Raw genomic sequence first — 57,671 nt, forward strand, 5'->3', positions numbered from 1 at the left:
TCATGGAAATGAGGCTATAGAGGAGGCAGTAGTAAATGCTGCAAAAAGATCTTTGTCTTTTGGCGCACCCAATGCAGCGGAAGTAGAGATTGCTGAATTGATCATAGAGATGGTTCCATCAGTAGAAAAAGTGCGTATGGTAAATTCCGGCACTGAAGCTACTATGTCTGCCATCAGGCTGGCGAGAGGATTTACAGGAAAGGAAAAAATTATTAAGTTTATCGGGTGTTATCATGGACATGGAGATTCTTTTCTGATCGCAGCTGGTAGTGGAGCGGCTACAATGGGAGTGCCCGATAGTCCCGGGGTAACTAAAGGGACAGCCTTGGATACATTGAATGCCACTTATAATGACATAGAAAGTGTGCAACAACTTGTAGATCAAAACAAAGGAAAGATAGCTGCCTTGATTATTGAGCCAATTGCTGGAAATATGGGATGTGTTCTTCCTTCTCCACAGTTTTTGGAGCAACTTCGGGAGATTTGTACTAAAGAAGGAATCGTTTTAATTTTTGATGAAGTGATGACAGGGTTTAGAGTGGCAAAAGGTGGTGCTCAGGAATTATATAACGTAATGCCGGATTTGACTACAATGGGTAAAATTATCGGAGGAGGTATGCCGGTAGGAGCGTATGGAGGAAAAAAAGAGATTATGGATTTTATCTCACCACAGGGGCCTGTCTATCAGGCCGGGACATTGTCGGGTAATCCGGTCGCCATGGCCGCAGGGTTGGTTATGCTACACCATTTGAATGACAATCCGAGTGTCTATACTCAATTAAATGAGACAACCACTTCCATTGTGAATGGAATAAAACTGAACCTGAAAGAACTGAACCTGAATTATACCATCAACCATGTTGGCTCAATGTTCAGTCTGTTTTTCACAGATAATATCGTCACAGATTTTGAGTCAGCAAAAACATCCAATCTGGAAATATTCTCTTCTTATTTCAATTCAATGTTGGAAAAAGGTGTTTACCTTGCTCCATCTCAGTATGAGACTTTGTTTGTTTCTACTGCTATTACCAATGCTGAAGTAGCCTCTATTGTAGAAGCAAATAAAGGATCACTTTTGGCTTTGGTGTGAAAAGAATTAGCTATTGATTAAAGGTTTTGGTATATTTAATACTTAACAACCTTAGTGAAATTGCTAAATAGTATCTAACCTACCTAATGACCGCTTTGCAAAGAATAAATTATCTCAATTGGATCAATGCTCTTCGGACAGGAGATGGTGGTGCCTTTGAGAATATTTACAATGAATTTTGGGAATCCCTGTATGCGATAGCCTACAACCGATTGAAATCAAGAGAAGCGGTTGAAGAGATTCTTCAGGAAATCTTTACTGATTTGTGGAATAGAAGAGAAAGCCTGTCAATTACTTCTTCATTACCCGCATATCTACATGCTGCTCTCAAATACAAAATATTGAATTATATTCATTCTCAGAAACTTCGTTTGAACTTTAGTCAGGATCACCCCGAATACATATATAGTAGAGACAATTCAACTCAGGAAGTGTTGGCATTTGAGGAATTGTACGAGCTATTGGAAATGGGGCTGGAAAAGCTTCCTGCCAAATGTCGTCTGGTGTTTAGGATGAGTCGTCAGGAACAGAAATCTTCAAAAGAAATTGCAGCAGAACTGAATGTTTCCCATAGGACAGTACAAACTCACATTCATCAGGCTATAAAATTCCTGAGAAAAGAACTGGTTGATTATAAGTATGTTGTGCTGATGATTTACCTGTTTGAAAATTAATTTCAAATCATTCTACGTAGGTTGACCTTTTCATTTGACTATAATAAGTGAGATGAAAAGATACGATCAAACAACACAAACACTCATTGATAAATTTCTTCAGGGAAAGGCTTCAGAAGAGGAAGTTAATCAATTGAATTCCTGGTATCATTCTATCGATGATACAGAAGTGAATCTCCCTAATGTTTCATATCAGGAAATGATGGACAAGAAGAGGAGTATGCTTTTCGATATTCAAACTAATTCAGTTAGTCTGACAGGTAATAAATCAAATGTTCTACCTATTGTTTGGAAAGTAGCAATTTCTATTACTCTCATTGTTAGCCTTAGCTTTTTTTTTCTTCAAAACCAGTCATCATCAATTGCTGAAAAGAACATTTTTGTAAAAAGCACCAAATGGGGACAGAAACAAACTCTGACTTTAAGTGATGGTTCAGTAGTAAAACTTAATTCTGGTAGTTCAATATTTTTCCCAGAACAGTTTGGTTCGGATAGCAGAGAAATCAAATTGATTGGAGAAGCTTTTTTTGAAGTGGTTAAAGATTCAAGGAGACCTTTTAGAGTATTAACAGGAGATATTGCTACTGTAGTTTTGGGTACATCATTCAATGTAAATGCCTATCCTGAAAAAAATAAGATAGACATCTCATTGGTTACGGGGAAAGTGAGGGTGGAGTCATCTAACTATGGCCAAAAAGCCATAGATCCTATTTATTTAACACCTGGAGAACAAGCTTCTTACAGTTTGTCAACCTTATACATAAAGAAACAAAAATTTGATACAGAAGAAATGTTGGGTTGGAAAAGTGGAATCTTGTATTTTAAAAATGCGAACGAATCAACATTGGTTGCAAAACTAGAAAAGTGGTATGGTGTGGAGATATCGGTAATAAACCAGACCGAAAATAAGATTGATATTTCTACCAAGTTTGATAACGCAACTTTAGAAAATGTACTTACTTCTCTCGGTTATACCTTGGGGTTTGATTTCAAAATCAATAATAAAAAAGTAGAAATACAATATTTTAACTAAACAGATAATGAATGATCTAGAAAAATAAAACTAATAAAAAACAGCAATGCTCAAGGAGCACTGCTGATAGATTTCTTTCCGGTTCAAATATCAGGTTTGGCGACACGGTATCATGAACGGGAAAGGAAGGGTTTCAATGAAATATTTAATTACATCAAAACATTTCAAAATTATGAAATTAAAACAAGTACTCCTATTTAAGAAGCTTATTATGTATTCATTTTATGGCATATTAGCACAATTCATTTGTTTTACCTTCCTTTTGGCATCAGAAGGTTCTAAAGCTCAATCATCAAAAAGTGTAAAAGACATTATGGTTAATCTTACATTTGAAAATGATGACCTGACAACAGTCTTTAACAAAATAGAGAAGAAAACAGATTTGACTTTTGTCTTCAATAAAAGAGACGTATCAAAAAGTAAAATTAGAATTAGTAAAAAATATTCTGAAGGATCTATTTACGAAGTGCTTCTTGATATATCAAAGCAAGCCGATTTAAGTTTTAAACAGGTTAATAGGAATATCAATGTCAAAAAAAGTCATGGCAATCTTGAGGAAACAAATAGGCTTGTTGTTATTGCCAGAGATGTAGATGTTTCAGGTAAGATCACTGACGAAAATAATGCAGGACTTCCGGGCGCATCGGTGGTAGTAGATGGTACAACCACAGGAACTACGTCAGATTTAAATGGTAACTATAAGCTGAGTGCACCTGATGGTGCCACATTGACCATTTCATTTGTGGGGTATAAAACCCAACAAATTACTGTGGGTTCTCAGAGTGTGATTGACATTCAAATGGAAGTTGATGCTAATATTCTGGGAGAAGTTGTAGTGGTAACTGCAATGGGAATTGAAAGACAGGAAAGGTCGGTAGGGTATGCCGTACAAAGTGTTAAAGCAATTGACGTTTTGGCATCAGATCCTGTGGATATTTCGCAAGGATTACAAGGAAAAGTAGCAGGGTTAAATATTAGCACAGCTAATGGTTTAAATAATGCTTCTTCCAGAGTTGTAATTAGGGGAAATAACAGCTTGTTTGGCAAGAATCAGCCAATTATTGTAGTAGATGGAGCTATTGTGGAAAACAATGAATTGCCACAAGGAAATGTAGGAACTAACCAAGATGGTTACAGGGATTGGGGCAACTACCTGAGTTATCTGGATATGAGTACTGTTGAAAACGTGTCAATCTTAAAAGGCCCTAATGCAGCGGCTTTATATGGAGCCAGAGGTGCTAATGGTGTAATTCTGATTACGTCGAAAAAGGGATCCAAAAGAAAAGGTGTTGGCATACAATACAGTACCTCAAGTAATTTTACTGAAGTCAACCGGTTCTCAGATGTTCAAAATGAATTTGGAGGTGGTTTTAGAGCAGCGTTATACACCGCTAATCCCCAACTACCCAAAACAGGTACAGGACAAAGTTTTGTTCCTGTTTTATATAATGGAAATGTATATCCGGGGCAAACAGGTATTGAATCGTCTCATGGTGTAATTCCGGGAGGTTATAACACACCGGATGTTTTTAGTTGGTTTGGAGCTGGTGGATCATGGGGTTCAAGGATGGATGGCACGCCTGCCCTGTATTGGGATGGTCAGATCAGACCATATTCTCCACATCCTGACAATAGAAAATATATGTATAAGACAGGAATGGAAAATACACATAATGTATCTTTCTCTTCGGCAAGTGACTTGGGCAGTATTCGTTTAGGGATATCTACTAAAAAAGGAGATGCTGTGGTTGAAAATACAGACTATAAAAGCACAAGTGCTTCCCTTGGTTCTCATATAAATATTTCGAAAATTTTTAGTGCTGACGTAACGGCCAATTACAATCAAAACTCAAGGTTGAATGCACCTGAAATTGGTAACAACAATTCCTGGTCTAAATTCATGATATATGGTATGTCCAGAGATTATATAGGCATTGAGAAGGATTTATATTATGGAGAAGATGATTATGATGGGTATAGGGTGAATTTTGGAGGTGCTTACCCACATGCAGAATATAGCAGGGATTTGTTTTGGTACACCTACCAAAACAATAGCAGACTCTGGAGAGATGAATTTATCTCAACTATCAAATTAAATGCTACGATTACTCCTTGGTTAAATGCTTTTGTAAGGACATCAGTAGATTTGATAGGCACCAGATTTGAAGCGACAAATAATACCATTCAGCCTGATGGTCTAAACGGTGGCAGTTTTGCCAGAACCATTAGTAAAGACAAAATATTCAATACCGATGTTATGGCGATTTTTCATAAAGATGATTTCATTACAGATGGTTTCAATGCCAGTGTTACACTTGGGTACAATGAATACTCAAACAATTCCGCTGGGATTCAGTCTTTAAATAATAACCCGTTTAAAGTCCCTAATATTTATGCACTTTCAAATCACGGAACAATTACGAATCAGGATAGAATTAATGAGTTAGCAAAAGAGTCGAGATATGATGTGCAATCGTATTCTTATTTTGGGCTAATGGATTTATCCTATAAGAATTTCTTGTTTTTGCAGTTGACCGGTAGAAGAGATGCGAACTCCACGTTACCGGAAAACAACAACACTACATTTTATCCATCAATGAATACTTCATTTGTATTTACAGATGCTTTTGATTTGGGAAATGCATCAGATCTAGTGTCTTATGGAGCCTTTAGGTTTGCGTATGGTAAAAGTGCCAATGCCACAGAGCCATATCAATTGGATGCAGTTTATGAAACAGGTTCTTTTGGTGGTCAGACTACCATTACCAGACCAGCAACAATTCCACCCAATGATTTGACTTTTCAAACTTCTAAGTCAACGGAAGTTGGAATGGCATTGGGTCTTTTTAAGAATATTGTAAATGTTGATTTTACGTATTACAATATTAAATCCGAAAATCAAATCATGACTTCTGCCTTGGCATTATCTGCTGGTGCTTCAAAAGTAATCTTTAATTCAGGAGTGCTGACCAATAAAGGAATTGAGATGGTGATCAAAGCTGATATTTTCCATACTGATAATTTTTCATGGAATGTCAGCCTAAATGCAGCTAAAAATACCAATAAAGTGGTATCTCTGGCCGAGGGTGTTGAAGAACAGCAAATTGCAACTGTATTCAGTAGTCAAGGTGCATATATGAAAGCTTCTCCAGGTGAAAATTATGGAGTGCTGTATGGAACGGACTTTGAATTAGATGATCAGGGAAGGAAGCAGGTGATGAATATTTACAACAAAGATGGAAGTGGGGAGGTAATAGGTACACAATATAAAGTTACTGCTGATGTACAACCAATAGGTAATGCTGCACCTAAAATGACAGGTGGTCTTGGAAATGTCTTTGGTTACAAAAACTTCAGGTTGTCAACTTTGATTGACTACAAGTTGGGTGGAGACATCTATTCTGTTGACCATGCTGTTTCAATGGGAAGTGGTTTAGCTCCTGAGACTGCTGCAGCAAGAAATGGTGGAGGATTACCTTATACTTATCCTGATGGTACTACTGATGATGTAGGAATGGTTATGGAAGGATATAATGTTGATGATGAGAGAGAGAATGACAGAGTTATACATCCTGTTTATTACTATGGTATTACTTATGCAGGTTGGTCTCATTTAAACAGACCGAGAAGTCTATCTGTTTTCGAAAATTCATGGATAAAATTGAGAGAAGTTTCTCTTACCTATAATTTTCCAAGAGAGTTGTTAAGCAAAACAAACTTTATTCAAAACGCTTCTTTGTCTGTTGTAGGAAGAAACTTGTTTTATTTATACACCACGTTACCTGATCATCTTAATCCTGAAGCAATAAATGGAACTGGTAATGGACAGGGGTTACAGTGGTCTGCCTTTCCAAGCATGAGAACTATTGGTTTTAATTTGAAGATAGGATTTTAATTTTAAATGAAATAAGATGAAAACTAATAATATAAAAAGAACAAATAGAGGGATATTTATACTTTTCCTATGTGTTGGTTTGTTGTCAATAACATCTTGTGAAAAGGATTTTGGAGACATCAACGATAATTATGAAGCCAAGCTGTATGACGCTACAGTACCTGGATTGTTCAATGACCTCATTGCCAAGACCGTTAAAACAGGAGCTCACCATAGAATTCCTGTATCATGGTTGTATCAGTGGAGTCAACTTGCTGGAATGTACGCAGCTTCTGGATATCGTTTGGACGATTTTACTACGGCACCTTGGGAAGGTTATTACAGAAGTTTGGCGAATGTTCAAGATATTGAAAATTTGATTGCAGAAAATCCTTTAGCGGCCAATATGACCAACATTAGTCAAATGACTAAGGTAATTATGGCTTATAGAACTTTAACCACAACTTTAATGTATGGTGACATGCCGTATAGTGAAGCAGGAAAAGGCTTTTTTGGACCTGAAGGTTTTAGACCAGTTTATGACAGCCAGCAATCCATTATGGAGTCGGCTATTGATGATTTGACTTCAGCCGTTAATAATTTATCTACAAGCACATCACAGGTGTCTCTGGGTAGCTTTGATACACTTTTTGGCAATGATATTGATATGTGGATTACTTTCGCCAACTCGTTGAGATTGAGATATGCTATGGCAATGAGAGAAAAGAATGCCTCATTTGCAGATCCAATTATCACGGATGCATTGAGCAAACCGTTATTGGCTGCTGATGAATACATTTCACTAGATCCCGCCAGTATTTCTGGCTTATCTCTCGATAGAGCAGGTATGTATAGAGGTAATTCTTATATGCGTATGGGATCTACCATGTGGAATGCCATGTCTAGTAGTGATGATGTAGATGGTTCTGGAATTTATGATCTAAGGTGTAAAATATTTTTTGAAGCAAACGCCTCAGACGAATGGGTGCCTTATCCTCAGGTATCAGACCTTACGACACCAATAGTTACTGGAAACCCTAATGTTGCAGCCAGGGTTACTGGAGATTGGACAGCAGGTAGGTCTAACTTTTCGTCTTTCAATGTCTATTTTACTGAAGATACAACCATTCCACAATTCCTTATAACCGGAACTCAAATAAGTTTCATTAAAGCGGAGCTTTACAATAGAGGGATTGCTGGAGTTACAGCCAATCCGACTATGGCGGAAACATTTTATAATGAAGGTATTACCGAATCAGTTAAGTTTTGGTACAAGCATGCAAATGGATCTGCTATATGGACTGTGAATAAACCAGCTGCTGAGCCAACAACTTTAGAGTTGGATGCAATGTTAACTGATCCCAATGTTGCTTATAGTGCAACACCAGCTACAGCTTTAAGCCAAATTTATAAGCAAAGCTGGATATCATTGTTACATCAACCATTTGAGGCGTGGACTTTGCAAAGAAGGACTAATAATGCAACACCAAATGTTTCTTTGCCGGAAACAAGTCTGGTTACTAATTTTAACAGGGTGACATATCCTCCGTCAGAAAGGGAAACCAACCGTGTAAACTGGCAAACAGCTAGTAGAAACGGAAGTGATGCAGAAACAGACCCAATATGGATACAACCATAATAGGTTAAGTTTTATTAACTGAAAATTATATAGCCGACTTCTTATATTGAGAGGTCGGTTTTTTTTAAAAGAAAGAGGCTGTCTCAAAGGATTAAACAGTTGCCGGACTTGTTCCGGCATCCCTTTGGAAATGCAGCAATAGCTGTTTCCAGGACAGATTCCAGAATACCTGCCTAAAGGGCAGTCAGGAGTCTGGGAATTATTTGACTTTTTGAGACAGTCTTTTTCTTTTTTACTATCAAAATCAACTTATAAAAAGTTTAGAACGTTGACCTTCCAAGCTAGGCAAGGTAATTTCAAACTTAGTAAACTCTCCTTTTTTTGATTCCAACTTAACAGACCCGTTCAATTTTCCCACTGTTTCCTTTAAAATATATAAACCAAGTCCTGCTCCGGAAAATTCTTTAGATGCTCTAAAAAACATATCAAAAACTTTATCGATATAGTCTTGCTCTATACCTACACCATTATCCGAAAACTCTATCACGACCTGCTTTTCAGATGCTCTTATTGATATTGAAATAAATGAAGATTCCTTCTTATAATCCTGGTACTTGATCGAATTGGAAATGAGGTTGTTTAATATCACTTCAACACTTCTTTTATCAGAATAAAATGATCCTTCAATATCTATTTCAATATTAAAAGTGATTCGTCCATAACCCTCCATGAAGTTAAGATTGAGTTTAGCTTCTGAAGTAATCTGGTTAAAATCAATTTTAACAATTTCAATTTTCATCCTCGAATTACGAGAATAATCCAGAATGTCCTTAATAAAATGATCAAGACGACTGACGCTTCCTTTAATAAGACCAAGATATTCTTTTAGAACAGGAGAAGGATTTTCTGTCTCTGCAATATTGACAACCCCCAAAATAGATGAAAGTGGGGCTCTCAAATCATGAGAAACACTGTAAACGAACTTATCCAGTTCATAGTTCACTTTCTTTACTTCTTCCAATTGAGTCATTAATTTGGCTTCTGCCAGTTTTCTATCTGTAATATCTTCAACGGAACCTTCTATGTGTAATGGATTTCCCAAGTCATCATGTACTACTCTTAAATGATTTCTAACCCAAAAAATTTCCCCATCCTTTTTTCTTACCTTAAATTCCAGTCCAAAAGCTTTTCCTTCCTTTTTAAGTATATTTCTAGAGTTAATACGATCTTCCTGCTCTACATACAATGTCTCTCCTATTCTGGTGATTGAAGAAACCATATCATCTGGTGAGTTATATCCAAACATCTTGACCATTGCCGGATTCACTGTAATAAACCTGCCCTGAGTAGAAGCGATATAGATGCCCTCAGTAGCATTTTCAAAAATATTTCGATAACGCTCTTCTGCTTCTATCAATGCTGTCTCGGCATTTTTTTCTTTAGTCACATCTCTAAAGGACCAAACCCGGCCTACGATCTCATCATGCAAGATAAGCGGGCTTGAAAATCTATGTATTTTGTTTCCATTTTTAAACTCTAATAAATCAACATCAATTTTGTCAGACTTAAAAAGTGTTTGAATTTTCTCAACGAATTCATTCGGGAATAATATCTGACTCAAGACATAAGGCATTATTTCATTAATGTCGTTCTTTTCATACATTTCATCTGAAATCTGCCAAATTTCCTTAAATCTGGTATTTGAATTAATAATATTGCCATCAGGGTCAGTCGCCATAATACCGTCATTTGTTGATTCAAGTATTCCATGTAGAAAAATCTCACGTTCACGCAAACCCTTCTCCATCTCCTTACGCTCGGTTATGTCACGTATATGTGCGCAAAACAAAGTGTTATCATTTTGAATAATAGGAATGATGGTAAGCTCTATTGGCAACTCAGCGCCAGATCGATTCAAGGCTATGGTTTCAACTGCATTATTGCTCTTTGCATTTTCTCCATTTTCAAGATACTGCTTTATTGTGTCCTTGTGGCGATCATGGAACCGATCAGGTATGATCAACTCTGTCAATGATTTTCCAATTGCAACTTCTTTTTCCCATCCAAAAATATTTTCTGCCTGATGATTCCAATAAACTATTTCACTATTGGTATTGTACCAGATAACAGCGTCAAAAGAAGAATTCATTATTTGATTTCTCAATTCATTTGAATCCGACAACTTTTTTATAAAAATAAGGATATACCCACCCACGCTGCTAACAATCAAAAGAATCAATACTACATTTACATAAAAAAGATATGTACTGATCTTTCGTGAGGAGTCTCCTAATACACCAGCAAACTCCACACCTTTTTCTGTCAACTCTAAATACAGGGTATTTACCTTTGATATAACAGACTTCTTCTTTTCAACTGAAAGTGGTCTTTGCTTTATTTCATCATGAAAACTTTGCCCCTCATTATATAATTCCCCGACCAACGCATCCGCCTCCTTCCAGACCTTTATGATGCTATCCATGAAAATCACATTTCTGAAGTTCTGAAATAACCAGATAAGATTATCCAAATCATCCGGGTGATTATTGCCTTGAATAAGCCCCTTTCTTATCACTTCCAGGCTGCCATTTGAATCCATAGCCACACGGGCAATACTATCACCTATGGGGATTTTTATGTTATCAAGAAAAGATTGGTAATGGGCATCATCTTCAGATACCACAAACAGTATTAAATCTTTAGAAGCATCCTTATTTCCTTTTGAATAATAAGACTCACCGTTGATATACGCCCTGATAGCAGAAGTGGTGCGAATAGTATAATAATTTGCAATTATCAATAAGCCGGATATGACAATGATAATTGTCAAAGAAATACCATGAAGATTTTTCATATTTTCAAATCAACCTATGCACCTACTCAAAAATATATAAATAATTGCGATAATTATCAATACTTATTGCTTTTAAAGGTGTATGATCGGATTTGAAAACTACTCGATTAAGTAAGTGATGGCCTAAGAAAACTAACTTAGATACTGGCTGCTTCTCTAAATAGTTGAACAAACTCTGGTTGTGAAAAACTACCCAGGTCACCTTCACCATGCCGTCTTGCACTTACCTTATTTTCAGCTTCTTCTTTTTCTCCTACGATCAGCATAAATGGAATTTTTTTGGTTTCAGCATCACGAATTTTACGTCCTATTTTTTCATCGCGATGATCAATAAATCCCCGGATATCATTTTCTTCCAAATACTTAAATACTTCATCAGCATAATCAGCATGCTTCTCGGATATTGGTAAAATAGCTATCTGGTCAGGAGTAAGCCACAATGGAAAATTTCCGGCACAATGCTCTGTGAGCACAGCTACAAACCTCTCCAGGGAACCAAAGGGGGCACGGTGTATCATCACTGGCCTGTGCTTTTGGTTATCGCTTCCGATATATTCCAGTTCAAACCTCTCGGGCAAGTTGTAATCAACCTGAATAGTTCCCAACTGCCAGCTTCTATTAAGGGCATCTTTTACCATAAAATCGAGTTTAGGCCCATAAAATGCGGCTTCTCCCAACTCTGTAATAGTATTCAATCCTTTTTCTTCAGCGGCTTCTTTGATTGCAGTTTCTGCCTTCTCCCAGTTTTCGTCTGAACCTATATATTTGGCTTTATTTTCCGGATCACGAAGCGATATCTGTGCTGTATAATTTTCAAAACCCAGTGCTTTGAATGTATATAGCACCAAGTCGATCACTTTAATAAATTCGTTCTTTACCTGATCAGGAGTACAAAACAAATGAGCATCATCCTGAGTAAAACCACGTACCCGTGTCAACCCATGTAATTCTCCACTCTGTTCATAACGATAAACAGTACCAAACTCAGCCAATCTCAACGGTAAATCCCTGTAAGACCTTGGTTTACTTTTGTAGATTTCGCAATGATGAGGACAGTTCATCGGTTTCAGGAAAAACTCCTCACCTTCATGAGGAGTAGCTATTGGCTGAAATGAATCCTCCCCATATTTTTCATAATGACCTGACGTAATGTATAATTTTTTATTTCCGATATGAGGAGTGATGACAGGCTGGTAACCTGCCTTAAGTTGTGCTTTTCTCATAAACGCCTCAAGGCGCTCCCGAAGCATAGTTCCTTTGGGCAACCACAAGGGTAATCCCATACCCACTTTCTCAGAAAAAGTAAACAATTCCAGTTCACGCCCCAACTTTCTATGGTCTCTCTTTTTAGCCTCCTCAAGCATCTCAAGATATTCCTTGAGTTCCTTTTGCTTGGGGAAAGTGATCCCGTAAAGCCTGGTAAGCTGTTTGCTGTTTTCATCTCCCCGCCAGTATGCACCCGCTATATTCAGAATTTTAGCCGCTTTTATAAAACCGGTATCAGGTATATGCGGTCCACGGCAAAGGTCTGTGAAATTACCCTGCTTGTAAAAAGTGATGGTACCATCTTCCAGATCTTTGATCAGATCAAGTTTGTATTCATCTCCTTTTTCGGTGAAATACTTTGTGGCATCAGCTTTGCTGATTTCACTTCTTACATATTCATTTTTCTCACGAGCCAGTTCCAGCATTTTGTTTTCCAGCTCGCTCAAATCTTCTGAGTTGAACTCCTGATCCCCAAAATCCACGTCATAGTAAAACCCATTGTCAATTGCAGGGCCTATTCCAAGCTTAATTCCGGGATATAAGGCCTCCAAAGCTTCTGCCATTAGGTGAGCAGAAGAATGCCAAAACGTAGATTTTCCATCACCGTCATTCCATGTCAACAACTGCAAAGTACTGTCTGTTATAATTGGCCGATTGCTTTCTACAATTTGTCCGTTTACTTTGGCAGCAAGTACATTTCTAGCCAATCCTTCACTAATTCCCATTGCCACATCATGGCTGGTAGAACCACTCGGCATTTCTTTGACACTTCCATCGGGAAGGGTGATTTTGATCATTCCGTCACTCATCAACTTATTATATTTTTTCTTTTTTCTGAATAAAAAAGTCAAAAGTAGGAATTGCTTCCTGCTCCTCCTTTAATTTCTGCAAATATGCACGTTTTCTTTTTACTTTTTCCCATTCGACCAGGGCATCTTGATGCAATGAATCAATGGACAACACTTGCTCATAATTTTTTATAGCACTGGTCAAGTAACCTTTTTGATCGTAAGTTCGGGCTCTCAAAAGAAGAGCATCCAGATGCAAAGAATCAAAAGCCAATATTCTGTCTGCGACTAAAATAGCAGAATCATACGCTAATAAGTTAATGTGAATATTAGCCAACAGCATTCCCACATTAATATGCGTACTATCTTTCTTAAACGAAGTATTTAGTAATGCTTTAGCCTCTTCATTCTTATTCTGATCAATCAAAATTTCTGCTTTTTTTATTTTCAGCATTTCATTATTAGGAGCAAAAGATATAGCCTCATCGATCAGTTTTTCGGCTTCTTCATATTGTCTGGTTCTTTCGTATATATCGGAGACCTCATAGAGGATTTTATGGTTGTTTTTATATTGCTGCAATCCTATTTTCATAAACTTGAGTGCTGAAGTAGTGTCACCAAATGAAAGGTAAATTTCACCTTTGGTGTAATAAGACTCAAAATCACTTCTATTGATAAGGATGGCCTTGTTTATATAATCTATGGCACGAGCGTACTCCTCCTTTCGATTGTATATTTCCGATTTCAATCTATAAAACTTTGCCGAATGTGCTCCATATTTTTCTGCGAGCATACTGTAGTAAAATGCAGTATCTATGTTACCCTTATACAAGTAGAAATCTACCGCTAACTCTAATAAAGAAGAATTTAAACTATCTTTTGAAAGTGCTTTTTTCAAAAAAGAAAAAGAATCATCAGGCCATTTCTCTGCTTTCAGGCTTTTTATTTTCAGAATAGCAAGATCAAGGTTTTCCGGATGGTCTTTAAGGTTTTCCTCGATGTAGGACACGACTACAGCATCTGATAGTGCTATTTCATCTTGCGAATTGGGAATAGCATACATGGAAAACCTGCTCTCACAAGAAATCATGATGAGCATTGAAAAGATCAAGGTATTTAATAAGCGAAAGTTCGGGTATTCCATTTTTGCAATAATGTCAACAAAAGTAAGTTGGCGCAATGAGCCCTGCAATGATTACAGAATTAATTGAAAAAAGGTTTATAAAGTTTCCCTTCATAGTATTATCTTGTCATCTAAATTTTATTCACATTAACTAATTCCAAAAAAATGGGAGAAATCAATAAATACACGCAAGACCTTATTCCTATGGTATTAATGTACGGTCAAAAATTAATTCTCGTCATCATTGTTCTACTCATCGGACTGTGGGTTATAAACATGGTAATGAAAGGTCTGACAAAAGCAATGAACAAAAATGAACTTGATGCTTCATTATCTCTTTTTCTAAAAAGCCTGACAGGTACTCTGCTTAAAGCGATGCTTTTTATTTCTGCAGCAGGAATGATGGGTATAGAAATGACATCATTTATTGCTATACTTGGTGCTGCTGGTCTTGCCGTTGGTATGGCATTATCAGGTACGCTTCAGAATTTTGCAGGTGGAGTCATGATCCTATTGTTCAAACCTTTTAAAGTGGGTGATGTAATAGATGCTCAAGGCTATGTTGGCTCAGTAAACCAAATTCAGATTTTCAACACCATACTTAAGACTCCAGACAATAAAACCATTATCATACCGAATGGTGGACTATCGACAGGATCCATGACCAATTACAGTACAGAACCCAGAAGAAGGGTTGACTGGACTGTCGGTATCGCCTATGGTGATGATGTAGAAAAAGCCAAAACCGTTATAAGAAACCTCCTGGATGATGATAAAAGAATACTTCAGGATCCCGAACCATTTATAGCAGTATCTGCTCTGGCAGATAGTTCAGTAAATTTCACTGTCAGAGTTTGGGTGGAAGCGGCAGATTATTGGAGTGTCTTCTTTAGTTTCAATGAAAATGTTTACAAAACTTTTGGTAATGAAGGTCTCAACATACCATTTCCTCAAATGGATGTGCATGTTCATAACACATAATATTTATCATAAAATATTTAGCAGGTATTGAAAATAAACTATCCCGAAAGGATGTTTATTTGTTTTATTGTAAAATACAGTTGTAATTAACACATAATAACTTCCAATATTTGGAAGTTATTTTTTTTTAAAGTAATATTCAAAATGATTTAATTCAACATGCCCCAATAGCTATGGAGAAGAGAATTAGCCAAGTAGTAAAATTATTAATTGTCTAATTCTTGAAATGTTCGAATTTATTTATTGGAAAATCACCATAGGTCAGATCAGAAAACTATTGTAGTTTTTTTGACCTGAAGAGGTATTGCTTAAAAAAAAGCAGATGGAATAAGTATGCTTTTTGTGAACTAAAACTTATATAAAAGAATAATTATCAAAATGGATTTACTACAGAAATACAAAAACATTTATGATACCAACATCATCTTGATGTACAAAGGGGATGTAACTTTTGATCTTATTACTTCTATTATAGAAACGCTGGAAGAAAGAATTGGAGAACTGGAAACCGATAGAATTATCAAAAAAAAATTCTATGGAACAGCCACCGAATGCATACAAAACCTATACCATCATATGGACGAAGTATCCGATGACAACAACCAAATCAGTACGTACGATTCAAAATCCGGCTTATTATTGGTTACTGCTCGCAAGAAATTTTTCAATATTATGACTGGAAATTTTATTCCAAATGAAAAAATCGAAGAAATAAAATCTAAGCTTGATAAAATCAATATGCTGGAAAAGGAAGAGCTAAAGAAGTTGTATAAAGAAATCCTATATACCGGAGAGTTTTCCAACAAAGGAACGGCCGGATTAGGCTTTGTAGAAATTGCCAGAAAAACCGGTCAGAAACTCTCTTATGAATTTCAAAAGATAAATGAAGACTTTTCTTACTTCACTTTCCAAATAAGGGTACTAAGAGCTCTCAACAGAGAAAAGATAACCGAAAATTAGATGAAAGAGCTTTACCACGAAGAACAACGAATACTATTTGACTTTTCCGGTAAGGTGAAAGGCAAGAAACTCAATATGCGAGATGCTACTAATTTCATCAGTCATTACAGCGATCTGTTAGAGCAAAGCAAGGTCATCACAAAAATCAGTGACCGCCTGCAAAAAAAACTGGATTTGGCCAATCAAAAAATTCAGAGTCAAAATCAGGAAATACAGAAAAAAAACACCCAGTTAGAAACCACAGTGAAAGAATTGATACACATGACAGTGGGAAAAAAAGCCTTCCGTATCATGTTTATGGTAGCGATAGTACTCTTTATATCTGAGGAATATTACCTAGAACCTATAATCGAACGCCATGTTGAAATACCTTTTTTGAGTATAGGAATAAAAATATTTATAGCCATTTTCCTAAGAATATTTGAAGGCTGGCTGGAAGGGCATTTTCTACACATTAAGATGAGTGAAATACTGGGACATGAAGAATACAGAGAAAGAGTAATCAAACCAAAATTACAAAAATTACAAAGCTATAGAAACCTGAAAATCATAAAATAACGACAAAGATCATATCAAAAAATAAATGAGAGTATAAAAATAACCACTTAAAAACAACCAATACGCTATGAAAAAAGATAATCTCATCAGACTGTATGTATTCAGTCTGGTTTTGGTCATAATTGGTCTGGTAATAGGACAATTTGCCAATCAGGAAGCCGTAAGAACCAATAAGAATGATGCTCACCTTGTAAACCTGGCTCAGATGCAGGTTTCGTTAAGCGAACAGATTGCAAAGGAAGCTCTCTCAATGTCTGAAGAATTTGCGACCACTGAAACCAAGTTTAATGGAACAAAAGAACGACTCAATATTGCGTTAAACAACTTCACCAAGACAAGAGAAACACTCACAAAAGGAGATTTAAGTTCCAGTTTAAATAAAAATGGCAACTCTCCTGAAGTTGATGATCTGCTAGCCAAATCTGAAATCCCATTTAAAGAAATTGTAGCTTCTGCCAAAGAAATTCTTCAACTAAGCTACAATGATCCAGAAGATGAAAAAAGAGCAACTTTGGCTCTTGCATTAAATGGTATGTTTTATAATCAAAGGAGGTTTGCACCTACCTCAAAAGATCTTGCCAACCAATTCGAAAACGAGGCGATTCAAAACAAAGGTGGATTTTCCAATGCAGGATACATTTTAGTACTCATCATCATTGGAGTACTGCTGCTCCAGGCAGCATTTGTATTCAGGCCTGTAGTGAATTTGGCCTACAAAAATTTCATGTCCGCCAATGAAGCTTATACAAGACTTAAAAAATCGGAAGAAGAATTAAGAAAGAGCGCAGAACAACAACTGGAATATAATGAAAAACTAATTCTGTCTCAAAGAGCTCTGGAACAGAGAAACCAAAAATTAAGAAATTCGGAACAGGAAATCTTAAAAAGCTCTAAAAAACAAATTGAAGTAAATGAAAAACTCATAAAGGTACAGGACGAACTAAGAAAGGCTTACGACAAAGTAAGGTATTCGGAAGAACGCATGAGGTCTATTGCTGAGGAGCAACTGGAAGCAACCGAAAAACTGATGATTGCGGAGAACAAACTAAAGTCTTCTCTGGAGCATGAAACAGAAAGTAAGCAAGAACTTGAGAACATCCTTCAAAACCTCAAAAACACCCAAAGCCAGTTGGTACAATCTGAAAAAATGGCATCTCTTGGACAGCTAACAGCAGGTATAGCACATGAGATCAACAACCCAATCAACTTTGTGTACAATGGCATAGATACACTTAAAGTATCTCTGGATGACCTACTGGATATTATTAATAAATACGACGAAATCGGAAACAGCGATGATTACATACAAGTGATGGATGAAATCCGGGAACTAAAGGAGGAGATTGGTTACGAAGAGCTTTTGGAAGATGTGAAAGAATTGGTAACTGACATCAAAAAAGGAGCTGTCAGGACAATAGAGATTGTAAAAGGATTGAGAGTATTCTCAAGATTGGATGAAGAAGAAGTGAAACCAGCCAACATCAACGAATCTCTTGACGCAACACTTATTCTACTGCGAAACAAAACTAAAAACAGAATCAATGTTAGGAAGTTTTACGATGATTCAATTGGCGATATCAACTGCTTTCCGGGGCAGCTCAATCAGGTGTTTATGAATATCCTCAACAATGCCATTCAGGCAATTCCTGAAGATAAAAAAGGCGGAGAGATTCAGATTTACACAGACAATCAGGATCAACATGTAATGATCAAAATCAAAGACAATGGACAAGGCATGCCGGAACAGGTAAAAAGGAGAATATTTGAACCATTTTTCACCACAAAAGCGGTGGGAATTGGTACCGGACTGGGTATGTCGATCACTTTTGGTATAGTAGAAAAGCATGGAGGAAATATCTATGTAAACAGTGAAGAAGGAAGAGGGACTGAATTTTCCATACTTATACCAAAAACCCTTGAAATCAAAGAGGAACAAACTACTGTATCACAATCTCAAAGCGCATGAAAACTGAAACAATGGAACAGGTGTTAACAGCTACCGCTGAACCTACCAACGTAAATACGAAACCATACACACTGCTATATGTAGATGACGAAGAGAGCAACCTGCGAATCTTCCGAATGGCCTTTAAAAGGCACTACAATGTATTGACCGCTTCTGGTGGCAATGAAGCCATACAAATGCTTCGTGAAAATGACATCCAGTGTATCATCACTGACCAGAAAATGCCTGAAATGACAGGTACCGAGCTCCTGGAAAAAGTATTGCCTGAATTCCCTGATGTCATCAGAATGATCCTTACTGGATTCGCAGACATTGAAGCGATAGTAAAAGCAGTAAACAAATGTGGCATTTACAAATACATTACCAAGCCATGGGACAAAGGTGAAATGAAGCTCACCATCGACAAAGCTCTGGAAACTTACGAACTGAAAAGTGACAAAGTAAAGCTGATTAGAGAATTGGAAATGATCAACAATACTCTGGAACAAAAAGTGGAAAAGCGAACCAAAGAATTGGCTGATGTAAACAAAAACCTAATGGATAGCATCCGGTATGCCATGACCATCCAAAATGCCATGCTGATGGATCCTGATGAGATAAAAGAAAACTTTAACGACTTCTTCCTTCTTTTCAAACCATTAGATATAGTAAGCGGTGATTTTTATTGGTTTGGTGAATGCAATAACGGAGAAGACGACATATTATATCTGGCTTCCATTGATTGTACTGGACATGGAGTAGCAGGAGCACTCATGAGTATGATAGGAGAATCCATTTTGAATCAAATCGTCTATGAGCATGAAATAATAGAACCCAAAGACATACTCAACAACCTGAATGAAGGCATACAGGAGATTCTTCACCAGTCAGAGGAAAACATGCACCATGGAATGGATGCCGGAATATTGGCAATAAATAAAAATAAAGGTGAAATATGCTTCGCCGGGGCAAAACAAAATCTGATATATACTGAGGGAAACGAACTCAAAGTAGTGAAGGGAGACAGGTTGTCAATTGGCGGATTTGTAAATCAGGAAAGAAACTATTCTCAAACAACCTTACCATTTATAGAAGGTGAAACCAGTTTCTATCTTTATTCCGATGGATTTCAGGATCAGTTTGGTGGGGCAGATTTAAAGAAATTTGGTTCACAAAGGATATTGAAAGCTCTCGGTGAAATAAAGAACCTTCCTATGGAAGAACAAAATGAGAAGCTAGAAGCAGTATTTGAAAAATGGAAAGGTGAAGAACAACAAACCGACGATATCCTTTTTATGGGGATTCGAATTTAATTAATAAAGATTTTGCAAAACATAACCAGTTATGAAACTAAAAATATTAATACTTAAAAATTGGTGTACCAAAAACATCACCCCTTTGGCCTGGCAAAGAATTGTCCTGAAAATATTACCTCAACTGAGAGAAAAAGGCTTTGACTTGTCAGAACTGGAAAATCCAAGTGAAGAAAGGTATTTTGGAGAAGCTGAATTTGGCTTGTTTACCCAAACACTCGAAAGCATGTATGGAATGACTTTTCCTAAAGAAGTTCTGGAAAAAAGCCAGTAACTCCTGTGAAGTTTTTATTAGAGAAAAATTCCAACTAGCCTAAAAGCATCAATTTCACTGCATGCACCCATTGCGTGGTGGGTGCAGTGAAAATACAATAAATCAACTCACTTTACTCCTGATTGCCAATACACCATCCAACGTCAAATGGGGGACTATTTCATCAATCACTTCAAGTAACAATGGCTTGAAAATAAAAGAAAGGCCACCCGTGGCTATTATTTTAGGAGTTTCATTCATTTCTTCTTCGGTCTTTTCAATCATGTATTTAACCAACCCCACATAGCCCTGCATAATACCCGATTGCATGGCTTCTATGGTATTTCTCCCAATCAGTTTTTTTGGTATTTCCAGAGGAATTTCCGGTAGCTTAGCTGTGTTAGAAGATAAGGCCTTCATTGCTGTTTTCACTCCTGGTGCTATGGCTACTCCCAGTATTTTTCCTTTCCCGGATATAGAAGTAAATGTCAGTGCCGTACCAAAATCCACAACAATACATGCCTGTGAATATTTGGTAAAAGCACCATAGGCATTAGAGGCTAAATCAGTACCTATTTCATAAGGATTGTCAATTTCAAAATCCATTTTGGCTATGATTTCTCCATTGATAATGAATGGTTTAGGAGCAAATAGCTTAGAACATACCTGTAAAACAGTTTCATTCAAATCCGGCACCACACTACTGATAGAAATCGTTTCCACCAAATCTATCCTCACATCATTTTCCAAAAAAAACTGACGAAGTTTGATCTCATACTCTGCTGCAATTTTGTTAACATCACTCTGTATCCTCCATATAAATGGGTATGTACCTTTTTCCTCAAGACCAAAAACCACATCGGAATTTCCTATGTCTATAACCAGATTCATAGCATTTTTTATTTGTAAATTAAATGGTGACTACAACTTTTCCGGTTGAATTACCGGACTGAAAAAATTTAATGGCATCATACATCTGATCCCAAGGAAATGTCTTTCCCACGAAAGGTTTACCCAAATCCATTTCAGTCATTTCATTGAGCATGTCATTCATTAAATGTACCCGATCATAAAGCCAGATCAAATTGAAAGCCAACACTCCCTTGTTTTCCTGAATCATTTCCTGTGGGTCAATTTTCGGTCTGTTCAGGTAATGCCAAATTAGCTTCGGATAGTTGGGTATTTTACCAGGAGAGGCAAACTGAGATACTCCTACCGCCACCATTCTTCCTTGCGGAGCAAGTTGTTTATATCCTTCTTTAAATATCTTACCTCCAATGGTTTCCACAATAATATTTAAGTCCTTTCCATTTAAGGATTGTGCTAATTTTTCCCGGAAATCTGCTCCTCTTACTATAATTTCATCAAATCCTTCTTTTTTGAGCACATCAGTTTTACGATCACTTCCTATGGTACCTATAGTAAATGCATTAAATTGTTTGGCAATCCGATTGGCCATAATACCAACCCCTCCTGCCCCACTATGAATCAGCACAGTTGATTGGTCTTGAATATTGCCAAGAGAAACCAATGCATAGTATGCCGTAAGCCCCTGCACCAAATAAGCTGCTCCTTCTTCAAAACTCCAGTCATCCTTCAGTGGTGATAAATACCTGTAATCATGGTTGATGTGAGTGACATAACCACCAAATTTAGTCACTCCCATTACTCTGTCTCCAATTTTGAAATCAGTTACATTGTCACCTATTTTCTCAACTACTCCTGAGAATTCCAGTCCGGGCACAAAACTGCCTTTGGGTGTAGCACTATACAGACCATGCATTGCAAAAATATCTGCAAAATTTAAGCCCACAGCTTTCACCGTTACTTGCACCTGATCTGCCTCAGGGTCGCCTATTTCTACCTCTTTCAATTTCAGATTTGAAATTGAACCGGCTTTAGACATTGTATATTGATTTGATAGCATTTTACAGAATATTCAGGAAATAAAATTTAACAAAGTTGTGATATTTTGGGCAGAATACATGATTTATTTGAAACCATACCCAACAAGTCTAACGAGAAACAAATTGCATCAAAAGTCCACAAATATAGGCTGCATAAGTACCCAAAGCATAACCCAAAACGGCAAGTAATACCCCTACTGGTGCTAAGGAAGGGTGAAAAGCAGACGCCATAACAGGCGCAGATGCGGCACCACCTACATTTGCCTGGCTACCAACCGCCACAAAGAAAAATGGAGCTTTAATTATTTTAGCCACTATGAGCAAGAGAGAAATGTGCACCAGCATCCAGACTATCCCTACTAAAAACAAACCGGGTGATTCGAAGATAGCTAATACGTTCATTTTCATACCAATAGTAGCCACCAGCAGGTATATAAAAACACTACCAATCTTTGATGCACCAGCACCTTCCAATTCTCTAAGCCGGGTAAATGACAGGATCAAACCAAGTGTGGTTGATATCACTATCAACCAGAAAAAACCAGATGTCAGGCTGTATTGTTTCAATCCCGGATAGTTTTCCAACAGATAAGGAGCAATCCAATCACTAACTAAATGAGCAAACCCCGTCACTCCAAAGCCAACAGCAAGAATAAGCATAAGGTCTGAGAGGTTTGGTATTTTGGATATACTGGCACTATACTTTTCCATTTTATTTTTCACGTCTTCTATAGCCGACGCATCAGCATTCAGGTATTTGTCCATCAATTTGGATTTCCCTGCCCCCACTAGCAAAAATGCCATCCAGATATTAGCTACAATAATATCTACAGTTACCATTTTAGAGAACAGGTTGTCATCTACCAGAAATACTTCTTTCATAGCAGCCTGATTCGCTCCTCCTCCAATCCAGCTCCCTGCGACTGTAGTCATCCCTCGCCACACCTCCTCAGAATCTGCACCTAGTACTGAAGGAGCTACATAAGAAAAAAACAGAATGGCAATCGGCCCTCCTATAAGAATCCCAACTGTACCGGTCAAAAACATAATAACCGCCTTTGAACCAAGTCTGATTATTTCTTTAAAATCTGTACTGATAGTGAGTAAAACCAAACATGCCGGCAGCATGTATCTGGATGTAACAAAATACAACTGAGAGTGATCCCCATCTATGATCCCGAGTGAATTGAATACTGATGGCAAGAAATAGCAAACCAGTAAGGATGGTACGTAAGAATAGAATTTTCTCCAAAAAGGATTGTCTGACGAGGATGTTTTAAATACGAACCCAAGTAAAATCAATAAAATCCCCAGTACAACGGCATCATTGGTAATTAATGGTGTAGATTTTTCCATAGTCAGTTTATTCGGTTCAATATGGTTACAAATTCACTCAATATCATAGCAGTAGCTCCCCATACCATTTGGTTTTGGATATCGAAATATGGAATATGTAACTCCAGGTCGTTCTTTACCTTCATCTGTTTCGAAAACCTGATTCCGGGATTCAATAATTCTTTTAAATCAACTTCCAGAAGGTTTGCCACTTCCCGTTTGTCATTTATAAATTCAGGTCTATTGGCCGTATAACCCACTGTCGGTAAAACTTTGAAGTTACTGGCTTGAATGTACAATTCGGACAAATTACCAAGTACGTTTACATTTACTCCCAGCACACCTATTTCCTCTGTCGTTTCTCTTATCGAAGTATCGGTAAGGCTGGAGTCCTGCCTTTCTTTTTTCCCACCGGGTAAAGAAATCTGACCACTATGAATTCCCGGATACTGATTTCTTTCAGTCAACGGAAAATACACCGACCCATCTTTAGGATACAACAATATCAGAACCCCACCAAGCTTCACTTCATTTAAATGGTTAAAATTAAAACGAGTGTTATTTACAGGCTTAGGTGCCATTTTGATTTGACCTTCCATTCCGGGTAATGGATTTTTCAATTCCTCACCAAGCAGATCAATTAACCCTTCAAAATCCATTAAATATTTTGCAACCATTTCATTTACCTGTGATTTAAAAATTTAACTGCTATTTGACAAACATAAAGATATAATTATTAACTTAGTTGAACATCAACAATCACTAGTATGGATAAAATTCCGGTATATGTCAGTCCGGTATTTATACTCACCACAATTGCCACTTCTGTATTCATTTACTTTAGCGTACATCAGGCACAGAATAACAAAAAGGAAAAAACTGCGCTGATAGTCGGACTACTTATATCCGTCTGGCTGGTTTTAACTGCATTATTAGGACATAATAATTTTTACCTGGATTTTGATGCAAAACCTCCAAGACTGGTCTTTGGTATCGTACCTCCTCTGTTGACCATATTGGCGTTGTTTGTCAATTCAAAAAGCAGAGCCTACCTTAGAAATATTCCAATCACCACGTTGACTTATTTACATACTGTTCGTGTACCAGTAGAAATGGTCTTGTGGTGGCTTTTCCTTGGTGGATTAGTGCCAAAACTAATGACATTTGAAGGAATCAACTACGATATATTGTCTGGAGTAACCGCCCCTTTTATAGCTATTTTCGCAATGGGTTTCAAAAATAAAAGAAGGCTGGTGGCTATAATCTGGAATATCATAGCACTTATCCTACTGATAAATATTGTTGGACATGCAATCCTCTCTGCACCTTTCCCATTCCAGAAGTTTGCCTTTGACATGCCCAATGTGGGTGTGCTTTATTTCCCATACGTATGGCTACCAACTTTCATAGTACCTGCTGTGCTTTTTTCTCATCTGGTAGCTTTAATGAAACTGTTCGAAGTAAAATCAGGGCTAAAATAGCCCATACTCAAAGTGGTTTATTTAAGTTTATCATTCACAAAAAGCAGCTAACTATTTTAATGGCATTAAGCAAGGAATATAAAAAACTCATTTTTGGTATTAAGTTAAGACATTATAGAAGTAGTAAAAACTATTCACTTCAGGTATTGTCAGAACTGAGCGGTATTTCGATTTCATATCTCAATGAAATAGAGAAAGGAAAAAAATTTCCGCGACCCGAAAAAATCAGTATGTTGTCTAAGGCATTAGAGATATCAGAAGCGGAAATGATATCAGAATACCTCGACAACAAGCTTTCTCCGTTAGTGGAATTATTACATTCTGGCATATTGTCTGAATTGCCTTTGGATATGTTCGGATTAGAACCAGGTAAACTACTGGAATTACTTTCCAATGCCCCCTCTAAGCTGAATGCTTTTATAGGTACTCTTTTGGAAATTAGCAGGAATTATGATCTGCGGGTAGAGACTTTCTACTTTTCAGTAATGCGTTCCTATCAGGAAATCCACAATAACTACTTTGATGATCTGGAACAAGCGGCTGAGCGATTTATCAGCGATTACAAGATTGACATCAATACTCCACTGACCACCCGTCACCTTGAAAATTTGTTAACAAATGAATTCAATTATAAAATAATATACGATGACTTTGCAAGCAATGAATCTTTAAGTGACATGAGGTCGATCGTGAAGCCGGGGAAAAGAAGAAAAACAAGGCTTACGTTGAATACAGCATTGAATTCAAGACAAAGAGGGTTTAATTTGGCCAAAGAAATAGGACATGCCTACCTTGGGCTCAAAGAAAGAACGCTGACTTCTCCGTGGGTTGATGTCTCTTCATTCGATCAGGTAATTAACAATTTCAAAGCGTCCTATTTTGCCCTGTCCATTCTCATCAATCGTAAAACTTTTTTGGTTGATTTAGAAAGCTTTTTCAACAAGCCCCATTGGGAACCCAACATCCTGATTGACACCATGATGAGCTACAATGCTACTCCTGAAATGGTATTGCAACGCATGACCAATTTATTGCCGCAGTATTTTGGTTTCAAAGAATTGTTCTTTTTCAGGTTTCACAATGTACCTTTCTCTGGAAATTATACACTAAGCAAAGAATTACATATTGCACGAGAGCATACTCCAAGAGGAACAGTGCTGCAAGAACATTTCTGTAGAAGATGGATGTTTATTTCTATTCTGGATGAATTGGCACAAAACCAAAAAGATGAAAACGACAATACCGAAATGGGAGGTGTGCAGATTGATAAATACTACGAAACTGGTGAGGAATTTCTGGTACTTTCACTGGCAAGGCCATTAAGTCCCACTCCGGGAGTAAACAGTAGTCTGGCTCTTGGTATCAGAATAGGTGACAATGTAAAAGAAAGAGTCAAATTTCTTTCTGATACCCGCATAGACACCAAAATGGTGAATGATACCTGCGAAAGATGTAATGCACCAGATTGTGCAGAAAGAGTAGCTGAACCCGGTGTTTACAAAGAATTGAAAAAAGAGAAAGACAGACGTCTCGCACTCAAAGAGTATTACAAAAGATGACAAAGACACATTAAAAAATAATATATGGATTTCATCAAAACAAAGGTAAAAGACCATCTTTTGCTAATAGAACTCAACCGCAATGACAAAATGAATGCCTTTACCTTCCAAATGCTTCAGGAATTAGCTCAGGCATACACCATACTGGAAGATGACAAAAACTTACGATGTGGTTTTTTATTTTCTAAAGGACAACATTTCACGGCAGGACTTGACCTAGCTGATGTAGCCACCCATATTGGCAAAGGTGCTACTTTGTTTGGAAATGAAACAGTTGACCCGGTACAACTCACTGGCAGAAAAAGAACCAAACCTATGGTAGTAGTTGTACAAGGGTATTCCCTTACCATTGCTATAGAATTAATATTAGCCAGTGATATATGTATTGCCGGGAAAGAAACCAAATTTGGACAAATAGAGATCAAACGAGGTATCTTTCCTTTCGGAGGAGCCACCATCCGGTTTGCCCAAAGATGTGGCTGGGGCAATGCCATGCGTTACCTGCTTACTGGCGACACATTTGATGAAAATGAGGCTTTAAGAATTGGTTTGGTACAGGAAGTATCCGACACTCCTTATGAAACAGGACTAAATGTTGCCAAATCCATCGCCAAACAAGCTCCTCTTGGAGTACAAGCCACATTGATCAACGCAACCAAAACTTTCGAACAGGGCTATGAAGCAGCCAAAGCAGACCTGATGCCTCTGTTGCACAAATTGATGCATTCCAAAGATGCCCAGGAAGGCATTCAGTCGTTTCTAGAAAGAAGAGAAGCAAAATTTACAGGGGACTGATATTGAAATTTAATATTAATAAACCTTCTTTGTCAGATCGAAGGAAGAAAAGTTCTTCTTGTAAATGGGAAAAACCTTTCTCAGTTCAACCGACAACAAAATTATAGATATAGCCTTTTTGGTATGAAGCAATTGATTCTGTGGTGTATTACCGTTTGTTTGTTTTTTTCTTGTTCGGAAAAGAAAAAGACTGGCAAACCAGAGATAAAAGAAATACCTGCTTCAGTGCTTACGGGATCAGAACTCGCAAAAATGCATTGCGGAAGATGTCACGGTTTTGTGAAACCGGAATTACTTCCAAAATCAAGTTGGAAAAAAGACGTGCTACCTGCTATGGGGCATAGATTGGGCATTTTCAAAGGAAATCACCAACCGGACAGCCTGTTTGACCGTGGCATTGGTGGGATGTTAATCAGGAAAGCCAACATCTTTCCCGAACAGCCGATGATGGCTAAATCCGACTGGAAGAAAATAGTAGATTTTTACCTGAAAAATGCTCCTGACACCATCCTGCCTCCAAAGCGAGAAAAAAGCATAAAAATGGGTTTGAAGCATTTTAAATACAAAGAAACAGCCTATTCTCACAGACCTCCACTAACGGCTATGGTCAGAATACTTCCCAACAAAAGAGGTGTTGTATATAGTGATGGCAAACAAGACAAAAATAGTTTGACTTTCCTGACTCCCAATCTTGAGCTTGATTACAATCTGGTATTCAACACAACACCCATACATTATTATGAAAAGTCTGATACAGTGTATCTCACTACAGCTGGAAAAAGTATTTTTCCACATGATGCTCCAGAGGGTGCATTGCAAAAAATATATAAGAAAGAAGTTGGGCAAAATTACAATATCGCCAATACTATCATTTCAAATTTACAACGACCTGTATTTATGGCTTATGGCGACTTGAACAATGATGGAAGAGAAGACATTGTTGCATGCGAGTATGGAAACCACACAGGAAAATTGGTTTGGTTTGAGAACAAAGGAAGGGATAAATATGCTGTCAAGCTGCTATCCAGCAAGCCCGGCGCAATCAAAGCCATCATTAAAGATGTAAACAAAGACGGCTTGAATGACATTCTGGTACTTATGTCTCAGGGAGATGAAGGTGTTTTCTTATACGAAAACAAGGGCAATGGGGCATTCAAAGCGAAAAGATTGTTGTCATTCCTTCCCCTTTACGGATCGCAGAATATTGAGCTTGCCGATTTCAATGGCGATGGACATGATGACCTCATTTACGTCTGTGGAGACAATGCCGATCAAACACCTATTTTGAAAAAATATCACGGCGTTTACATTTACCAGAACGATGGTCAATTCAATTTCAAAGAATCTTTTTTCTATCCGCTCAATGGCGCATATAAAGCCATACCAGCAGATTATGATCTTGATGGTGATTTGGATATTGCGGTAATCTCATTTTTTCCGGATTACTACAGCTACCCCGAAGAAAGCTTTATTTACCTCGAAAATAAAGGGGGGGTAGTATTTGATGACTACTCTTTTCCGGAAGCCACCAGAGGCAGATGGATAGTAATGGATGCAGGAGACATTGATGAAGATGGCGACATTGATCTGGCTCTTGGCTCTTTTGTGTATTTTCTGGCTCAGGGCGACACGACCGGACTAGGCAAAGAATGGTTATCTACAGGGCCATCGGTAGTAGTGTTGGAAAATACTACACACTAACTTATGCTTTATATTTCCCGTAAGATTAAATTAGTTTTTCTTTGAAAAAAAGCGTTCTTATTGGTTATTTACCTGCATCACTTAGATTTTTCTGAGCTACTTCAAATCCCGGAGAATCTTTTAAAGCTTCCAGATAAAGTTCTTTGGCTTTGGCTACATCACCTTCACTTTTAGCAATTAAGCCTTTGAGATTTAGGAGGGCAGCTTTCATGGTTACTTGCTGTTGTGTTTTGTCAGCTTTAGGGAAATATAGTTTTTGCTCAGCAATGTCAGATCTGTTTAAGAGGATTTCAGTAGAAGCAAGGGACTCTTTGTATCTTTTTAGCTCAAACTGGAGAAATGCCACGCGGTATAGGGTAGTGGTATTGTCATTTTTCAGAAACAATGTTTCATATTGAGCGAGTGCCTGATCTTTTATGCCCAGGTTTTCATAAGAAACGGCTGACAATTCAAGTGCCAATTCATTGTCTGGGTTTATTTTTAAGTTTTCTTTTGTAACCAGTGCTACAGAAATCCACTTTTGGTTGTCATAATAATTCAAAGCTAATGAATCCAAAATACCTGTTTTATTTGGAGCAACCATTAGAAGGTGATAAAGGGCCATTCTGGTCACAGCCGGATCACTGAATTGAGTAGAAAGGTTGTAAATACCTGCATAAAGGTTGAAAAAACCATCAGTTTGGGTAGTGTCAGCAGGTGCTTCCTGTGCGTAAGAAAGGTTATTGAACATTCCGCATATAGCGAAAACTAATATTAATAAAATCCTTTTCATTATAGTATGTTAATATGTTAGTTTTGTTTTTGGCGCAAACTTAGTTATCTAAATGCTTAAAAACCAATCCGCGTTGCTTGCCAAGTTTTATCATTAAGTCTTTTGCCTCATTGTATTCATTTGCAATATCTCCTTCGAGTATGGCTTCTCTGATCTCATTTTTAATTTCTCCCACCATTTTTCCGGCAGGAAGGTCAAATGCCTGCATAATAATTTCGCCCGATATTGGCGGCTGAAAGTTTCTCAACTGATCTTTTTCTTCCAGATCCTGTAGTTTTTTTTCTACTTTCTTAAAGTTGCTAAGGTAGCGTTGAACTTTGTTATGGTTTTTAGAAGTAATATCAGCATTGCATAATGTCATCAAATCATCTACATCGTCACCTGCTTCAAAAAGCAACCTGCGTATGGCCGAATCAGTTATTTCATCTTTGACCAGAGCAATTGGTCTCAGGTGAAGCCTGACTAGTTTCTGTACATACTTCATTTTCTCATTCATGGGCAGCTTCATCTTCCTGAATATCTTTGGCACCATGCGGGCACCACGATCTTCGTGTCCATGAAATGTCCATCCCACTTTGTTATTGAACTTTTTAGTAGCTGGTTTGGCTATATCATGAAGAATGGCAGACCACCTGAGCCATAAGTTTTCTGTGTTTTGTGATATGTTGTCAAGTACCTGTAACGTATGGTAAAAATTATCTTTGTGCGACTTGCCATTCTTTATTTCCACACCATGTAGCTCTACCATTTCTGGAAAAATCAATTTTAAAAGCCCTGATTGAAATAATAGGTTGAAGCCATAACCGGGAGTCGGGGATAAAATGATTTTATTCAACTCATCAATAATTCTTTCTGCGGAAACTATTTTTATTCTTTCAGCTTGGGTCGTTATGGAATGGAAAGTGTCTGCATCGATATCAAAACTAAGCTGGCTTGCAAATCGAATTGCGCGCATCATTCTCAATGGATCGTCAGAAAAAGTGATGTCAGGGTCGAGTGGTGTCTTAATAATTCTATTTTTGAGGTGTTCCACTCCTCCAAACGGATCGATTAATTCACCATAGTTTTCTTCGTTGATACTAACGGCAAGAGCATTTATGGTAAAGTCTCTTCGGTTTTGATCTTCCTCCAGGCTTCCGTCTTCTACAATGGGCTTGCGAGAATCACTTCGGTAAGATTCTTTTCTGGCACCCACAAACTCAATATCATGCCCTTTGTGTTTTACCAGAGCAGTTCCAAAGTTCTTATAAACCGCCAGGCCTGTATGTTTTCCCAATGCTTCTGCTGTCGCTTTAGCGAGTTCTATTCCACTTCCCACGCATACAAAATCGACATCTTTTGAGTTTCTTTCCAGGAGTATATCCCTTACAAAACCACCGATTACATAAGTTTCACAGTCAAGCTGTTTTGATGCTTCTTTTACGGCATCAAATATAAGTTCTGGTTTTAAGTGTTTGGATAGATTCAAGTGATAGCCTTTGGTATAAAATTTGGTTCAAAATTAGAAAATATAAAACACTCTTTACTGATAATTATATGTTGATTGTTTCTGAAAAGTGAAATCAATATGATTATGAAATATAAGTATTGACATATATTTACCTCAAAATTTATAAAATGAAAAAAAACATAATACTCTTATTTTTCTTGGCCTCTTTTGGTTGTGGTACTCATTCGGATATTGACAGGCCTAAACTTGTAGTAGGCATAGTTGTAGATCAAATGCGTCAAGAATACCTCTACAGGTTTTATAACAAATTTGGTGATGGGGGCTTTAAAAGATTAATGGATAAAGGGTTTATGGTAAAGAATGCTCATTATAATTATATTCCAACGAAGACTGGTCCTGGACATACCTCTGTATATACTGGTACTACACCAAGGGTTCATGGAGTGATTGGTAATGACTGGTATGTGAAAGGATCTGGAGGAAGTATGTATTGTGCAGGAGATTCTACTGAGCAAGCTGTAGGAGGAAGCCCTGAAGCAGGAAAAATATCAGCCAGAAATATGCTTTCCACAACCATTACAGACGAATTGGGGCAGTTTTTTCAAAACAGGTCAAAAATAGTAGGTATATCCATAAAAGATCGGGGTGCGGCACTTCCGGCTGGTCATCATCCAACAGGTGCATATTGGTATGATGGCAAAACAGGTGAGTTTATGTCTAGTACTTACTATATGGATAAATTACCTGATTGGGTAAATGACTTCAATAATCAAAAATGGGTAGAAAAATATATGTCTCAAAGTTGGGAGACATCATATCCTATAGAACAGTATGTAGAATCAGGGCCGGATGACCGCCCGGGTGAAAGAAAATTTGGAGATAGACAATCGGCTACCTTTCCTTATGATTTGAAAGAGATGTCAAAAGAAGTAAATCCTGCTTCACTTATTCGTTCTACCCCTTTTGGTAATTCAATATTGAAAGAGATGGCATTGGCAACTATCAAAGGAGAGTCAATGGGGCAAGATGACATCACGGATTTTCTGGCTGTTAGTTTTTCATCCACTGATTATGTCGGACACGCATTTGGCCCTTATTCGAAAGAAGTAGAAGATACATACATTAAGCTTGACAAAGATTTGGAAGAGTTGTTTAAATACCTTGATGAAAAAGTTGGGGCTTACCAATACAATGTATTTTTAACGGCTGATCATGCGGTGGCAGAAATTCCATTGACGCTAAAAAACCAGAAATACCCTGCTGATTACTTTGACTTTGGCGTTGCAAAAAAGGGCCTTTCGGAAGTCTTGTTGGAATCATTTGGGAAAGACAATCTTATTTCTACATATAGCAATGATCAAATATTTCTGAATAAGAAATTGATCAAAGAATCATCAATAGATGAAAGGAAAGTGAAAAAGGTGATAGTTGATTTTTTTAATGGAAATTATGGAATAGCAGCAGCTTATGATAGTGAATTCATCAACAACTACTCAGGTTCTAACAAAGATGTTCAGATGTTGGCTGCCGGATTCAATGCTCATAGGTCTGGTGATGTTCTTTTGACTTTAAATCCAGGTTGGTTAAGTGGTGATGGTGTGAACCCTCAGGGTACGACTCACGGTTCTCATTATACATATGATACTCATGTGCCTATGCTTTTTTATGGAAAAAGCATCAATGCCGGTAGTACTGTGGAATATCATACTATCACAGATTTGGCACCAACTATATCGATGTTATTGAATATTAAATTGCCAAGTGGTGCTACAGGTCAGCCGATAGAGGAAGTTTTTGAGGGTAGGGTTCAGTAAGCCTTTTCGAGGTATTGAGTGGCTACCCTGTCTAAAATTAATTTGAACCAAAAGGTGTAATCCTCAGGGTTGGAGTTTATATCAGACTTTAAAACATCAAGATTGATATATTTCCATTCGGATACTTCTTCAGCGTTTGGTATTGGAGCTTCATTGTGCTTTCCTATAAAGACATGATCCAATTCATTTTCGGTCAAACCGTTTTCAAGTTCAGCTTTATAATGAAAACTGAAACACCACTTTAAATCTGTATTCAATCCCATTTCTTCCTGCAACCGGCGAGAGGCAGCAGCTTTGGTGTCTTCTCCTGCTCTGGGATGGCTACAGCAGGTATTGGTCCATAGACCCGCAGAATGGTACTTGTTGAGAGCTCTTTTTTGTAGCAGCAGTTCATTTTGATCATTGAAAATAAAAACGGAGATAGCCCTGTGCAACAATCCGGATTTATGGGCTTCAAGTTTTTCCATTGAGCCGGTTTCCACATCTTTATTATTTACCAAAATCACTTTTTCCATGGTGCCGCTATTTTTATCTCTTTCTAAATTTTGTAAAATTAAGTGTTAGTTTCATTCTTCATGGTTTTAATAGTTCATTTTTTATAGGCAAATAACAAAATGACTTTAGGCCGTTTATTCTAATCTTTTATTGTACAATAGTTCAATCTGCTATAACTTCGGGGCAGTTTAACCTGAATCACGTCCTCCATTCGATGAAAATCGCTCGCTTTATATTTTCACTGCTCATCACACTGTCTCTTTTGTACTTTTTAAATAAAAGTATTGACGGCAAACCTCCTATTGGAAAGTTTGTCAACCCTTTCAGTGGGTTCTGGCAGAATGGCCAAAAAGAAGCATTAGAGTTGAGTGATGAGTTGAGGCTGAAAGGGCTAAAGGATAAAGTAATTGTCAAATTTGATGAACAGTATTATCCTCATATTTTTGCTGGTAACGATCATGACTTGTATTATACTCAAGGGTATGTAACTGCACGGGACAGGCTTTGGCAAATGGAATTTCAGTTGTTGGCTGCTGCCGGACGAATATCTGAAATTATAGGAAAAAAGGCATTGGATTTTGACAGAGGCCGCAGAAGGATTGGCTTGCTGTATGGTGCCAGGAGAATGTTGGAACAAGCGGAAAAAAGCCCGAAAAGCTTTCAGGCCTTACAAGCATATACTGACGGTATCAATGCATACATCAACCAATTGGATTATTCCAGTTATCCAATCGAATACAAGTTACTCGATTACAAACCTGAACCCTGGGAGAACCTGAAGTCTTGTTTGTTTTTAAAGCTCATGGAAAACGATCTTTCTCGTTTTGAAGCTGATCTTGAAAATACAAATGCACTAAAACTCTTTGGACGTGAAGATTTTGATTTTTTGTTTCCCGAGCGTCATCCGGATTTAGATCCTATTATACCTAAAGAAATCAAGTGGGACTTTGTGCCGATTGAAGTAGAAAAACCGGAAGTGGATTTTGTAGAATTTTTAACTGAAAAAACCATTGAAAAACCTGATCCAAGAAATGGATCAAACAGCTTTGTAGTTTCCGGTAAAAAGACTGCCAATGGAAAAGTGATACTGGCCAATGAAATGGATTTGCAACTAAGATTACCTTCTGTTTGGTACATTTTGCAGCTTCATGCACCCGATATCAATGTATTTGGAAGCTCTATGCCCGGAGCACCGGGAGTCATAGCCGGTTTTAACGATTCGATTGCCTGGGGTGAAACCAACGCAAAAAGAGATGTGGTAGATTGGTATTACACAGAGTTTAAAAATTCCAGGAGAGAAGAATACAAATACGACGACAAATGGCTCAAAACCCAGAAAATAGTTGAAGAATTTAAAATAAAAGGGGAGATGCCATTTTACGATACCATTGTCTATACACATTATGGACCAGTTACGTATGATCGTAATTTTTTGGGAGATGGTGATAGAATAAACTACTCGATGAAGTGGACAGCTCATGAGGGCTCTGATGAATACCTTACTTTTTATGAACTAAACAGGGCTCGGAATTATGATGATTTTGTCAAGGCAACAGACTACTACGATGGCCCACCTCAGAACTTTTCTTTTGCATCTGCATCAGGTGAAATAGCAATAAGGATCAATGGAAAATTTCCCGTAAAGTGGCAGGAGCAGGGGAAATTTCTCTTGGATGGGAGGAAGTCGTCGCATGAATGGCAGGCAATTATTCCCAAAAGTCAGAACATGGTGGTAAGAAATCCAGAAAGTGGATTTGTGAGTTCTGCCAATCAGCATCCTGCTGATATTTCGTATCCATATTATACCTTCGATGCATATTATGAATACTATAGAAACAGAAGAATAAATGACAGACTCAAATCGCTTGGAAATATTCGTCCCGCAGATATGATGCGTCTTCAAAATGATAACTATAATTATCGGGCATTGGAAAGTTTGCCTGTGATGTTGGATAGTCTGGATACAGCCAAACTAAACAATACGCAGTTGAAAGCATTTATGATGCTGCGTAAATGGGATTATTTCAATAGTCCTGATCAAATAGCACCTTCTATTTATCAGGCATGGTGGGATGCTTTTTACGCTTTGGTATGGGATGAATTTGAGGATAAGAAAGTGAGTTTGATAAAGCCAAATGTTTACAATACTATTTATATCCTGAATAACTATCCCGACAATAAATATTTTGATAAAGTAAATACAACCAAAGTTGAGGACTCAAAAGATTTGATCAACGAAGCATTTTATATTGGCCTGGATTCATTGGATGCCTGGAAAACCAGAAATGAAAAAGACTATGTATGGTTTGAATATAAAAACACAAGTGTAAACCATATACTCGATTTGAAGCCATTTTCAAGGGGAGGAGTGAAAGTAGGAGGAGGTAAAAATATAGTAAATGCTACGAGTGCCAAACATGGCCCGTCCTGGAGGATGATTGTTGAACTAGGCAAAGACAAGGTGCAGGGATGGGGAGTTTATCCGGGTAGTCAGACCGGAAACCCTGGCAATCCGGCTTATGGGCAGCTGATTGATCCCTGGGCCAAAGGGGAATATTTTCCTTTGATATTTTTGAAGTCAGTGAATGAAGCTCATAATAGTTTAATTTTTACGCAAACAATTTCTCCTAAATAGATATGATATTTATTTTAAGGTTGATTCTTATATCGGTTTCGTGTTTTGCAGTAGGTACAATTATGCCTTGGTGGTCAGTGATTCTATGTTCGGTTATTGTTTCATTTTTCTTGCCCGGTCATAATTTTAATGCTTTTTTAAGTGGATTTCTTGGAGTAGGTTTACTTTGGATGGTAATGGCTTGGAAGTTTGATATGGAGTCAGGGTCTAATATGTCAAATAAAATGACAGAGTTGTTTAAAATCGATGATCCAATATTGTTGATTGTAGGGACAGGGGTGATAGGAGCATTAGCTGGTGGATTTGCTGCATTTACAGGCAATAGTTTTCGTCAGATATTTATCAAGAAAAAGAAACCATCATTTTACAGTTAAAATCTGTTTGAGAGTGGATTAAATTAGTCATGAGAAAAATAATTACTGAATTATTAATCATTATTCCTAATAAGTTTGATAAAATGATATGTTATCTTAATTTTGCGCACTGAATTTTAATACTATAATAAGATGGCTGTTACAAGACTAAAAAGAAAGGATAGAAGAAATAAAGCGGTTGCTAAGAATAAAGTTGCAAGAATCCAGCAATTGTGTTCAAAGCCTGTCATCAAGAATGTGGATGTTGAGGCTATAGCTGCAAGTTTTTCTGCTGCTACCAAAAAAACAAAACCTGCCGAGAAAAAAGCAGAAGAGCCTGAAGAAGAAGTAGTTGCTGAGACAGCTGTTGTAGAAGAAGCAAAAGAAGCCAAGCCGAAAAAAGCACTTAAAGCTAAAAAGACAGAAGCTGAAGGAACAGAAGAAGAAAAATAAGACATACATATCTTAAAATATTGAAAAGCAAGGTTTATACCTTGCTTTTTTTGTTTGTCCACTTATTGCATTAATTTCCATCACTGATATGGAAGAGTCAGTATTTTTCGATTCATTTAAAGTAAAAGCAAGCGAAACAGATGCTTCTAAAAGTATTAAAGTGCCAAGCTTGCTGGGGTACATGCAAGAGGCTGCCTGGACAAATGCAACCAAACTGGGCTTTTCCACTTACGACATGCTCAAAGAAGGTATTACCTGGGTAGTTAACCGTATGTATGTAGAATTTTTGGAATTGCCCTCTTATCCACAAGTTTTAAAAATCGAAACCTGGCCATCTGATTTGGATAAGTATTTTGCTTATCGTGATTTCAGGGTATTTGATGAAAGCAGCAACTTGCTGGTTCAGGCAACTTCTAACTGGTTGGTGCTGGATATCAATACCAGAAAGTTGATTACCATTCCTGATCACATAAAGAATGCCCGTTTTTCTGTGAATAGAGGTGGGATGGACAAGATTCAGGGAAAATGTACTTTTGATCAGATTAAAATCGAAAATGAAATACCTATACGTGTCAGTTGGTTTGACCTGGATGTGAACAATCATGTAAACAATACCAAATATTTTCAATGGATATTGGATTCTTTAGATCAACATGTTTTAGAAAAAAAGAAACCCAAATCGGTCGATATTACTTTTAAAGCGGAGGCAGGCTATGGAGATGAAATCGTTTCTCAATCTTATGAGATTGACGAAAACTCTTATGCTCATCAAATCATCAACCAATCTACGGGTAAAGTGTTGGTGGTTGCCAGGAGTGTTTTTGAGTGACACAATCACATCAGCAAACGGGTGTGCTGTAGGTTAGTGTTTAACTACAAAACCTTCAAACAGGACATTCTAAACTATGATAATACAAGCAGGACTTTCATTCACTTTGTTTGTTTGATTTGAAAAAACCTTCGAAGAACAAGAGCTGGTATTTGATAGAATTAGTCCAATACTCCCAGTTGTGTTTGCCCGGCCGTTCCGTATAATCATGGGGAATGTTTCTTTCGATTAATTTTTGGTGCATTCTTTTGTTGGCATCATAGAAAAAATCGTCAACACCACAATCAAATATTAGCTTTAGATTTTTTCCGTCGAGTAAATGCACCAGATTAATCACAGTGTTTTCCTCCCAAACATCTTTGTTTTCGGAATATGTACCCAGACGTTTAGAAATGTCCCAGTTTCTTGGGAATGGAAGTATATCCAACCCTCCGCTCATGCTTCCTGCAGCTCCCCAAAGGCCTGAGTGCTTAAAAGCAAGATAGAATGCTCCGTGTCCACCCATACTCAGTCCGGTAATTGCTCTGCCATTTTTGTTGGCCAGAGTATTGTATTTTTTGTCAACAACTGCAATCAATTCTTTTGAAACGTATGTTTCATATTGCATTGTCTTGTCTATAGGGCTATCAAAGTACCAACTGGTAACTGCTCCGTCGGGACAAACAATGATAAGGTTGTGCTGATCAGCATAATTGATTATTTCAGGAACTTTAGATGACCAATCCAGATGATTTCCGCCAGCACCATGAAGTAAATAGATCACAGGGAATCTTTCTTTTTGAGAACTGTAAGTGTCTGGAGTGATCACCAGATTAGAGATTGATTTATTCATGGATTTACTTTCGACAATCACGGTATCCACCTTTGATGCAAAGGCATTAATTACATTTGTGATGATAAAAAACAATACCAGTTTTAGTTTCATAAAATTTGGGGATTACTTTAAAAGTTGGTTTTATTATTTTTCAAAGATACTGTTATCTATCCATACTTCATGAAAGGTTGGATAGTCTTCTAATTTGAATTAAGGGTGGTTTTAAGAGATATGATCCGGATCAAACAACAATGGAAAATATTGACCGTCCATTTTATTTCCTTTTTGGATAGGAGGAACCCCAGCCAGCATTTCTTCATTGGAATTGGATATAGTACCGTCTGCAAATACATTGAGTACAAATGCCCTTCTGGATTGATTAGATTTGTTTTCGTATGATCCATGTACCATTAAGGGGTGATGAAAAGAGCCATAGCCTCTTGGCATTTCAATGCTTACTTTTTTGTCATATTCTTTTTTTTGGCTTTCGGTCAGCAAATCTTTAAGACTATCCATGTTGCCAGCCAAACCGATTTTATCCAATAAATTCCATTTATGGCTTTTAGGAATATAATTGAGACACCCATTGTCAACAGTGGCATCATCCAAGCCCACCCAGCAGGTGAGGTGTTGCATCGGTATGGTTCTTGTCCAGTAGCTGTAGTCCTGATGCCAGGCTACCACTCCACCATGCTTTGCCGGTTTGCAGAATAACTGATCGTGCCAAAACCGAACCGCTTTATTCCCAAGTAATTGACAAGCAGCTACTACAAATCTGGGATTCCAAAGAACATCGTGAAAACCTTCCGTAATTCTCCAATGTCCAAGTGAATGAAAAAGAACGGCATTGGGATCTTCTGATTCATTGCTGTTAAATTCGTAAAACAGGTCATTTTTGGGATGAGAAGGATCGGTTATTTCAGCCAGCTCTTTGTTTAGTGTGTCAATCTGATCATCTTCCAAAATTTTAATGTTGTGTAAGTACCCGTTTTCTTTAAAAAAGTCCACCTGCTCATCAGATAATTTATATTCCTCCCAAGCTTCTTTCGCTGATATTTTTTGGAAAATACCTGAAATCATGTCGGAGTATTGAGAAAAGTCTCTATGTAGGTTGCTTGTCATCGAATTGTGATTTAAATAAAAAGATAAAATTATATATTCTTTTATTGTAATTCTTCCTTTATTTTGCTTAAAAAGTAATCTATCTTGTATTGCTATATGAGATTGTTTCCATTATTTTTAATGAAATAGATGATTAATTACCTATGCAACCAATTTACGAAAAGATACCTTTGTCTATCGAAAGTTCTATCAGAATCTTTCTTTTTGATAAACCAGAGTTCGATGGGCATTGGCATTTTCATCCAGAATGTGAATTGACATGTATTTTGGAAAGCACAGGCATTCGGTATGTTGGAAATCATATTGCTGACTTTCAAAAGGGAGATCTAGTACTTCTTGGCTCTAATTTACCTCATTGCTGGAAAAACATCAATGGCTTTAAAGGTGTAGCTCGATGTTTGGTACTACAGTGGGATCAGTCAATAATAGGAAAATCAGTGGAATTTGAAGCCATTAACAAGATGATAGATCAGGCATGTAGAGGGTTGAAGTTTGACACGGGTACAACAATTCAAATTGAAAGTATGATGTTGGAAATGCTGAATACTTCACCAATAAATCGCTATGTGTTATTGATAAAATTGCTTGATAAACTTACTAGAAAAAAGGAAGTTGTAATGCTGGCTGGAGATTCCTACTTCTGTGATCTTTCCAACCAAACTGAGGATAGATTAAAAAGAGTGCAAACGCATGTGAAAGACAATTATAACAAAAGGATCAGATTGTCGGATATTGCCACTGTCACTAACATGAATGAGCAAGCTTTCTCTAGGTTCTTCAGCAAGACCATGCAAAAACCATTTTTTGTTTTTTTAAACGAATACAGGGTTAACGTAGCAAGCAGGTTGCTTTTAGAAACAGACAAGCAAGTAGCTGAAATTGGATTTTATTGTGGCTATGAGACGCTTCCATTTTTTTATAAGCAGTTTAAAAAGTTTAAAGGATATTCGCCGTTGGGGTTTAGGAAAATGTATTCAGAAAAGTTACTGATTAATCATACGAGCTGTCAAAACGAAAAATGATCTTACGGAAAATATTCCATGATAGAAGTTGTTTTAAATATATGAGAAAGGTTTTAGAAAAAATCAGAGTTGTAAGCCTGTTGGTATTGTTTCTTGCTTTTGGTTGTTCCCAAGGTGGCAATGATCAAATGGATGATCAAGATCCTCAACCGGATTCCAATCTCAACAAAAAGAGTGTTGGTGATTCTGCGAACGACATATTATCGAATGTGAAATATGATGATATCATAATAGAACTGGTTGCCGTAAATGGCTATCAATTAGACAACTCCGTTATCAATGATTTTAAATCTTTTCTTCAGACACTGGTGCAGAAACCAGGTGGAATTACCGTCAGCACGTCAACAGTAGCCCCTCCCGGATTGGCTCCTTATTCGCTCAATGACCTGATAAGCTTCGAAGATCAAAACAGAACAGGGTATAACCAGAACAGGGAACTGGCCATTTTTATGTTCATAACAGAAGATGCCTATACCAATGAAAATGTACTGGGCCTGGCTTACCGAAATACATCTTTTGCTCTGATGGGAGGGCGTATAAGAGAATTAACCGGAGGAATTGGCCAGCCTTCTGAAAATCTGGTATTACAAACTGTACTCAGGCATGAGATGGGACATCTTCTGGGGTTGGTGAATGTCGGGACACCCATGCAAACCGATCATCAGGATACTGACAATGGCCACCACTGTGATGTGGAAGATTGTCTAATGTATTATGCTGTGGAAACCAGCGACTTTCTTTCCAATATTATAAACAATAACTCTCCACCTGAGCTTGATGTCCAATGTCGAGCTGATTTAACTGCCAATGGTGGGAAATGATTAACGGGCATGCATCCGGTTTTAAGTTAACCCATTTTAGTATTTCTGTTCCAGTAATGGAATTGTAATGCCAGTGTGTTTTCCAAATCATGGTTTAAAAATCACCAACAATTCAGACATAAATACTGACGATAAAGTATATTTAAATCTTTATTCATTGATACAATAAAATACGAATGCCAAAGCTGCCATTTATCCTCAACCAAGCATTGGGCAAAGCCTACAGAAGACAAAAGGTTGACCGGGTTTCCATGGAGGCATTTAGAAAGAACCTTTCTGCCTTGCTGGGCGAACTGGATGAGCAGGAAAGTGAAGAACACCTCAAAAATGATGTAATCCGGTTCCTGGACAATACATGGTATAAAGACAATTTTGCCATCAATACCAAAGGGAAAACCGATCTGGTGATCCATACCGACCGTTCCACCAAAAGCAAAGTTGGTGTGCTTTTGGAAGTGAAAAAGCCTTCTAATAAAGGTGAAATGGTGTCCAGAGAGAAGCTTAATACAAAAGCATTGCAAGAACTTCTTTTGTATTACCTCAGGGAAAGGGTAGCAGGAGAAAACAACGAGATCAAACATTTGGCAGTAACCAATGTGCATGAATGGTTCATCTTTGATGCTTCTGAGTTTTATACCAAATTTTATAAAAACACCAAACTGCTCAAAGAGTTTGAGGACTGGAATGCTGGAAAAAAAGACAGTAGCAATACCGAGTTGTTTTATACCGAAATAGCACGTAAATACATAGAGGAGGTAGAACAGGGACTGCAATATACGTATTTCGATTTTCGGGATTTTATTCAGTTTTTAAACAAAAAGGAAGACAGTCGCAAGCTAATTGCCTTGTACAAAATATTGTCCCCGGTGCATTTACTCAAACTGTCTGTGGGTAATGACAGCAACAGCCTGGATAGGAAGTTTTACAATGAACTCCTGCATGTCATTGGTCTGGAAGAGGTGAAGGAAAAGGGCAAAAAACTGATCCGAAGAAAAGCTGAAGGCAAAAGGAACGATGGTTCTTTGCTGGAAAATGCCATCAATATCATGGACGAACGGGATTGTTTAAACCACGTGGACAGACCTTCTCAATATGGCAGTATTAAAGAAGACCAACTGTATGCTATCGCATTGGAGCTTTGTATCACATGGATCAACAGGATATTGTTCCTCAAACTGTTGGAATCCCAATTGGTGGGCTGTCACAAAGGGGATGTGGCGTATAAATTTCTGAGCCAAAACAAAGTGCCAAACTATGATGCATTGGGCACATTGTTTTTTGGTGTGTTGGCTAAGAAAACGGATGAGCGTCTGGATAGGGTAAATAAAAAGTTCATGAATGTGCCTTACCTGAACAGTTCTTTGTTTGAACCTACAGAATTGGAAAGGGTGATGCCTGTCACCTCACTTGACAGCAATCTGAAACTGGAGTTGCATGGGCAGACAGTGCTCAAAAATGAAAATAGTAAGAAGCTGTCTGGAAAAAGGGATACCCTCACTTACCTCTTCGATTTTTTGGATGCCTATGATTTTAGCTCGGAAGGCACTGAAGACATACAGGAAGAAAGCAAGACACTGATCAATGCATCGGTGCTTGGTTTGATTTTTGAAAAGATCAATGGCTACAAAGATGGTTCGTTTTATACTCCTGGATTTATTACCATGTACATGTGCAAGGAGACTATTCGTAGGGCTGTATTGCAGAAGTTCAATGAAGCAAAGGGCTGGGAATGTAAAGATTTTGTAGAACTGTACAATAAGATAGTTGACAAAAAGGAAGCGAACGCTATCGTCAATAGTTTGCGTATTTGTGACCCTGCTGTGGGTTCTGGTCACTTTTTAGTGTCGGCCTTAAATGAAATGATCGCCATAAAGTCGGAGCTGAAAATACTCATGGACAGGGAAGGGAAAACATTTAGGGACTATGACCTGACTATTGAGAATGATGAGCTGGTTGTTACCGATGACAATGGGGATTTATTTCATTATATGGTTGGTAATACTGAAAAAAAAAGATTGCAGGAAGCCCTTTTCCATGAAAAACAAACGGTTATAGAAAACTGCCTTTTTGGTGTGGACATCAACCCCAATTCGGTCAAAATATGCCAGCTCAGGTTGTGGATCGAGTTGTTAAAAAATGCCTATTACAAGAATGACACAGAACTTGAAACCCTACCCAATATTGACATCAATATAAAATGTGGCAATTCATTGATCAGCAGATTTGGGTTGGATTCGGATTTGAGTAAGGCATTGAAAAAGAGTAAATGGGACGTAAGTACTTATCGTAATGCTGTCCACAACTATAAAAATGCACAAAACAAGGAGGACAAACGGGAGTTTGAAAGGTTGATTGCTACCATCAAAGACACTTTTGAGACCAGTATAGCCAACTATTCCGATCCCAGAAAAGTGAAAATGGCCAAATTGGGTGAAAAACTTTTCAAATTGACGGGTGTTGGCAGGGGGGGCACGAGCAATATGCTCTTTGAACCAGAAGAGCAATATGGCAAGGACAAAAAGCTTTTGAAAGAACGTAGAAAAGAAATAGAACAAATAGAAAAGCAGATAGAAAAACTCTCCACTGAAATAGACGAGATCAAAAACAACAGAATCTATGAAAATGCCTTTGAGTGGCGTTTCGAGTTTCCCGAAATACTTGACGATGACGGCACGTTTTTGGGTTTTGATGTGGTGGTTGGAAATCCACCGTATATCAGGCAGGAGGAAATCAAAGATTATAGCAAATACCTTAATGAGACATTTAATGTTCATTCTGGCAAAGCCGATATATATGTATATTTTTTCGAGTTAGGTTTGAATATTTTGCGGTCAGAAGGAAGCCTTACATTTATTACATCTGGAAAATTTCTTGAGGCTGGCTATGGACAAAAATTGATTGAATATCTATTAAAAGAAAGCCAACTTCAATTTGGGATTAATTTTAATGATTTAGAAGTTTTTGACGGAGTTTCGGCTTATCCATTTATATTATCAGTTCTCAAAGGTAATTATGACAGTGATTACATGTTTAATTATACAAATGTTGAAAATCTTAATTTTTCCGCCTTTGATGACTACAAAAAAAAGGATACCACCGAATTGGTAATTAGCAAGCAAGGATTTGTTGATGCTGATTATAAATTCCTTAAGCCCGAAGTATCAAGTCTAATTTCAAAGTTGGTTCAAAAATCAAAATCTTTTGAATTAGTATATGATTTACCAATTGTGGGGATTAAAACAGGTTTTAATGAAGGTTTTCTAACTAAAAAACCAGTAAGTCAATTTGTAAAACCATATGCATTTGGTAAGGATATTAAAAGATATAAACCCGTAGTTTCGAAGAATAATGTAATATTTCCATATACATCAAATTATGAACTGATCAATCTTGACGAGAGTGAAGAAATAGAACCATTACTTTTAAAAAACGAAACAGGTTTGAGTCAAAGGGCAATAATTAAGGACGGGTTGATTAATGGTTCTAAAAAATGGTATGAATATCAACAAGTAAACAAGACTATAAGTATCTCTGATGAAGTAATAGTTTATCCGAATGTGTCTCTTGGGACTAATTTTACTCTTTCAAGCAATGTATTGATTGATATGACTGGGTTTGTTATTAAATCGAATAGCAAATACCTTTTGGGATTACTTAATTCAAAACTTTTTGAATTCTTATTAAATATTTGGGCGATTGGGAGACGTGGCGGATATAAAGAATTGAAAGTCCAGTATATTAAAAAGCTTCCAATTATTGAGAGTGCATCAGATTATGAAGGAGTAGTCGAGAATAAAGTCAACGAAATCCTTGCCCTCAAAAAAGAAAATCCTGATGCAGACACAAATGCCTTGGAAGCAGAAGTAGATCAACTGGTATATACATTGTATGGGCTTACCGAAGAGGAAATAAAAATAGTTGAGGGTTCTGCATGACCGGGCCGACTTATAGTTAAATATGATTTCATGAAAAAAAACCAGCTCCATCTTTTCCGTCCGTTGTTTATGCTTGCTGTATTGCTTGCATCTTGTGAAACAAAAAATAATGATGTAAAGCCCAATGTCCTCCTTATCACGGTTGATGATATGAACTACAATTCTGTAGGAGCGTTTGGAGCTGTTGTCTCTGGCACTACACCCAATATCGACAAACTGGCATCACAAGGCATGCGGTTTGAAAATGCCCATGTCACCATTGCGGTTTGTCAGCCCAGTCGGGGTGTATTGGCTACAGGCATGTATCCCCACAGGAGTGGAATTGAAGGTTTTTTTCATACTGATAAAGATATTCCCACTATTGTGGAAATATTGAAACAGCATCAGTATTACACTGGTGTGTTGAGCAAAACCAAGCATTCTTCACCTAAGGAAAACACGCCTTGGGATGTGGTGCGCACTCAGGCAGAGCACATGGGCATGGGCAGAGATGCCAACAGGTACTATGAGGAAACTAAAGCCTTTTTAAAGCAAGCTGGTGAAGCCAAAAAACCATTTTATTTAATGGCTAATGCTAACGATCCCCATCGTCCGTTTTCCAATAGTGATCAGGAGAAAAGAGCTTATAAAGGGAAGGATATTGTTCCTTCATCCAAAATATACAAGTCTGATGAAATAGAAGTACCAGCATTTTTACCTGATATCCCTGACGTAAGATTAGAAATGTCAGAATATTACACTTCTGTCCGTCGTGCAGACGATGTGGTTGGTGCTGTACTAAAAGCTTTGGAAGAAAGTGGAGAAGCGAAAAATACGCTCCTAATGTTTCTTTCAGATCATGGTATGGCATTGCCTTTTGCTAAAACCAATTGCTATCTCAATAGTACAAAAACGCCTTGGATTGTTCGATGGCCTGATGTGGTAACGCAAGGAAGTATCAATAAAAAACATTTTATCTCCGGTATAGATTTTATGCCTACAGTATTGGAGGTCTTGGGCATAGAAATTCCGAAAACAGTCGATGGGCGTTCTTTTGTGCCTCTTTTGAAAGGAGAGGATCAAGATGACCGGGAGTTTGTTTTTACGCAATTCCATGAAACTTCGGCAAAGAACAGGTTTCCGATGCGTGCGGTTCAAAGCAGTAAGTATGCTTACATTTTCAACGCATGGTCAGATGGCGAAAGGGTATTTAAAAACGAGTCTCAGTCAGGCAGGACATTTAAAGCCATGCAGGAGGCTGCAAAAACTGATAGTGCTATTGCTCAAAGGGTAGATTTGTTTTCTCATAGGGTACTGGAAGAGTTTTATGATTTGGAAAAAGATCCGGATGCCCTGATTAATCTGATTGAAGATGAGGATTATCAGGCAGAAATCGAAATTTATAGAAACAGACTAAAGAAATGGATGCAAGAAACTGAAGATGTAGCTTTGGAAGCTCTGGAAGGAAGAGAATCTAAAGAAAAACTGGTTGTTTTTATGGAAAAGGAACAGGCTCTGGCAGATTTGAGAAAGAAAAAGAATAAAAAATAGAAAATATAATGTGTACGAATTTCAGGATAAACTTTCTTTTAGCACTTTCAATACTAATTTTTACTGCTAATTGTACTACCAAAGAATCAGGGTCAAGCAAAGAGATATCGAATGAAAAACCCAACATTATTATCATAATGGCTGATGATTTGGGCTATGGAGATTTGAGTGGTTTTGGGAATGCTACGATCAATACACCTAATCTGGATAGAATGGCAGAGGAAGGCATTCGGTTTACGGATTTTCATTCTAATGGGGCAGTTTGCAGCCCGACCAGAGCGGCTTTGGTTACGGGCAAATACCAGCAACGGGTAGGAGTAGAAGGAGTAGTTACTGCTAAAAGCCACCGGGAAGTTGGCCTGGCACTTGAAGAGATCACCTTTGCAGATGCTATGAAAGCTGAAGGATATGTGACTGGTATGGTAGGAAAATGGCATCTTGGCTACCCTGAGCGATACAACCCCGTTCATCAGGGTTTTGATGAATTTGTTGGCTATGTCAGTGGCAATGTGGACTATCATTCTCATATCGATCAGGAAGCACATGAAGACTGGTGGTGGCAAAATAAGCTTCAAAAAGAAGAGGGCTATTCTACTGATTTGATTACCAAGCATTCGTTAGCGTTTATAAATAAACATAAAGACGATAATTTCTTTTTGTACATTCCACACGAAGCACCACATGGCCCTATACAGGGAAGGAAATCAAAGCCATTTAGAGTAATAGGGGATAATCAGGCCAGCAATCCGGAAGAGAATCTGAAAGTAACATACAAAGAGATGATAGAAGTCATGGATGAGGGTATTGGAGAAGTTATCAAAACGTTAAAGTCACTTAATCTTGAGAAAAACACTTTGGTGTTTTTCTGCTCTGACAATGGACCAGCAAACCTCGGTAGTAGCGGTGGTCTTCATGGTAGTAAAGGTTCGGTATGGGAAGGAGGACACAGAGTGCCAGCCATTGCCTGGTGGCCGGGAAAGATTAAACCAAATCAGGAAAGCAATCAAACAACTATGACCATGGATTTGTTACCAACTATGATGTCATTGGTTGGAGGAAAAACAAATACTGATTGGGATGGTATTGATATTTCAGGAGTATTGTTGGAAAATGCAACATTACCAGAAAGAGATTTGTTTTGGAGACATTATAGTAATGATGGCAGCAAACAGTCAGTTGCCATACGTAGCGGAGATTGGAAGTTGCTGCAACTAAATCAGGAAAATGAGCCACAGCTTTACAATTTGAAGGAAGATTTGTCCGAAACAAAAGATCTGTCAGGTGTCAAACCACAATTGAAGCAGGAGTTGTGGGCAAAACTGAATAACTGGCAAAAGGAAGTGACCAAAGGAGTGAAGAAGGTATCACCATAGAAATGTGATTCTATTTTTCATATAGACTTATTGGCATGGTTTTTTATGTTTGATTTTTTGTTGTTGTAAATGTGAATTTGATAACCTTACTACCAATTGGAAACTTATTTCAACTATAAAATATATTAAATGGAAATGACGAATACTACGACTCAATCTAGTGATGATCTTATGAAATGGATTATCTGGCTGTTAAGAATTGGTGTCTTTGCCACATTTGTGGGACACGGTACTATCGCCTTTGTGGGTAATCCGAAGTGGTTGCCATATTTGGCAACAGTTGGCATTACAGGTGATTTGGCTGTAAACGCCATGACTTTCATAGGAGCATTGGATATTCTATTAGCCATTTCAGTTTTGATTAAACCTTTACGACCAGTGCTGTATTGGTGTGCATTTTGGGCTTTTTCTACAGCACTCATACGTCCACTTTCCGGAGAGTCAATTTTAGCCTTTGTCGAGCGAGGTGCCAACTGGACAGTGCCATTGGTATTGCTATTATTAAGCTATAGAAAAAGGTAATGAGTTGACAAATTGATTCAATTAACCGGACTTAAATTGTGGTGTGGGTTAGAATCATTTTCAAACTACAGGTTAATTCTTCTTTAATGCAAAATAAAAGGTGTTATGAGCGAAGAAAGTACTTGATTAAAAGCTTTCATTTGGTCTAATATTGCAAAGTATATCCTCTTTGAAAATAGAAACTATTAAAAAGCCCTATCTATGAATATCAATTTTCCAAACTCAATTTTAGTATGCCTGATTTTACTGGTATTTTCTTGTCAACAAAAAACTGATAAGCAAAAAGTAGAGAAACCCAATATCATATACATACTTGCTGATGATTTAGGATATGGCGATGTAGCTGCTTTTAATGAAAACAGTAAAATAAAGACTCCTCATCTGGATCGGCTGGCAGCTGAAGGAATGAAATTCACAGATGCTCATACGTCCTCTTCGGTATGTACGCCCACACGGTATGGTATAATAACTGGCAGGTACAATTGGAGAAGTAAACTTAAAAACGGAGTATTGACAGGAAAGTCAAAAGCATTGATTCCAAATACAAGGACGACCGCTGCTTCCATACTAAAAAAGAGTGGTTATAGTACTGCTTATATAGGTAAGTGGCACTTGGGATGGGATTGGGGGACGAAAGATTCAACAAGTGAGTCAGGGGAGGGTTGGAATTTCAAAGACTTTGACAAAATAGACTATTCCAAACCTGTAAAAAACAATCCTAACGACTTGGGGTTTGATTATGCCTATGGGCATTGCGGTTCTCTTGACATGGCACCTTATGTGTATGTGGAAAATGGAATGGCAACAATGATTCCGGATTCTACTACTGTTAATAAGGGAAAATATTCATGGTGGAGAGAAGGACATACTTCCGGCGATTTTATTCATGAAGACGTTACACCCAATTTTTTTAGAAGGGGGATAAAATATGTGAAAGAGCATGCACAAGATGAAAATCCGTTCTTTTTGTATTTGCCACTGCCTTCCCCTCACACTCCTATTTTGCCTACGCAAGAGTGGCAGGATAAAAGTGGGATTAATCCCTATGCCGATTTTGTGATGATGGTAGATGATTATGTCGGGCAATTGAATACAGCTATAAAAGAAGCTGGTATTGAAGAAAATACACTCATTATTTTCACCAGTGATAATGGTTGTTCTCCTGCGGCGAAAATCGAGGAAATGACAGAAAAGGGACATTACCCAAGTTACGTTTATCGTGGACACAAAGCTGATATATTTGAGGGAGGACACAGGGTTCCTTTTATTGTAAAATGGCCAGGCAGGATAGCTAAAGGATCGGTCTCTGATGAAATAATATGTACTACAGATTTTGCTGCTACTTGTGCTGCCATTACTGGTTATCAACTCAAAGATTCGGAAGCAGAAGATAGTTACAACATGCTGCCACTTTTTGATCAGAAAAAATTGGCAACTCCTTTTAGAGAAGCGACAGTTCACCATTCGATCAATGGCAGTTTTGCCATCAGGCAGGGAGCCTGGAAGTTGATCATGTGTCCCGGTTCAGGAGGGTGGAGTTTCCCTACTCCAAATAACAAAAAAGCATTGGAAGGGTTGCCGGAGGTGCAATTGTACAACCTGATGAATGATCCTGGAGAAAAGGACAATCTACAGGCATCTAATCCACAGAAAGTAGATGAATTGAAAAAGCTTTTGACCAAATACATTTTGGAAGGAAGAAGTACTCCGGGGATAATTCAACAAAATGACACGGGGAATAGTTGGAAACAATTGTGGTGGATAAATGGATGAAAAAAAGAGTTTAACCGAGTAAGTATTGTCACCCGATTCCGGCATTTTTGTGTTTATTTATAAAGAACATTAGATCCATTGTCATGAAAATTAAATTACTGTTACTCATTCTGTTTGTGCAAGCCAATTCTTTTGCACAAGCCATATATGAAGACGAACGCTATGTGCCGGAGACTGATCCACAGGTCTTGCAAAAACTTGAAGAATGGCAAAATATTAAGTTTGGATTGTTGATGCACTGGGGTGCTTATAGCCAGTGGGGAATAGTAGAATCCTGGTCACTTTGTCCTGAAGATTATGGATGGTGTGAGAGGAAGAAGGGAGAGAATCCCCAAAATTACTTCGAGTACAAAAAAGAGTACGAAGGACTACAAAAAACTTTTAATCCTGTAAATTTTGCTCCGGAAAAGTGGGCTAAAGCCGCTAAAGATGCCGGGATGAAATACGTTGTATTTACCACCAAACATCATGATGGCTTTTCAATGTTTGATTCCAAATATACGGACTACAAAATAACTGATCCAAATTGTCCTTTTTCAAGTAATCCCAAAGCAAATGTGACTAAGGAAATATTTGACGCATTTAGAAATGAAGGGTTATGGACAGGAGCTTATTTTTCTAAACCGGATTGGCATTCGCCATACTATTGGGATCCTTATTTCCCTCCATTGGATCGTAATGTCAATTACGACCCTGAGCTATATCCTAAAAAGTGGGATAAATATGTAGATTTCACTCACAACCAAATCATGGAATTGCTTACCGACTATGGTAAAGTCGATATTCTATGGTTAGACGGTGGATGGGTAGCTAAAAAATCAGAAGAGAATATACAAAATGCTTATAAAGGAAAACTTGCTGGTGCATCTTCCGGATTTATCAAAGAAAGGACTGTGAATCAGGATATCCGCATGGATGATTTGGTGGCTAAAGCCAGAAAAAAACAACCCGGGTTGATCGTTGTTGACAGGGCTGTTCATGGTAAAAATCAAAATTATCTTACTCCTGAAAACAGAATTCCCGAAAAACTTTTACCATATCCCTGGGAGTCATGTATTATTTCCGGTGGTGGTTGGGCGCATACACCCAATGCTAAATATATGAGTGGACGTACCGGAATTCACATGTTGGTGGATATTGTTATAAAAGGAGGCAACCTGTTGCTGAATATAGCACCTACTCCTGATGGTAAATGGCAGCAGGGGGCTTATGATTTACTAGCCGAATTTGGAGATTGGATAAAAGTAAATGGTGAAGCTATTTACAACAGCAAGCCTATTGCTCCTTTTAAAGAAGGGAATATTGGAATGACGCAGCAAAACGATGGAAGTGCCTATTTCTTCTATTTGGCAGCAGAAGGACAAACTGAAATGCCATCTGAGATAGTGGTAACATCTAACCAACCTGCTCAGGGAGCACAGGTTTCTTTGCTTGGTAGCAATACAAAATTGAAATGGACAAAAAAAGGAAATGGCTTTGTGGTGGGTATTCCTAAATCCTTACAGAAAAACCCTCCATCAAAGTATGCCTGGACAATCGAAGTATCTCAAATTAAGAAGTAGTTTCATTAGTTTGAAACAATAGCAGGGCAAACGCATTTAAAAACAGAAACCTCCTACCGTACGGTATCCCATGAAGTTGTAGTCAACCCTAACAGACCCCAGAACACGCCTGGGGATAGTAGAATTTTTAAATGCCTTTGCCCTGGAAACAATAGGCTTTAATCCATCATTAAAGTTTATTGAAACATTGATATTATAGATGTAATCTATGGTTGATTCGATTCATTCCTTTTCAATTTTGTATTCGTAAAAAAACAAATTGAAATAAAAAAATGATAGAATTAGCAGAAGATAATTTGGGTGACATCATAAGTCAAAACCAAAGGGTGATTGTTCAATACGGTGCAAGCTGGTGTGGAAATTGCCGCCTGATCAAACCAAAATTCAAAAGATTGGCCGCAGAGAATGAAGGTATCCAATTCATATATGTGGATGCAGAAAAACTGCCAAATTCCAGAGCATTTGTAGAAGTAAAAAACTTGCCAACATTTGCAGGATTCAAAGATAGTGTGCTTGTATCACAGGCGGCCGGAAATAAAATCGAAACCATAAACGAAGTATTGAATGAAGTTGCCAGTAATTAAGCACATAGTTGGGTTCATCGAGGAGAAAGATGAAGATTTTGTTTTAGAATCTATAGAATTGCTGGAGCACTTGTCTGAAGCCAATGGCTTAAAGGACGAAGAGTTGGAAGTGATCGGAGAGCTACTCTCAAACCTGTATGGTTCTTTGGAAGTAAATGCTGAAATGAAAAAGGGGGTCGGTCAGAAGGAAGCTTTGAATGGTTTTATGAAAAGGGTAATGGGATCCATCAATTGAGTCGGTACTATTCTTGTTTTTCTGCCTCCCTTTCTGACTTAGGTTTGAGTTGCCCTTTTAAAAACAAGTTGTATTCTTCACAGGTAATTATTCCTTCAATACCCGAATATTTGCAGGTTTCGTACTTGAGGTCAAATGCACCAGCGGTAATTACTACCCCGGTTCCTTTGCACAATGGGCAGAGAACTTTATCTCCGGGACAATCAATTCGACTGTCATTGTCAAAAATCTGCTCGGTTTGTGCTATTTCCTGATCTCTGATAAGCAGATACTCTTTGTTAGCCAACTCAAGGTACTTGATGGTTTCATCAAAATACTGACCACTTGTTCCTTTGAGTTCTACATATTTATTTAGCCAATTGATGGCTTGTTTATATTTTTTCAGATGAAATGAATTTCTGCCAAAATAGTAAGTCAATTGGCTGGGTAGCTTGTCTATATTCTTCATGGCGTACCTGAAGAGTTCATCAGCTTTTTCATATTCTCCATCCAGCATCGCATCATATCCTTTGTCCATGCTGGTGATACCTTTGGTATTTGCCGGATTTTGCGCCCAGGAAAGGTGTGTAAAGATGGAGAGTAAAATCAGAGCGAGGTACTTCATGTATTGTTGATATAGACTACTTAACTAAATGCAATTGGTTGAAATTGGTTGCAATTTAACTTTTAAAATTTTACTACTCCATTAAAAACTTAGAACTATCTGAGTAGTTTCTTTGACATAATAGCAATCTTCACATAAAACGTGCTATGTTTTCGCACTTATTCACGTTTTTATTTTTTTTTATAAAATTTTGAACCAATATTTGTGCCTCAAAATTCAGAGCAATGAAAAAAGCATACGGATACTACTTTTATTTTTATTTCTTTACTCAATCAAAGGGGTCAAAAAGTTAGTTCTATATGCCATAAGAAATAATTATAAGCCCCAAACTAAAGGGGCTTTTTTTATGACCAAAATTTAACAATAGTAATAATGAAGATAGGCATACAAGGTGTAAAAGGTTCATTCCATGATTTGGCAGCATCTCTTTATTTTCATAGCGAAGATTATGAAATTCAGCCTTTTGGTGATTTTAGGTCAATGGCTAAGTCTGTCAGTAACAAGGAACTGGATTATGCTGTGATGGCTATCGAAAATACCATAGCAGGCAGTATTTTGCCCAACTATGCCTTAATGAGTGAGTATGACCTGGAAATATCGGGTGAGGTGTATTGCAGAATTGAAATGAGTTTTTTGGTCAACCATGGTGTGAAGATTGAAAACATCAACAATGTATATTCTCATCCCATGGCTTTGCTGCAATGCGCTGATTTTTTAGGGCAGCATCCTCATATCAAACTTCATGAAGCTGAAGATACAGCAGATAGTGCGAGAATGATAAAGGACAACAAAATGATGGATTGTGCTGCTATTGCCAGCCACAGAGCAGCAGAAATTTTTGACCTTGAAGTGCTTGAGGAAAATATTGAAACCAATAAGGAAAACTATACCAGGTTTTTGATATTGAAAGGAAGGATGAATGGATATGATCAGATACCTGAAAAAGCTTCATTGAGTTTGGTGACAAACCATGAGCCGGGAAGCCTGGCTGATACGCTCATGATTTTTAAGAACTACAGGCTCAATATGACCAAAATTCAATCCATACCCATTTTAGGACAACCTTATATGTATTCTTTCAATATTGATTTGGTGTGGGATGATTATGATAATTTCCAAAAAGCCATGAACGAAATCAGGCAGATGTCAAGTTCACTTAGAATATTAGGGGAGTATAAACGAGGAAACAGTCCATCACAAGTGGAAACTATACCGGTACTGAAATGATACAAACAGCAGATAGATTAAATAGTGTTCAGGAATACTACTTTTCAAGAAAACTTGAAGAGATCAGGCAGATGAATGCAGCAGGCAAGGATGTTATCAATTTGGGTATTGGTTCTCCTGATCTTGCACCGGCAGACAGTGTGGTTGATGCTTTGAGTGCTTCAGCTCACAATAAAAATTCACATGGCTACCAATCGTACCGATCTATAGAGGAATTGAGAATAGCAATCGCTGATTTTTACAAGACACATTTTAATGTGTCGCTCGATCCGAAAACTGAGATTTTACCATTGTTGGGGTCGAAAGAAGGTGTGATGTACATTTCTATGGCCTTTTTGAATCCGGGAGATACAGTGTTGATTCCGAATCCTGGATACCCTGCATATGAGGCTGTGGCTAAGATGATAGAAGCCAAACCTGCCCGATACAATTTATTGAAGGATAACAATTGGGCACCAGACCTGAAAAACATAGATCCTGAGGTAGTGAAAAATGCCAGGATTATGTGGGTGAACTATCCAAATATGCCAACAGGTGCGGATGGGTCAAAACAGATATTTCAGGACTTGATCGATTTTGGAAAAGAAAATAATATTCTGATTTGTAACGATAACCCCTATAGTTTTATACTCAATGACGCACCAAAAAGCATCTTGGAGCAAGATGAAAATAAGGAATATTGTTTAGAACTAAACTCCCTAAGCAAAGCCTACAACATGGCGGGATGGAGAGTAGGAATGGTCTCTGGAAACAAAGACTACATCAACGCCATATTGAAAGTGAAATCCAATGTGGATTCCGGTATGTTTAAGCCTGTACAGGAAGCTGCTATAGTAGCACTCAGCCTTTCCAAAGAATGGATAGCTGAAAATAATGTGGTGTATAAGAGAAGGAAGCAAATAGCCCAGGAGTTGCTGGATATCATCGGGTGTACTTATAACGAAAGTCAGGTGGGTATGTTTGTTTGGGCCAATAATCCAGAAGGAAGAGAGAGTGAGGAGTTTATAGATGAGATTTTGCAAAAGGCGAATGTATTCATTACTCCGGGCACGATTTTCGGATCGAATGGCGAAGGGTTTGTAAGGGTGTCTTTGTGTTCTACTGAAGAAAAATTCAGAGAATCTATTGATAGAATTAAAAAAGCACAAATATCATGACGGTGGCAATAATTGGTTTGGGCTTGATAGGAGGGTCGGTAGGATTGAGACTGAAGAAATCCGGTATGTCTGACCATATCATTGGTATTGATAAAAATGAAACCAACTGTGCGAAAGCTTTGGAGTTGAGATTGGTAGATGAAGTTGCCGGTTTACTTGAAGGGGTAAAAAAATCGGATGTAGTAGTCATTGCAATACCTGTGGATCAAATTACAGCTTTGCTGCCACGAATTTTGGATAATATTCAATTGAATGCTGTGGTAATAGACATGGGCTCAACTAAAGGAGAGTTGTGTAAGTCTATAGACAACCATCCCAACAGAAAGGCATTTGTAGCTTCGCATCCTATTGCAGGTACCGAAAATAGCGGACCGGAAGCAGCATTTGATTCATTGTTCCAAAACAAGACAGGGATTCTATGTGATATAGAAAAAAGCTCCCCGGAAGCAGCTCAAATTGCCAGAGAATTGTATGTGGTGCTTGGGATGAAAATCATAGAAATGGGCAGTCAGGCACACGACTTACATATTGCCTATGTTTCGCATTTGTCACACATCAGTTCATTTGTGTTGGGACAAACAGTATTGGAAATAGAAAAAGACGAAAAGAGTATTTTCAATATGGCGGGTAGTGGTTTTGCGTCAACTGTAAGGCTGGCTAAAAGCTCACCGAATATGTGGGCACCTATTTTTGCACAAAATAAAGAACATATTTCTAAGTCTTTAGGTACATACATTCAAAACCTGAAGGAGTTTAAAGCGATGGTGGACAATGAAAATGTAGAAGGTATGTATGATGCCATGAAAAATGCCAACCAAATCAGAAAAGTATTGGATGGTATTGATCTCAAAGGATTGAATACCAAACCTGATAAAGAATCAATAATAGAAAATTAAAGTCAATAATTAATACAAAATAGAATGAAAGTAAATTTAAATCTATCACCCATTGAGAACTGGATACCAGGGCTCACTGAACCGCTTGTGATTTCCGGGCCGTGTAGCGCAGAAAGCGAAGAGCAGGTAATGGCTGTAGCCAGAGAACTGAAGAAAAACCCAAAAATAAAGGTATTTAGAGCTGGTATCTGGAAACCAAGAACCAGACCCAATTCTTTCGAAGGAATAGGTGAGGTTGGTTTACGGTGGTTGAAAAGAGTAAAAGAAGAAACCGGGCTGCTTACCTCTGTAGAAGTGGCAAAGGCTTCTCATGTAGAGTTAGCCTTAAAATATGACGTGGATATTATCTGGATTGGAGCCAGAACTTCTGTGAACCCATTTTCTGTACAGGAAATCGCTGATTGTTTAAAAGGAGTAGATATTCCTGTATTGGTAAAAAACCCAATCAATCCTGATCTTCAATTGTGGATTGGTGCTTTGGAAAGGATCAATCAGGCTGGCATCACTAAGCTGGGTGCAATCCACCGTGGATTTTCTCCATTGAGCGATTCTGAATATAGAAATGAGCCTATGTGGAGCATTCCTTTGGAACTGCAAAGAATCATCCCAAATCTTCCTATCATT

The 57,671-nt window shown here is 37.7% G+C and carries 47 protein-coding genes (2 of these 47 cut by a window edge); 34 read left to right on the top strand and 13 right to left on the bottom strand.

The genetic code is table 11. The features are described 5' to 3' along the window. The 5 genes from hemL to AAOP42_RS15310 all read left to right on the top strand — a co-directional run. A protein-coding gene (hemL, locus tag AAOP42_RS15290; RefSeq protein WP_349529413.1) for a glutamate-1-semialdehyde 2,1-aminomutase crosses the window boundary here: on the top strand, window positions 1-1,090 show its 3' portion. 203 nt of this gene lie to the left of the window's left edge; the window shows 1,090 of its 1,293 coding nt (coding positions 204-1,293); its start codon lies beyond the left edge, outside the window; it ends in the stop codon at window positions 1,088-1,090. Window positions 1,091-1,176: 86 nt separating this feature from the next. Beyond that, window positions 1,177-1,764: an RNA polymerase sigma-70 factor gene (locus AAOP42_RS15295; RefSeq protein ID WP_349529414.1), complete on the top strand. Its 588-nt coding sequence runs from the start codon at window positions 1,177-1,179 to the stop codon at window positions 1,762-1,764. A gap of 52 nt (window positions 1,765-1,816) precedes the next feature. Then, complete coding sequence (locus AAOP42_RS15300; RefSeq protein ID WP_349529415.1) at window positions 1,817-2,797, top strand: FecR family protein; 981 nt, start codon at window positions 1,817-1,819, stop codon at window positions 2,795-2,797. A gap of 172 nt (window positions 2,798-2,969) precedes the next feature. After that, window positions 2,970-6,692 carry a SusC/RagA family TonB-linked outer membrane protein gene (locus AAOP42_RS15305; RefSeq protein WP_349529416.1) on the top strand — a complete coding sequence of 1,241 codons (3,723 nt, stop codon included), beginning with the start codon at window positions 2,970-2,972 and terminating at the stop codon, window positions 6,690-6,692. Between the two features lie 16 nt (window positions 6,693-6,708). Further along, window positions 6,709-8,310, top strand: a complete 1,602-nt coding sequence (locus AAOP42_RS15310; protein WP_349529417.1) for a SusD/RagB family nutrient-binding outer membrane lipoprotein — start codon at window positions 6,709-6,711, stop codon at window positions 8,308-8,310. A 244-nt stretch (window positions 8,311-8,554) separates the two neighbouring features. Here the strand turns inward: AAOP42_RS15310 and AAOP42_RS15315 are convergent, their stop codons facing one another. The 3 genes from AAOP42_RS15315 to AAOP42_RS15325 form a co-directional block, all read right to left on the bottom strand. Further along, on the bottom strand, window positions 8,555-11,104 hold the full coding sequence (locus tag AAOP42_RS15315; RefSeq protein ID WP_349529418.1) for a PAS domain-containing sensor histidine kinase: 2,550 nt from the start codon (window positions 11,102-11,104) through the stop codon (window positions 8,555-8,557). A gap of 137 nt (window positions 11,105-11,241) precedes the next feature. Then, complete coding sequence (gene thrS / locus AAOP42_RS15320; protein WP_349529419.1) at window positions 11,242-13,179, bottom strand: threonine--tRNA ligase; 1,938 nt, start codon at window positions 13,177-13,179, stop codon at window positions 11,242-11,244. A gap of 7 nt (window positions 13,180-13,186) precedes the next feature. Continuing rightward, window positions 13,187-14,302 (bottom strand): tetratricopeptide repeat protein, encoded by a 1,116-nt coding sequence (locus AAOP42_RS15325; protein ID WP_349529420.1) that lies wholly within the window; start codon window positions 14,300-14,302, stop codon window positions 13,187-13,189. A 144-nt stretch (window positions 14,303-14,446) separates the two neighbouring features. Here AAOP42_RS15325 and AAOP42_RS15330 point away from each other — a divergent pair, with 144 nt between their 5' ends. The 6 genes from AAOP42_RS15330 to AAOP42_RS15355 all read left to right on the top strand — a co-directional run bounded on the left by AAOP42_RS15330 (window position 14,447) and on the right by AAOP42_RS15355 (window position 20,312). Further along, a complete protein-coding gene (locus AAOP42_RS15330) occupies window positions 14,447-15,262 on the top strand; it encodes a mechanosensitive ion channel family protein (RefSeq protein ID WP_349529421.1) in 816 nt (271 codons plus the stop codon). Between the two features lie 378 nt (window positions 15,263-15,640). Beyond that, entirely contained in the window at window positions 15,641-16,222 is a 582-nt protein-coding gene (locus AAOP42_RS15335; RefSeq protein WP_349529422.1) for a SiaB family protein kinase, read from the top strand. Next, window positions 16,223-16,780: a hypothetical protein gene (locus AAOP42_RS15340; protein WP_349529423.1), complete on the top strand. Its 558-nt coding sequence runs from the start codon at window positions 16,223-16,225 to the stop codon at window positions 16,778-16,780. Window positions 16,781-16,847: 67 nt separating this feature from the next. Continuing rightward, window positions 16,848-18,746, top strand: a complete 1,899-nt coding sequence (locus tag AAOP42_RS15345; protein WP_349529424.1) for a sensor histidine kinase — start codon at window positions 16,848-16,850, stop codon at window positions 18,744-18,746. Next, window positions 18,743-20,038: a response regulator gene (locus AAOP42_RS15350; RefSeq protein ID WP_349529425.1), complete on the top strand. Its 1,296-nt coding sequence runs from the start codon at window positions 18,743-18,745 to the stop codon at window positions 20,036-20,038. Before AAOP42_RS15345 ends, AAOP42_RS15350 begins: the two co-directional genes overlap by 4 nt. Window positions 20,039-20,069: 31 nt before the next feature. Continuing rightward, the gene (locus AAOP42_RS15355) at window positions 20,070-20,312 is read left to right on the top strand and encodes a hypothetical protein (RefSeq protein WP_349529426.1); all 243 of its coding nucleotides are present in this window, start codon (window positions 20,070-20,072) and stop codon (window positions 20,310-20,312) included. A 102-nt stretch (window positions 20,313-20,414) separates the two neighbouring features. Here AAOP42_RS15355 and AAOP42_RS15360 read toward each other — a convergent pair whose 3' ends face one another. The 4 genes from AAOP42_RS15360 to AAOP42_RS15375 all read right to left on the bottom strand — a co-directional run bounded on the left by AAOP42_RS15360 (window position 20,415) and on the right by AAOP42_RS15375 (window position 24,210). After that, on the bottom strand, window positions 20,415-21,182 hold the full coding sequence (locus tag AAOP42_RS15360; protein WP_349529427.1) for a type III pantothenate kinase: 768 nt from the start codon (window positions 21,180-21,182) through the stop codon (window positions 20,415-20,417). A gap of 19 nt (window positions 21,183-21,201) precedes the next feature. After that, window positions 21,202-22,197: a zinc-binding dehydrogenase gene (locus AAOP42_RS15365; protein ID WP_349529428.1), complete on the bottom strand. Its 996-nt coding sequence runs from the start codon at window positions 22,195-22,197 to the stop codon at window positions 21,202-21,204. A gap of 109 nt (window positions 22,198-22,306) precedes the next feature. After that, window positions 22,307-23,554, bottom strand: a complete 1,248-nt coding sequence (locus tag AAOP42_RS15370; protein ID WP_349529429.1) for a DUF819 family protein — start codon at window positions 23,552-23,554, stop codon at window positions 22,307-22,309. A gap of 2 nt (window positions 23,555-23,556) precedes the next feature. Continuing rightward, on the bottom strand, window positions 23,557-24,210 hold the full coding sequence (locus AAOP42_RS15375) for an NUDIX hydrolase (protein WP_349529430.1): 654 nt from the start codon (window positions 24,208-24,210) through the stop codon (window positions 23,557-23,559). 90 nt (window positions 24,211-24,300) lie between these two features. Between AAOP42_RS15375 and AAOP42_RS15380 the strand changes: the two genes are divergently transcribed. The 4 genes from AAOP42_RS15380 (at window position 24,301) to AAOP42_RS15395 (ending at window position 29,069) form a co-directional block, all read left to right on the top strand. Further along, on the top strand, window positions 24,301-25,014 hold the full coding sequence (locus tag AAOP42_RS15380) for a DUF8737 domain-containing protein (protein ID WP_349529431.1): 714 nt from the start codon (window positions 24,301-24,303) through the stop codon (window positions 25,012-25,014). Between the two features lie 59 nt (window positions 25,015-25,073). Next, window positions 25,074-26,573, top strand: a complete 1,500-nt coding sequence (locus AAOP42_RS15385; RefSeq protein ID WP_349529432.1) for a helix-turn-helix domain-containing protein — start codon at window positions 25,074-25,076, stop codon at window positions 26,571-26,573. 24 nt (window positions 26,574-26,597) lie between these two features. Beyond that, window positions 26,598-27,368: a crotonase/enoyl-CoA hydratase family protein gene (locus tag AAOP42_RS15390; RefSeq protein WP_349529433.1), complete on the top strand. Its 771-nt coding sequence runs from the start codon at window positions 26,598-26,600 to the stop codon at window positions 27,366-27,368. A 123-nt stretch (window positions 27,369-27,491) separates the two neighbouring features. After that, window positions 27,492-29,069: an FG-GAP repeat domain-containing protein gene (locus tag AAOP42_RS15395; RefSeq protein ID WP_349529434.1), complete on the top strand. Its 1,578-nt coding sequence runs from the start codon at window positions 27,492-27,494 to the stop codon at window positions 29,067-29,069. Window positions 29,070-29,133: 64 nt separating this feature from the next. On the opposite strand, the gene AAOP42_RS15400 is transcribed toward AAOP42_RS15395, so the two are convergent. Next, window positions 29,134-29,841 (bottom strand): tetratricopeptide repeat protein, encoded by a 708-nt coding sequence (locus tag AAOP42_RS15400; RefSeq protein WP_349529435.1) that lies wholly within the window; start codon window positions 29,839-29,841, stop codon window positions 29,134-29,136. Window positions 29,842-29,881: 40 nt separating this feature from the next. Then, window positions 29,882-31,309 (bottom strand): CCA tRNA nucleotidyltransferase, encoded by a 1,428-nt coding sequence (locus tag AAOP42_RS15405; RefSeq protein WP_349529436.1) that lies wholly within the window; start codon window positions 31,307-31,309, stop codon window positions 29,882-29,884. 149 nt (window positions 31,310-31,458) lie between these two features. On the opposite strand from AAOP42_RS15405, the gene pafA reads away from it, so the two are divergent. Beyond that, a complete protein-coding gene (pafA, locus tag AAOP42_RS15410; protein ID WP_349529437.1) occupies window positions 31,459-33,105 on the top strand; it encodes an alkaline phosphatase PafA in 1,647 nt (548 codons plus the stop codon). Here the strand turns inward: pafA and idi are convergent. Then, window positions 33,099-33,620 carry an isopentenyl-diphosphate Delta-isomerase gene (idi, locus tag AAOP42_RS15415; protein WP_349529438.1) on the bottom strand — a complete coding sequence of 174 codons (522 nt, stop codon included), beginning with the start codon at window positions 33,618-33,620 and terminating at the stop codon, window positions 33,099-33,101. The two genes, pafA and idi, sit on opposite strands and share 7 nt — an antisense overlap. A 242-nt stretch (window positions 33,621-33,862) precedes the next feature. On the opposite strand from idi, the gene AAOP42_RS15420 reads away from it, so the two are divergent. From AAOP42_RS15420 to AAOP42_RS15435, 4 genes are all read left to right on the top strand, one after another. Next, a complete protein-coding gene (locus AAOP42_RS15420; protein WP_349529439.1) occupies window positions 33,863-36,235 on the top strand; it encodes a penicillin acylase family protein in 2,373 nt (790 codons plus the stop codon). A 2-nt stretch (window positions 36,236-36,237) separates the two neighbouring features. Beyond that, entirely contained in the window at window positions 36,238-36,609 is a 372-nt protein-coding gene (locus AAOP42_RS15425; protein WP_349529440.1) for a hypothetical protein, read from the top strand. 132 nt (window positions 36,610-36,741) lie between these two features. Further along, window positions 36,742-37,041 carry a hypothetical protein gene (locus AAOP42_RS15430; protein ID WP_349529441.1) on the top strand — a complete coding sequence of 100 codons (300 nt, stop codon included), beginning with the start codon at window positions 36,742-36,744 and terminating at the stop codon, window positions 37,039-37,041. Window positions 37,042-37,129: 88 nt separating this feature from the next. After that, on the top strand, window positions 37,130-37,870 hold the full coding sequence (locus tag AAOP42_RS15435; protein WP_349529442.1) for an acyl-[acyl-carrier-protein] thioesterase: 741 nt from the start codon (window positions 37,130-37,132) through the stop codon (window positions 37,868-37,870). A gap of 97 nt (window positions 37,871-37,967) precedes the next feature. Here the strand turns inward: AAOP42_RS15435 and AAOP42_RS15440 are convergent, their stop codons facing one another. Both AAOP42_RS15440 and AAOP42_RS15445 read right to left on the bottom strand, forming a co-directional pair. Then, a complete protein-coding gene (locus AAOP42_RS15440) occupies window positions 37,968-38,795 on the bottom strand; it encodes an alpha/beta hydrolase (protein WP_349529443.1) in 828 nt (275 codons plus the stop codon). Window positions 38,796-38,906: 111 nt separating this feature from the next. Next, window positions 38,907-39,806: a phytanoyl-CoA dioxygenase family protein gene (locus tag AAOP42_RS15445; RefSeq protein ID WP_349529444.1), complete on the bottom strand. Its 900-nt coding sequence runs from the start codon at window positions 39,804-39,806 to the stop codon at window positions 38,907-38,909. Between the two features lie 143 nt (window positions 39,807-39,949). On the opposite strand from AAOP42_RS15445, the gene AAOP42_RS15450 reads away from it, so the two are divergent. The 10 genes from AAOP42_RS15450 (at window position 39,950) to AAOP42_RS15495 (ending at window position 53,163) form a co-directional block, all read left to right on the top strand. Then, a complete protein-coding gene (locus AAOP42_RS15450) occupies window positions 39,950-40,828 on the top strand; it encodes an AraC family transcriptional regulator (RefSeq protein ID WP_349529445.1) in 879 nt (292 codons plus the stop codon). A gap of 41 nt (window positions 40,829-40,869) precedes the next feature. Beyond that, a complete protein-coding gene (locus AAOP42_RS15455; RefSeq protein ID WP_349529446.1) occupies window positions 40,870-41,649 on the top strand; it encodes a peptidase in 780 nt (259 codons plus the stop codon). Between the two features lie 176 nt (window positions 41,650-41,825). Then, window positions 41,826-45,584, top strand: a complete 3,759-nt coding sequence (locus AAOP42_RS15460) for a type IIG restriction enzyme/methyltransferase (protein WP_349529447.1) — start codon at window positions 41,826-41,828, stop codon at window positions 45,582-45,584. A gap of 30 nt (window positions 45,585-45,614) precedes the next feature. Then, window positions 45,615-47,114: a sulfatase family protein gene (locus AAOP42_RS15465; RefSeq protein ID WP_349529448.1), complete on the top strand. Its 1,500-nt coding sequence runs from the start codon at window positions 45,615-45,617 to the stop codon at window positions 47,112-47,114. An 8-nt stretch (window positions 47,115-47,122) separates the two neighbouring features. Beyond that, complete coding sequence (locus AAOP42_RS15470) at window positions 47,123-48,487, top strand: sulfatase-like hydrolase/transferase (protein ID WP_349529449.1); 1,365 nt, start codon at window positions 47,123-47,125, stop codon at window positions 48,485-48,487. A 129-nt stretch (window positions 48,488-48,616) separates the two neighbouring features. Next, entirely contained in the window at window positions 48,617-49,009 is a 393-nt protein-coding gene (locus AAOP42_RS15475) for a hypothetical protein (protein WP_349529450.1), read from the top strand. Window positions 49,010-49,210: 201 nt separating this feature from the next. Then, window positions 49,211-50,782 carry a sulfatase family protein gene (locus tag AAOP42_RS15480; RefSeq protein WP_349529451.1) on the top strand — a complete coding sequence of 524 codons (1,572 nt, stop codon included), beginning with the start codon at window positions 49,211-49,213 and terminating at the stop codon, window positions 50,780-50,782. A gap of 83 nt (window positions 50,783-50,865) precedes the next feature. After that, window positions 50,866-52,344: an alpha-L-fucosidase gene (locus AAOP42_RS15485; RefSeq protein WP_349529452.1), complete on the top strand. Its 1,479-nt coding sequence runs from the start codon at window positions 50,866-50,868 to the stop codon at window positions 52,342-52,344. A gap of 272 nt (window positions 52,345-52,616) precedes the next feature. Continuing rightward, window positions 52,617-52,928 (top strand): thioredoxin family protein, encoded by a 312-nt coding sequence (locus AAOP42_RS15490; RefSeq protein ID WP_349529453.1) that lies wholly within the window; start codon window positions 52,617-52,619, stop codon window positions 52,926-52,928. Next, window positions 52,909-53,163, top strand: a complete 255-nt coding sequence (locus tag AAOP42_RS15495) for a DUF6952 family protein (RefSeq protein ID WP_349529454.1) — start codon at window positions 52,909-52,911, stop codon at window positions 53,161-53,163. Before AAOP42_RS15490 ends, AAOP42_RS15495 begins: the two co-directional genes overlap by 20 nt. Before the next feature lie 7 nt (window positions 53,164-53,170). Here the strand turns inward: AAOP42_RS15495 and AAOP42_RS15500 are convergent, their stop codons facing one another. Then, window positions 53,171-53,767 (bottom strand): PAAR domain-containing protein, encoded by a 597-nt coding sequence (locus AAOP42_RS15500; protein ID WP_349529455.1) that lies wholly within the window; start codon window positions 53,765-53,767, stop codon window positions 53,171-53,173. Between the two features lie 372 nt (window positions 53,768-54,139). Here AAOP42_RS15500 and AAOP42_RS15505 point away from each other — a divergent pair, with 372 nt between their 5' ends. The 4 genes in view from AAOP42_RS15505 to AAOP42_RS15520 are tightly spaced (at most 24 nt apart) and all read left to right on the top strand, a layout consistent with a single transcriptional unit that may run on beyond the window. Continuing rightward, the gene (locus AAOP42_RS15505) at window positions 54,140-54,994 is read left to right on the top strand and encodes a prephenate dehydratase (protein ID WP_349529456.1); all 855 of its coding nucleotides are present in this window, start codon (window positions 54,140-54,142) and stop codon (window positions 54,992-54,994) included. Beyond that, window positions 54,991-56,151: an aminotransferase class I/II-fold pyridoxal phosphate-dependent enzyme gene (locus tag AAOP42_RS15510; protein ID WP_349529457.1), complete on the top strand. Its 1,161-nt coding sequence runs from the start codon at window positions 54,991-54,993 to the stop codon at window positions 56,149-56,151. The genes AAOP42_RS15505 and AAOP42_RS15510 overlap by 4 nt, the downstream gene beginning before the upstream one ends. Then, window positions 56,148-57,047 (top strand): prephenate dehydrogenase, encoded by a 900-nt coding sequence (locus tag AAOP42_RS15515; protein WP_349529458.1) that lies wholly within the window; start codon window positions 56,148-56,150, stop codon window positions 57,045-57,047. Before AAOP42_RS15510 ends, AAOP42_RS15515 begins: the two co-directional genes overlap by 4 nt. Before the next feature lie 24 nt (window positions 57,048-57,071). Then, window positions 57,072-57,671, top strand: the 5' portion of a protein-coding gene (locus AAOP42_RS15520; RefSeq protein ID WP_349529459.1) for a chorismate mutase. Its footprint extends 510 nt past the window's final position; only the first 600 of its 1,110 coding nucleotides appear in the window; it begins with the start codon at window positions 57,072-57,074; its stop codon lies off the right edge, out of view.

This window comes from Reichenbachiella sp. MALMAid0571, from assembly GCF_040151475.1.
GTDB lineage: Bacteria > Bacteroidota > Bacteroidia > Cytophagales > Cyclobacteriaceae > CAXBNB01.

Excerpts from the sequence above, each read along its gene's own strand:
- AAOP42_RS15295 (WP_349529414.1), top strand. The coding sequence starts at position 1,177 with ATGACCGCTTTGCAAAGAATAAATTATCTCAATTGGATCAATGCTCTT.
- AAOP42_RS15300 (WP_349529415.1), top strand. The coding sequence starts at position 1,817 with ATGAAAAGATACGATCAAACAACACAAACACTCATTGATAAATTTCTT.
- AAOP42_RS15305 (WP_349529416.1), top strand. The coding sequence starts at position 2,970 with ATGAAATTAAAACAAGTACTCCTATTTAAGAAGCTTATTATGTATTCA.
- AAOP42_RS15310 (WP_349529417.1), top strand. The coding sequence starts at position 6,709 with ATGAAAACTAATAATATAAAAAGAACAAATAGAGGGATATTTATACTT.
- AAOP42_RS15315 (WP_349529418.1), bottom strand. The coding sequence starts at position 11,104 with ATGAAAAATCTTCATGGTATTTCTTTGACAATTATCATTGTCATATCC.
- thrS (WP_349529419.1), bottom strand. The coding sequence starts at position 13,179 with ATGAGTGACGGAATGATCAAAATCACCCTTCCCGATGGAAGTGTCAAA.
- AAOP42_RS15325 (WP_349529420.1), bottom strand. The coding sequence starts at position 14,302 with ATGGAATACCCGAACTTTCGCTTATTAAATACCTTGATCTTTTCAATG.
- AAOP42_RS15330 (WP_349529421.1), top strand. The coding sequence starts at position 14,447 with ATGGGAGAAATCAATAAATACACGCAAGACCTTATTCCTATGGTATTA.
- AAOP42_RS15335 (WP_349529422.1), top strand. The coding sequence starts at position 15,641 with ATGGATTTACTACAGAAATACAAAAACATTTATGATACCAACATCATC.
- AAOP42_RS15340 (WP_349529423.1), top strand. The coding sequence starts at position 16,223 with ATGAAAGAGCTTTACCACGAAGAACAACGAATACTATTTGACTTTTCC.
- AAOP42_RS15345 (WP_349529424.1), top strand. The coding sequence starts at position 16,848 with ATGAAAAAAGATAATCTCATCAGACTGTATGTATTCAGTCTGGTTTTG.
- AAOP42_RS15350 (WP_349529425.1), top strand. The coding sequence starts at position 18,743 with ATGAAAACTGAAACAATGGAACAGGTGTTAACAGCTACCGCTGAACCT.
- AAOP42_RS15355 (WP_349529426.1), top strand. The coding sequence starts at position 20,070 with ATGAAACTAAAAATATTAATACTTAAAAATTGGTGTACCAAAAACATC.
- AAOP42_RS15360 (WP_349529427.1), bottom strand. The coding sequence starts at position 21,182 with ATGAATCTGGTTATAGACATAGGAAATTCCGATGTGGTTTTTGGTCTT.
- AAOP42_RS15365 (WP_349529428.1), bottom strand. The coding sequence starts at position 22,197 with ATGTCTAAAGCCGGTTCAATTTCAAATCTGAAATTGAAAGAGGTAGAA.
- AAOP42_RS15370 (WP_349529429.1), bottom strand. The coding sequence starts at position 23,554 with ATGGAAAAATCTACACCATTAATTACCAATGATGCCGTTGTACTGGGG.
- AAOP42_RS15375 (WP_349529430.1), bottom strand. The coding sequence starts at position 24,210 with ATGGTTGCAAAATATTTAATGGATTTTGAAGGGTTAATTGATCTGCTT.
- AAOP42_RS15380 (WP_349529431.1), top strand. The coding sequence starts at position 24,301 with ATGGATAAAATTCCGGTATATGTCAGTCCGGTATTTATACTCACCACA.
- AAOP42_RS15385 (WP_349529432.1), top strand. The coding sequence starts at position 25,074 with ATGGCATTAAGCAAGGAATATAAAAAACTCATTTTTGGTATTAAGTTA.
- AAOP42_RS15390 (WP_349529433.1), top strand. The coding sequence starts at position 26,598 with ATGGATTTCATCAAAACAAAGGTAAAAGACCATCTTTTGCTAATAGAA.
- AAOP42_RS15395 (WP_349529434.1), top strand. The coding sequence starts at position 27,492 with ATGAAGCAATTGATTCTGTGGTGTATTACCGTTTGTTTGTTTTTTTCT.
- AAOP42_RS15400 (WP_349529435.1), bottom strand. The coding sequence starts at position 29,841 with ATGAAAAGGATTTTATTAATATTAGTTTTCGCTATATGCGGAATGTTC.
- pafA (WP_349529437.1), top strand. The coding sequence starts at position 31,459 with ATGAAAAAAAACATAATACTCTTATTTTTCTTGGCCTCTTTTGGTTGT.
- idi (WP_349529438.1), bottom strand. The coding sequence starts at position 33,620 with ATGGAAAAAGTGATTTTGGTAAATAATAAAGATGTGGAAACCGGCTCA.
- AAOP42_RS15425 (WP_349529440.1), top strand. The coding sequence starts at position 36,238 with ATGATATTTATTTTAAGGTTGATTCTTATATCGGTTTCGTGTTTTGCA.
- AAOP42_RS15430 (WP_349529441.1), top strand. The coding sequence starts at position 36,742 with ATGGCTGTTACAAGACTAAAAAGAAAGGATAGAAGAAATAAAGCGGTT.
- AAOP42_RS15435 (WP_349529442.1), top strand. The coding sequence starts at position 37,130 with ATGGAAGAGTCAGTATTTTTCGATTCATTTAAAGTAAAAGCAAGCGAA.
- AAOP42_RS15440 (WP_349529443.1), bottom strand. The coding sequence starts at position 38,795 with ATGAAACTAAAACTGGTATTGTTTTTTATCATCACAAATGTAATTAAT.
- AAOP42_RS15445 (WP_349529444.1), bottom strand. The coding sequence starts at position 39,806 with ATGACAAGCAACCTACATAGAGACTTTTCTCAATACTCCGACATGATT.
- AAOP42_RS15450 (WP_349529445.1), top strand. The coding sequence starts at position 39,950 with ATGCAACCAATTTACGAAAAGATACCTTTGTCTATCGAAAGTTCTATC.
- AAOP42_RS15455 (WP_349529446.1), top strand. The coding sequence starts at position 40,870 with ATGAGAAAGGTTTTAGAAAAAATCAGAGTTGTAAGCCTGTTGGTATTG.
- AAOP42_RS15460 (WP_349529447.1), top strand. The coding sequence starts at position 41,826 with ATGCCAAAGCTGCCATTTATCCTCAACCAAGCATTGGGCAAAGCCTAC.
- AAOP42_RS15465 (WP_349529448.1), top strand. The coding sequence starts at position 45,615 with ATGAAAAAAAACCAGCTCCATCTTTTCCGTCCGTTGTTTATGCTTGCT.
- AAOP42_RS15470 (WP_349529449.1), top strand. The coding sequence starts at position 47,123 with ATGTGTACGAATTTCAGGATAAACTTTCTTTTAGCACTTTCAATACTA.
- AAOP42_RS15475 (WP_349529450.1), top strand. The coding sequence starts at position 48,617 with ATGGAAATGACGAATACTACGACTCAATCTAGTGATGATCTTATGAAA.
- AAOP42_RS15480 (WP_349529451.1), top strand. The coding sequence starts at position 49,211 with ATGAATATCAATTTTCCAAACTCAATTTTAGTATGCCTGATTTTACTG.
- AAOP42_RS15485 (WP_349529452.1), top strand. The coding sequence starts at position 50,866 with ATGAAAATTAAATTACTGTTACTCATTCTGTTTGTGCAAGCCAATTCT.
- AAOP42_RS15490 (WP_349529453.1), top strand. The coding sequence starts at position 52,617 with ATGATAGAATTAGCAGAAGATAATTTGGGTGACATCATAAGTCAAAAC.
- AAOP42_RS15495 (WP_349529454.1), top strand. The coding sequence starts at position 52,909 with ATGAAGTTGCCAGTAATTAAGCACATAGTTGGGTTCATCGAGGAGAAA.
- AAOP42_RS15500 (WP_349529455.1), bottom strand. The coding sequence starts at position 53,767 with ATGAAGTACCTCGCTCTGATTTTACTCTCCATCTTTACACACCTTTCC.
- AAOP42_RS15505 (WP_349529456.1), top strand. The coding sequence starts at position 54,140 with ATGAAGATAGGCATACAAGGTGTAAAAGGTTCATTCCATGATTTGGCA.
- AAOP42_RS15510 (WP_349529457.1), top strand. The coding sequence starts at position 54,991 with ATGATACAAACAGCAGATAGATTAAATAGTGTTCAGGAATACTACTTT.
- AAOP42_RS15515 (WP_349529458.1), top strand. The coding sequence starts at position 56,148 with ATGACGGTGGCAATAATTGGTTTGGGCTTGATAGGAGGGTCGGTAGGA.